A 57,671-nucleotide genomic window follows, 5' to 3' on the forward strand; every position below is an offset into this window, starting at 1 on the left:
TGCTGATCGCGCGCTCCCGGCCCCGCCCGCCGGCCACGACGACGCCGTGCTGAGGACGGACGGCCGCACGCCCGGCCGCGGGCGGCACAATCCGGTCAATCGCGCCGTGGGCCCGCTCAGGGGGCGGTCCGGGGGTAGAAGTGAGCCGGGTGGCCGGACGGCCCGGACCCCGTGGCACCCGCCGTGGAGGCGTCGATGCGGGAGGACTGCGCGCTCAGCGTCGAGGAAGTCCGTGCGCTGAACGGGATCGAGGGCCTGCTGCGGCGCGACCGCGAACTCGCCCGGTGCCTGCGGACGATGCGGCCGCACACCCGCCGGCGGGACGCGGCGGCGCGCGTCGCCCGCCGGCCGCGCGCGCTTCTGGTGACCTTCCTGGGCGGGGCGAGCCTCGCCCTGCTGCCGGCGGCCGCGACGACCAAGGACGGTCCCCTGCTGTGGGCGTTCGGGGCCGCGTGGGTGGCCACCCTGCTCGCGGCGACCTGGCCGGCCACCGCCTGGTGGCGCCGGCGGGCGCGCCGCACGCGGGTACCGCGTCCGCGGCGCGGCACGCGCGGCGCCTGACGGGCGCGGACCGGGGCCCTGCCCGGCGGGCCCCCGGCGACGTGGCCCGCACCGCGGGCCGGCGCCGAATTGCGGCGGGTTCGTGAACGGGGCGTGCGGGAAGTGTACGGATGGTCCGGAGGGAACGCGACGCCCCGCGTACCCCCGGCCCCGGTGAACCCGCAGGCGGGGGGCGGGGGTTAGGGTCCGTCCCCACGTGCGACCGGCGCTTTTCCGCGGATCGGGGCCCTGGCCCGCCCGGTGCCGCGGTGGGAGGGTGAGGGGACATCAGCCTGGTTTGGTACTCGTTCCGCGCCGTCCTCCCGGCCGCTTCACGGCCGGCGGAAAGGTACGGGCCACTTACTGGACTCCGCGTGCGCCGGTATGCACGCGGATGGCGGCAGTCGACCCCGACAGATGCCGCGATGGGCTCCGGCTCCCCGAAGGAGCAGGAACCATGACCACCGCCCTGACCGTGGAACCCGAGCGTCACGCCGATCGCCTCACCCTCAACCTGACCGGCGAGATGGACATCGACAGCTGCTCGCGTGTCAGCGACGCGCTCGATCTGGACGGCTGCACCTCCGTCGTCCTGGATCTGGCCGGACTGACCTTCATGGACTCGTCCGGGGTGAACCTCGTCCTCCGGCTGCGGCAGCGGCTCGCCCCCGAGGGCGTCCATCTCGCCCTCCACGGGGTGCAGGGCCAGCCCCGCCGCCTCGTGACGCTCGTCGGCCTGGAGACCGTCGTCGAGGTCGAGCCCGCGACCCGGACCGCACAGGCCTGGGCGCAGTAGCGGGCCCGGAGCCCGCGCCGCCGACGTTCACCCGATCGGCGTAGGCGAAGGTGCCTCCGGGCGGGCGGGACCGGATGGTGTTGAGAGGCTTCCGCCACGTGTGACCGGTATCCGCCCCGACGGGAGGAGATCGAATGGCACGCCCTTCCCCGTTCCCCGGAAACCACACTCCCGCCCCCGGCCGCACCCCTCGCCGTCCGCGAGCGGTCCGGCCGTGACCAGCCGCTTCGGCACCTGGAACACCCACGGCCCCCCGCTTCCCTCCCCCGGGCCGTGGCTGTTCCCGGGAGCCGTACCCGCGGAGCCCCCCATGGGGTTCCCGCAGGCGGTGCTCTTCGACCGCGACGGGACCCTCGTCGTGGACGTGCCCTACAACGGCGACCCGGCGCGCGTCGTCCCCATGCCGACCGCCCGCGAGGCCGTGGCGGCCGTACGGGCGCAGGGGATCCCGGTGGGTGTGGTGAGCGACCAGTCGGGGGTGGGACGCGGGGTGCTGACGTGGCGTCAGGTCGTCGCGGTGCAGCGGCGCGTGGAGGACCTGCTCGGGCCGTTCGCGCTGTGGGCGGTCTGCCCGCACTGGGACGAGGTCTGCGACTGCCGCAAACCCGCGCCCGGCCTGGTGCTCGCGGCCTGCGACTGGCTCGGCATACCCCCCGCGCAGGCCGCCGTCATCGGGGACATCGGCGCCGACACGGCCGCCGCCCGGGCCGCGGGCGCGCGCGGGGTGCTCGTCCCCACCCCGGTCACCCTGCCCGAGGAGGTCCGGGAGGCCGAGGTACTCGCCTCCGACCTGCTCCAGGCCGTACGGCTGGTGCTGCCGGAGCCCGCACGGTGAGCACGACGGGATGGGAGGTGCGCCCATGAACAGCCGCAGCACCGCCGACTCCATGGCGATCGCGCTCGTCTCCGAGCACGCGAGCCCCCTGGCCGCGCCGGGCGGACCGGACGGCGACGGGCCCCACGCCCATGTCGTGCGGCTGGCCGCCGCCCTCGCCGGGCGGGGCCACCGGGTGACCGTGCACGTCCGGCGTGACGCGCCGGGCCTGCCGGACGTGGTGCCGCTGTGCGAGGGCGTCGAGGTCCACCACGTCCCCGCCGGGCCGCCGCGGCCGCTGACCGAGCACGAACTGCTGCCCCACATGGCGGAGTTCGGGCGCGCCCTGACCCGGCTCTGGCGCCTGCGGCAACCGGACATCGTGCACACGCACTTCTGGATGTCGGGCCTGGCCTCGCTGCGGGCGGCCGGTCAGCTGGGCATTCCGCTGGTGCACACCTTCCACGCCCTCGGCACGGTCACGCGGCGGTACGAGGCGACGCCCGGCGGCGCCCACCGGGCCGACCTCGTCGTCCGCGAGACCGAACTCGGCCTGGCCTGCGACCGGGTGATCGCCGTCTGCCGTGAGGAGGTCGGGGAACTGGTGCAGATGGGCATTCCGGTGCACAGGATCAGCGTCGTCCCCCGGGGCGTCGACACCGACCGGTTCACCCCGATCGGCCTCGCCGCCCAGCGCGGCCCCGCACACCACCGGCTGCTCCAAGTGGGCCCGCTGGCCGCACGCCGGGGCATCGCGGTCTCCGTCGCCGCGCTGACCCGGCTGCCCGGGACCGAGCTCGTCGTCGTCGGCGGTCCGGCCGCGGACCGCCTCAGGGGCGACCCCGAGGTGCGCCGGCTGCTCGACCTGGCACGGGACATGGGGGTCGGCGACCGGGTCCGGTTCACCGGCGGCGTGCCCGGCACCGCGGTGGCCCCGCTGATCCGCAGCGCGGACGTCGTGGTCTGCCCCGCGGACTACGCGCCGTTCGGCAGCGTGCCGTTGGAGGCCATGGCCTGCGGCAGGCCCGTGGTGGCCAGCGCGGTGGGCGGCCACCTGGACACGGTGGCCGACCCGGGCACGGGGCGCCTGGTGTCGCCGCACTCCCATGCCGCCCTGGCACAGGCGGTCGGCGGGCTGCTCGCCTCCCCCGGCACCCGCAGGGTGTGCGGGGCGAACGGGCGCCGACGTGCCCTGACCCGGTTCGCCTGGCCCCGGGTGGCGGCGATGACCGAGCGGGTCTACCAGGGCGTCCTCGTCCCCGACGAGGTGGCCTGGGCCGTGACGCCCGCCTGACCGCCCCTGCGTACGCCCTCCCTTGACAGAGCCGTCACCGGGCGGTTTGGTGGGTTTTTACGTAATAAGCGGCTTACGTCCGTCCCGCGAGTGCGGCCTTCGGGCGGCGGGCACGCGACGAAAGGGGCAGCCGATGGGTGTCGGCGCGACGGCACACCCCGCGGCGACCGACGGGGCCTGCGCATGACCGCTCCCGACAGCGACCCGGCCGCGGTCCGCGTCACGCGCCCGCTGACCGGGGAGGAGTACGTGGAGAGTCTCCGCGACGGCCGGGAGATCTACCTGTACGGGGAGCGCGTCCGGGACGTGACCACGCACCCGGCGTTCCGCAACACCGTCCGCATGGCGGCCCGCCTCTACGACGCGCTGCACGACCCGGCCGCAGGGCCCGTGCTCACCTGCCCCACCGACACCGGCAGCGACGGGCGCACCATGCGTTACTTCCGCGCGGCCCGCAGCGCGGCGGACCTGGTCGGCGACCGGGACGCCATCGCCGCGTGGGCCCGGCTCACGTACGGCTGGATGGGCCGCAGCCCCGACTACAAGGCGGCGTTCCTCGGCACGCTCGGCGCGAACGCGGACTTCTACGCCCCCTACCAGGACAACGCCCACCGCTGGTACCGCGAGTCGCAGGAGAAGGTCCTGTACTGGAACCACGCGATCATCCATCCGCCCGTCGACCGCGACCGGCCTCCCGACGAGGTGGCCGACGTGTTCGTGCACGTCGAGAAGGAGACGGACAACGGACTGGTCGTCAGCGGCGCCAAGGTCGTGGCCACCGGATCGGCGACCACGCACATGAGCTTCGTCGCGCACTCCGGCCTGCCCCTCAAGAAGCGCGCGTACGCGCTGGTCTGCGCGATCCCGCTGAACGCACCGGGGACGAAGCTCATCTGCCGCCCCTCGTACGCGATGAACGCCGCGGTGACCGGCAGCCCCTTCGACCACCCGCTGTCCAGCCGCCTGGACGAGAACGACACCGTCCTGGTGCTCGACAAGGTCCTCGTGCCCTGGGAGAACGTGTTCGTCCACGGCGACCCGGAGAAGGCGGACGCCTTCCTGCCCGCGTCGGGCTTCCTGCCGCGCTTCGCCTTCCAGGGATGCGTCCGGCTGGCGGTCAAGATCGAGTTCCTGGCCGGGCTGCTCCTCAAGGCCCTGGACATCACCGGGACCTCGGACTTCCGCGGGGTGCGGACCCGGGTCGGCGAGGTGCTCGCCTGGCGGAACCTGATGTGGGCGCTCACCGACTCCATGGCGCACAACCCCGACCCGTGGGTGGGCGGCAGCGTGCTGCCCAACCTCGACGCGGGCCTGTCCTACCGCTGGTTCATGACCCAGGGGTACCCCCGGATCAGGGAGATCGTCGAACAGGACCTCGGCAGCGGGCTGATCTACCTCACCTCGCACGCCGCCGACTTCAAGAACCCTGACGTCCGCACCTACCTCGACCGCTACATGCGCGGCTCGAACGGCTACGACGCCGTGCACCGCGCCAAGGTCATGAAGCTCCTGTGGGACGCCGTCGGCACGGAGTTCGGCGGCCGGCACGAGTTGTACGAGCGCAGCTACAGCGGCAACCACGAGGCGGTCCGGCTGGACATCCTCACCGCGCAGGACGCGACGGGCCTCACCGAGGCCTACCGCGGCTTCGCCGACACCTGCCTCGCCGAGTACGACCTCGACGGCTGGCTCTCCCCCGACCTGATCGACCCCGACGACGTGAGCGTCATCGGCGGCTCCTGAACCCCGGGGATCAGGCGCCCTGCGCCGCGAAGCCGGTGCGCCAGGTCGGGTACCCGGGCCGCCACCCCCGCGAGCGGGCCAGCGCGTTGGAGGCGCCCCGCGCCCAGTCCTGCCGCCCCGATGTCGCGACCGGTGCGGGCACGCCGAGGGCGTCCGCCAGGACCGGCAGCCACGCGCGGGCCTGCGCAGGCTCGTCGTCCACGATGTTGACCGGCCCGGAAGGCCAGTCGAGGGCGGCGACGGCGGCCCGTGCGGCATCGGCGACATGCAGGAACGAACTCACGGACAGATCCGCCTCGATGCTCCCGAGGAACCGCGCGGACGGATCGCCGGCCAGGGCCGCGGCCACGGCGCCGCCCGGCGCGTACCAGGTGCCGGGGCCGTACAGGACGCCGTAGCGCAGCACCACCGCCGCCTCCATGACGGCCGCCGTGTCCTCCAGCGCCCGCAGGCCGTCGACCAGCGCTCCGCGGGGTTGCGGCGCGCCGATGTCCAGCGGCTCGGACTCGTCGGCCGGCCCCTCCCCCGCCGCGTACGCCCAGGAGATCGACTGGGCCACGATCCTGGTGACGCCGGCGGCCACGGCCGCGTCCACCAGGTGGCGCGTGCCCTCCCGGCGGAGCCGGTTGGTCGCCTCCCCGTCGGCGCCGGACAGGTCGGTGAGCTGGTGGACGACCGCGTCGGGCGCGGCCGCGGCCACGATCCGCCGCAGACCGTCCCGGTCGAACACATCGCCCTGCACGGCCGACGCGCCCTGGCCACGTACACTCTCGGCGCCCTTGGGCGTGCGGGAGATTCCCGTGACCTGGTGCCCGGACTCCAGGAGCAGCGGAACAAGCAGCCGCCCGACCGCTCCGGTGGCACCCGCGACCAGAACACGCATGAGGGATCACTCCTTTTCACGGTCGCGGCGGCGGCCCGCCGACGGACAGGGGCGAGGGTAACAGGGAGGGGGAGATATCCCCTGAAACAGGGCTGCGACGGTGCGGGACCCGCGGCCCGTGCCGGACAGCACGGGCACCGCCCCCGACCGCCTTCGCCCATACACGGCCTTCCTGGGCGGACACCGCGCCCGGCGCGGGGTCACTCCCGCGTTCCCGCGAGTGCCACCGCGGGACGCCGCAGCGCGAATCCGGCCCCCACGGTCGACGCGAGGACGGCGAGGACCGCGCACGCGCCCGCGGCCGCCCCGACAGCCGCCCAGGGCAGCTCGATGGGAGCGCTCACCGACAGCAGGGCGAGCGCCCACCGCATTCCCGAGAGGTTGAGTACGGCCACGGCCAGGCCCAGGAGTGACCCCACCGCGACCACCACGAGGGACTCGGCGCCGACCAGCCGCAGCACCTGCCGCTGCGTGGCCCCGGCCAGCCGCAGCACGGCCAGTTCGCGGACCCGGTCGGAGGTGGCCATCACCGTGGTGTTGACCAGGGAGACGGCGGTGTAGAGCAGGGCGATGCCGAGGACGAGTACAAAGCCGAGCCACGTCGTACGGTCGTTCTCCGGCCGCGCTGCCGCGAGCCACTCGTCCCGGGAGAGCACGCGACCGCCGGCAGGCTCGACCGCCTTGCGCAGCAAGGTACTCACCTCGCCGGAATCCGCGCCCTTCGCCAGGGCCACGTCCACCCGGTCGACGACGGCACCGGGGGCGTTGGCGGGAGTGACCCAGACACCGTTGCCGCCCGTGCCGACCGCCATCACCGCCGCAATGCGCAGCGTCCTCCTGGTGCCGTTCCCGAGCCAGACCTGGACGCGCCCGCCGACGGAGTGCCGTTCCCATTCCTCGTTCACGACGATCGACCCGTCGTCGAGATCGGCCGCGTTCCCCGCGACGAGTGGCAGCCGGGTGGTGGCGGCGAGGGCCCCGGGGTCGGCTGCCCTCGCCTCGGACCTGATCAATGCCGGGCCGTCCTCCAGGACGAACACCTCGCTCGCCGCCGACGGCCACACCTGCGCCCCGGGCACGCCGCGCAGCCGTCGCAGGGTCCGCGCGTCGAAGCCCGCACCGTCCGGGGCGGTGACCACGTAGGCGGCGGTGGTCCGTTGGCGTATCTCGACGGCCCTGGCCCCGTCGAGGGTGGCGGTGCTGCCGAGCAGTGACCCCGTGAGGGCGACCATCACCAGGACGGGCGCGGCGACCGCGGCGGTGCGGCGCACCCCGGCTGCGGCGCCCTCTCCCACCAGCATGCCGACGGCACCGGGCAGCCGGCCGGACACGCCGGCCAGGAGGCGGGCCGGTGGACGCACCACGACGGGCGCGAGCAGGGCGGCCGCCGTGATCAGCAGCAGCGGACGGCTCACGTACGTCTTGCGGTGCAGAAGGTCGCCGGGGTCGCCGGCCAGGCCGGCACCGAGGGTCACCACGGCGGTCAGCAGCAGCCCGGCGCCGAACACCCACCGGCCCCACGTCATCGCTTCGGGGTCGGCGGAGGCTTCGCGCAACGCCTGCACGGGGCCGGTCCGGCCGGCCCGCCAGGAGGCCGCGGCGGCACCGCCCAGGGCGACGAACAGGCCCGTCCAGAAGGCCGCCTGGTAGGGCCAGCTGTGGTCCTTGACGGTGAACCAGCCCGGTGCCAGTCCGTGCTCGACCACCGACGCGGCCAGCCGCGGCGCCGCGTACGCCCCGAGCAGGCAGCCCGTCGTCGAGGCGACCACGGCGACCAGCAGGGATTCGGTCAGCACCATCCGGCGGAGCAGGCCGGGAGCGGCGCCGGCGGTGCGGAGCAGCCCGAACTCACGGCGGCGCTGGGCGACCGAGAAGGCGAACGTGGAGGCCACGACGAACACCGACACGAAGGCGGTGACGCCGCCGGCTGTGCCGAACAGGGCGTTCATCGCGGTCACCGCCTCGCCGTCGCGGCCGGGATCGGCGTCGGCGTAGCGCCGGCCGTTCCCAGTGAGTACCCGGGCGCCGCTGCCGCGGACCGCCTCCCGTACCGCGGTGGCGTCCGCGTCGACCACCGCCTGCCGGCTGACGGGACACAGCCGGGCGGCACGTGCGTCGGTATAGAAGACGGCATGCTCGAAACCACGCTCCGACACGGCACCCACGACGCGGACGGTGCCCCGGTCGGTGCGCACACGCGTGCCCGGCACGGCCCAGCCACCGCTCACGACGACCTCGTCGTCCGCGCGGGGCGCGCGTCCCGCGGTGAGCACGTAGGGGGCGAACGCAGCGGTGGACCAAGGGTGTCCCACAAGGTCACCGGGTCCGCCCTCGGCCCGAACGGGGAACGACCGGTCCTCGACGACCGGACCGAGCCCCCGCAGCACGGCGAGCGTCGTGACGGGCACGCCACGCGGCTGTGCGAGCGCGTGCGTCCGCACACCCCTCGGCGTGCTCACGCGCAGGGTGTCCTGCCCCCGGACCACGACCGGAGCCGCGGCGAAACGCTCGGGCCGCCGTTCGGGCGCGTCCTGGGAGGAGGCGAGGACCAGTCCGGTCACGGCCAGCAGCGCGACCCCCAGCGACAGCGCGACGAAGCTGCCGGCGAAGGTGGCCCAGCGGGTGCGCAGGGTGCTCAGGGCGACGCTCAGCACGGCACGGCCTCCAGCCCGGTCATCCGCGTGGCGATGTCGTCCGCGCTCGCCGCGGCCAGTTCGCCGTGGACGCGGCCGTCGACGAGGAACACGACACGGTCCGCGCAGGCGGCGGCCACCGGGTCATGGGTGACCATCACGACGGTGCGGCCTTCGTGGTCGACCATGCCGCGCAGCAGGTTCAGCACCTCGCGGCCGGCCCGCGAGTCCAGGGCACCGGTCGGTTCGTCAGCGAACAGCACCTCGGGGCGGGTGATCAACGCGCGGGCCAGAGCCACCCGTTGCTGCTGCCCGCCGGACAACTCCGAGGGCCGGTGCCCGGCGCGGTCGCCCAGGCCGACCTGCCGCAGCGCTTCGCGCACCGTGGCACGGGAGGGCCGGCGGCCCGCGAGTCGCAGCGGGAGCGCGGCGTTCTGCTCGGCGGTCAGCGACGGCAGCAGGTTGAACGCCTGGAAGACGAAGCCGATCCGCTCGCGGCGCAGCCGGGTCAGCCGTGTCTCGCCGAGCGACGTCAGCTCGGTGTCGCCGAGCCGTACCGACCCCGAAGTGGGCCGGTCAAGGCCCGCGGCGCACTGGAGGAGAGTCGACTTGCCGGAGCCGGAGGGTCCCATGACGGCGGTGAAGGTGCCTCTGGCAAAAGCAAGCGAGACCTCGTCCAGGGCCGTCACGGCACTGTCCCCGGAGCCGTGGCGCTTGCTGACGGAGCGCATTCTGATGGCGTCGTCGTTCATGTGTCCCCCTTCGTTCGGGCCGCATCTCCCCCCGCGGGGTGTTCCGGGGCGCGGCGTCTCCCGGGTGACTCCACGAAATCCCGCCGGGCGGCCGTGGCGCATTGGGGCAGGGGGGAGAGTCGGGGTGGGGCCAGGCATACCCCCGTTCCTCGCGCTGGGCCGATGGTCCGGCCCGCACGGGGGGCCTACGGTGATCCGCATGCATCCCGGAAATGTGTGGCAGGCGATGTCCGGACGCGGCTTCCTGCTGTCCGCGTGGCCGTGGCGCTCAGTGGCCTACCTGCTGACCGGGGTGGTCGCGGGCGCCGTCACCCTTGTGGGGATCGTCACCGCGGCGGCCGCCGGGACGGTACTCGCCGTCGTCCTCGTGGGCCTGCCGCTGCTCGCGCTCACCGCGCTCGCGGGCCTTCCCGTCGCCGTGCTGGAGCGGGCGAGGCTGCGCCTGATCGACCGCGAACCCGCACCGGGGCCCCATGTGACGCCCGCGGAAGGTGGGTTGTGGGCCTGGCTGACGACGCGGCTGCGGGAGCGGGCGACCTGGCGGGAACTCGGCCACGCCGTCCTGTTCGCGGGGCTGCTGTGGCCGGTGGAGGCACTCGTCGTCACCGTCGCACTGGCCGTCCCGCTCTCGCTGGTCGCCGCCCCGGTGCTGATGGCGACCGTCGGTGAGGGGCACGAGGTGAAGGTGCTCAAGCAGTGGACCGTCACCACATGGCCCGCAGCATGCGGCGCGGCCGTGCTGGGGCTGGTGCTGCTCGCGCTCGGCGCGTACGTCATGGGCGTCGCCGCGGGCGCACGGGCCGGACTCACCCGCCTCCTCGTCGCTCCGGGCGACCGCGATCCGGGCGCCCGGATCGTCGAACTGACCCGGTCCCGCGTACGCCTGGTCGACGCATTCGAGGCGGAGCGGCGCAGGATCGAGCGCGACCTTCACGACGGGGCGCAACAGCGCCTCGTCGCCCTGACCATGGCCTTGGGCCTGGCGCGCCTCGACGCACCGCCCGGCCCCCTGGCCGAACAGCTCGCCAGGGCCCATGCGGAGGCGGGCAGGGTCCTGGAGGAACTGCGCGAACTCATCCACGGCGTCCACCCGCGGGTCCTGGCCGACTTCGGCCTGGAGGCGGCCGTGGCCGACGCCGCCGACCGCTCCGCCGTCCCCGTCGACGTGGACCTCGAACTGCCCGGACGGCTGCCCCGCGCGGTCGAGGCCGCCGCCTACTTCGTGGTGCGCGAGGCCCTGGTCAACGTCGCCCGGCACAGCGCCGCCGACCGGGCGGAGGTGAGCGGCGGCCACCGCGACGGGCACCTCGTCCTCCAGGTGCGGGACGCGGGCCGGGGCGGCGCCGAGCCCGGTGCGGGCAGCGGGCTGACCGGGCTCGCCGACCGGGTCTCCGTACTGGATGGGAGACTCTCACTGTCCAGCCCGCCCGGCGGACCGACCCTGCTGCGTGTGGAGATTCCTTGCGAGTGGACCGAGACCTCCGCGTAGTGCTGGCCGAGGACAGCGTGCTGCTGCGGGAGGGGCTGACGGGCCTGCTCGACCGCTTCGGGCACCGGGTCGTGGCCGCCGTCGGCGACGCCGACGCGCTGCTCGCGGCCGTGGACGAGCACTCCCCGGACATCGTGGTGACGGACGTCCGCATGCCGCCCGGCTTCCAGGACGAGGGCCTACGGGCCGCGGTGCGGCTGCGGCAGACGCGGCCCGCCCTCCCCGTCCTCGTCCTCAGCCAGTACGTGCAACGGGCCTACGCCGCGGAACTGCTGGACTCCGGCGACGGAACGGGCCTCGGGTATCTGCTCAAGGACCGGGTCGGCCGGGTCGGGGAGTTCGTCGAGGCGCTGTGCGAGGTCGCGGCCGGCGGCACGGTCGTGGATCCCGAGGTCGTACGGCAGTTGCTACGCCGCCGCCGCGGTCCGCTGGAGCGGCTCACCCCGCGCGAGCGGGAGGTCCTGGCGCTGGTCGCGGAGGGCAGGTCGAACGGGGCGATCGCCCGCGAACTGGTCGTCTCCGAGGCGGCCGTGGGCAAGCACATCGGCAGCATCCTCTCCAAGCTCGACCTCCCCCCGGCCGATGAGACCCACCGCCGGGTCCTGGCCGTCCTGACCTACCTGCGGGCCTGAGAACGTGCCCGGGCCCGACCCTGCGGATCCGCCTCGTGCGGACGGGGCACCCGGAGGGTCCGGGGGCCGAAGGGCCGAGGCGTGCGGCCGCGCCGCGCGAGCAGGCGATGGAGCCAGGCCCCGGCGACCGCGCCGAGGACCGGCGCGACCAGGTAGATCCACAGGTCGGTGGTCTGCCCGGAGAGCACGGCGGGGCCGAACTGCCGGGCGGGGTTGATCGATCCCCCGCTGCGGGGCCCGAGGAGGACGATCACCAGCCCGACGGACAGCCCGATGGCACAGGGCACCCGGTGGGCCCGCCCGGGACGGGCCATGACGAACCCGACGACAAGGATCAGGAGCATCATGCCTGCGGCCTCCGCGAGGAAGACGGACGCGGGGTGCCAGCCGGCCGCGGGCCTGATCGCCGCATGGGCGACCGCCGGGCGGGAGATCGCGGGACCCCAGACCAGACGTCCCAGGCCGTGCCCGCTGCGGAGCCGGCGAACTGGGCGAGCGCGTAGGGCAGGACGGCACGGCCCGGGAAGGCGCCCATGACCCACAGGGCGACCGTCACCGCCGGATTGGTCGCGGCGCTGGCGCGCAGGGCCCCCGCCGTCCGCATGACCGGCATGGCGGCGGGACTCCAGGGAGTCCTCGAACTGCCCCGCGGGACGGAGCGCCCGGTGGTCGAGGCGGCGGCACGGCGGGGCCTGGCGGTCAGCGGGCTGGCGGAGTTCCGGCACGACATCGCCGGTTCCGAGGCTCAAGTGCCGGAGCGGGACGGGCTGGTCGTCGACTACGCGGCACCCTCGGAGAGCGCGTGGGCGGGCGCGCTGGACGCGCTCTGCGCCGTGCTGCCGTGAACCCCGCGCACCTCTCCGGGTGGGCGAGCGCGCCGGCGGCGGGGCCGTCCAGGAACGCCGGACCGGCGGGGCAGCGGCAGGAACCCCTCCGTCCGCATCCTTCGCGGTTGACAAGCCGGTCCGTCGTGGACAGCCCATCCCGGTAAGCGCGGGGCTAGGAAACGCCCTTGCGCAACGACGCGATGAGGCGGTCGAGATCCCCGCGTGCCGTGTATCTACGGATCGGGTCGATGTAGTCGCGTGACTCGATGATCTGACCGTCCCGCACACGCATGACGAAGACGCAGGGAACCTTGGCCACGGAGTCGTCCGGCAACGTGAACTCGTAAGCGAACTCGGCGACGATCACTTCAGGATCGGCGGTCTCGTGGACGACGACATCGACGACACGCCTCTTCGGCAAGGACTCCCGGACTTCCGGCGGCACCGTGAAGTGCTCCCGGAGCGCACGCCGACTCGTCAACGGCTCGGACTCCGGCATCGCCATCGGATGCCGGACATCGGTGACCTCGCCGTACAGGTCGGGCAACTCGCTTGAGTTCCCGTCGGCGACCCCGTGGACAAGCCGGAGGAACACCTCGCGCGGACTCGGACTCACAAGACCCCCCACGTCATACGCACAGGCGGCCAACGATCATTGTCGCCGGATGCCGGCCCGTACTGCCGACTGTCTCGAGCAGCAGTACCCCACCCGTCCGCCCCCCACCCGTGGCGCTGGACGCCGACATGCGGTCTTCACCTGAGAAGTGCTCCTTCGACACCAACGGCCAGGACCCTCCGCAGGTCTCATCGTTGCCGGTCAGAAGCACTACCCGCGTCTCCGAGCAAGCGGTGGACGCCGCCGCTCGTGGCAGCATGACAGCCCGAAGTCAACGCAGGCATGCTCCCGCCCTGGTACGGCAGCGGCCCCTCGGACAGGTCGGGTGACCTGTCCGAGGGGCCCGGTACCGTGCGGGAACCGCGTCAGCGGCCCGCGGGCTTCACGACGTGCAGGGCGACCGGGACCGGCGGCACCCAGTACGGGGTGTCGGTCCGCAGCAGCAGCGACGCCGTCAGGTCGCCGGGACGCCGGATGTCGCGGGCGTCGAACGCGACCGTGAACGTCGCGCTCCCGCCCGGCCGCAGCGTCAGCCGGCCGGGGTGCTCCGACAGCCAGGCCACGTCCGTCTCCGTCCGGTCCCAGCCCGGCAGTTGCCGGGCGGTGGCCACGGGGACCGGGAAGCGGCTCTGGTTGCTGCCGCCGACCTGGTACATCCCCGGGGCGCCGCCGCCGCGGTAGACCGCGGTGGGGGCGTCCGGCAGCCGGGTCCAGCTGTCGGTGCCCGGGTCGTAGGCGTAGCCCTCGGGGGTGAGGACGCGGTTCACGCCGACCCGCTTGAAGCCGCCGGAGACCAGGAGCCGTCCGTCGGCCGCGGCGTACGAGGCGGTCGCCAGGCCCACGGGCATGGCGGCGACGGGCTGCCAGCTGTCGGAGGCCGGGTCGTAGGCGTAGGCCGCGCCCGTCTCGACGTAGTCGTGGTTGCCGCCGGCGCAGTAGAGCTTGCCGTTGACGGCGCCGCACGACTCCCAGCTGATCGTCTGCGGGTAGTCGGCCGCCCGGGACCATCTGCCGGTGGCCGGGTCCAGCACGAAGACGGTGCTGGAGCAGTCCGTGTTGGTGCATCCGCCGACAACGTAGAGGCGGCCGTCGAGCACGGCGCCCGCCGCGCCGTAGTGGCCCTCGGGGATGCTCGGGCCGGCCGCCCACGTGTCGCGCACCGCGTCGTAGACCTGGGTGGTCGAGCTGACCTGCTCGCCGGGTCCCCAGCCGCCCACGGTGTAGAGGCGGTCGCCGACGAAGCCGTGCGCGGTGGCCTGGCGCGGTTCCGGCGCACTCGCGCCGCGGTGCCAGGTGCCCGCCCCCGGGTCAAGGACGTACAGGTCGCCGGTCGGGGTGTCGCCGTCGCCCGTGCCGAGCGCGGAGTACAGCCGTCCCGCGTGGCTCTCCACCGCGTTGTCCATCACCGCGGCCGGCAGGTCGGGCAGGGAGCGCCAGGCGGTGCCGGGCGCGGCGGAGTCCGGGCCGGTGCCGGTGCGCTCACCGAGCCGGAGGGTGAGCGGAGCGGTCCCGGTGTTGCGCACGGTGACCTTCCGGGTGACCTTGCCGCCCGGCGTGGTGGTCGCGTCGATGTGCGTCACGCGGGTCGTCAGCCGCCCGGCCCTCAGCGCGAACGAGGCCTGCGACGTCCGGTCCGCGGGGACCGCGACGGTGCGGGAGGCCGTGCTGTACGAGGGCTTGCCCGCGGCCACCTGGTGGCTGCCGCTGCCGGGGACGAACAGCCGGTACAGGCCGTCGCCGACCCGCGGGTCGCCCGCGGTGGCCAGGGTGGGCGCGACGTTGCCGGAACCGGAGCGCACCTGGGCGCCGATCAGCCCGCGCCGGGTGTTGGCGTCGGTGACGAGGCCGGTGAGCAGCCCGCCCCGGACCGGGGTCAGGACGCGCTCGGCGACCGTCACGTCGTCCACCGCCCACAGCAGGCCGGGACCGGTGAAGTGGAAGCGCGCCTGCACCGCGCGCTCGCCCGCCCAGTCGCTGAGCGGGATCTCCACCCGCCCGCTGCCCCACCCCTGGTCCTGGTGCCACACCGTGGTCCAGGTCCTGCCGCCGTCGGCGGTGACCTCCACGTCGCCGCGCTGCTCCGCGGAGCCCTCGTAGTCGGTGCTGAACGCCAGCTCCGGGTCACCGGCGCGGCCGAAGTCCCAGACCGGGCCAGTCAGTACGGTGTCCATGGCCACGTCCCAGCCGGCGTGGTCGTTGTCGGCGACGGCGAACCCGCCGGAACCGCCGGTGTTGTTGCCCCGGCCGGCCGGGTCGTCGAACGACCAGCCGTGCCCGGTGCCCGCGAGGTCCGTCACGCTCCAGCCCTTCGGCGGGCCGGACGGCGAGTCGAAGGACTCGGTGCCCAGGGTGTCCACACGCAGCCAGTACGCCGGGTTGCCGGTGGCCCAGGTGTCGGCGGGCAGTCCCAGCCCCACCCTCAGGTCCGCGCCCCGCACGGCGACCTGCCGGGTCAGGGAGCGGTAGTCCGGGTCGTCGCCGACCACGTGCAGGGTGTAGGTGTGGTTCTCGGGCAGGTCGAGGCGGTAGGCGCCGGTGACGGCGTCGGACCACACCGGGGCGCCCGGGACGCCGTCCACGGTGATCTTCGCGTGCAGCGGCCAGCCGTGCCCGGAGGCGTCCGTCACGGTGCCCGACACGCGGTGGGTGGCGAGTTTGCGCAGCACGAGGTCCCGTGTCGCGGTGGCGCCGTCGGCGACGTCGACCTGCGTGGCCGCGCCCGGCGCGTAGCCGTAGGCGGTGATGGCGAGTTCGTGGCGGCCTGCGGGCAGCGGGAGGGTGTAATGGCCCGCGCTGTCGGTGGTCGTGGTGAACAGGCCCGCCGTCACCGTGGCGTCGGCGACGGGGGCGTGCGAGGCCCGGTCGGTGACGGTGCCGGAGAGGGTGCCGTGCGGCCCCATCCGGAAGGCGTTCAGGCCGTTGGGGGTGCCGAGGCCGGTGGGACCGTCGTAGCCGGGGCCCGCCGTGCACAGGTAGGCGGGGGCGCAGCGGCCGTTGCTGCCGTCGGTGACGTCGTTCAGGCCGCCGGCGGCGTACGGGTAGACGTTGGGGTGGGTGCCGGCGACCGGGGTGCCGGCGTTCGCGTACACACCGGCGATGATCGGCGCGGAGGCACTGGTGCCGCCGGCCACGCCCCAGCCGCCGGAGCCGTAGCTGTCGTAGACCGCGACACCGGTGGCCGGGTCGGCCACGGCCGCGACGTCGGCGACGGTGCGCCCGGCGCATCCGGTGTCGTGCTGGAAGGCGGGCTTGGGCTCGTAAAGGGAGCAGCCGGATCCGGTGCCGCCGCCGTCGTGGTCCCACACGGACTCGGTCCAGCCGCGGGAGGTCCCGGCGCTCCTGGTGAGCGAGGTGCCGCCGACCGCGGTGACGTACGGGGAGGCCGCCGGGTAGGCGACGCCGTAGCGGGAGTCGCCGGACGAGGCGATGATCGCGACGCCCGGGTGGTCGTAGTGGACGTCGAGGGCGGACTCGGCCGGGTCCTCCGGGAAGAAGGCGTAGTTGGAGCCGTAGGAATTGGAGACGTACTGCGCGCCGAGCGCGACGGCCTGGTCCACGGCGGCACCGAGGTCGTCACTGGTCGGGGTGTCGGCCTCGACCAGGACGATGCGGGCGTTGGGGGCCACCGCGGAGACCATGTCGAGGTCGAGGGAGATCTCGGTGGCCCAGCCGGGGTCGGGGTCCGGGTAGTCGGTGCCGCCGCGCTGGTCGGCCTTGGTGAAGCAGCCGTTGGCGGTGGTGCAGGCGGGCAGGCCGTACTGGGCGCGGTAGACGGCGAGGTCGGCCTCGGCATCGGGATTGTCGTAGGCGTCGACGATCGCGATGGTGCGTCCCTGGCCGCCGTTCGCGGGCAGGGCGTAGGCGCTGAGCAGATCGGCGGGCCCGAAGCCCTCGGGGGCGGCCTGTCCGGCGGTCCGCAGGCCCTTCCGGGCCGGGACGTCGGTGCGCCGGAGGCCGAAACAGCTGAACTCGTGCGGCTTCGCGGGCCCGCAGAGCGGTTCGACATGGCCCGGCTGGGTGCGGGCGGACGCCTTCGGCGAGGCGGGGGCGGTCTCGGCGGCGGTCGCCGGAGCCGGCCCCGTGGCACCGAGCGCGGCCACCGCCGCGAGCACCATGGCACTCGCCGTTCCCGCGCCGAGGGCCGACCGTCTCCCTCGACGCGGCACGATCCGGTTCAATATGGACAAAGCACAACTCCCGTGGACATCCTGCGGCGGCGGCAGACACCGCCCCTGGATCAGTGAGTTGCGCGCGGGACCGGAAAAGTTCACGGAACCATCGATGTTTCTTTGCGGATTGCCCTTCCGCCCGTTCCCGGAAGCCCTCAGCCGGGGTCGGCCAGCCAGTTCCGCACCTGCCGGCGTGCGTTGTGCAGGCGGGACTTGACCGTGCCCATGGGGATGCCGAGCTGTTCCTCGATCTCCCGGTACTCCATCTGGCAGATGTCGCGGTACACCAGGGGCGCGACGAGTTCCGGGCTGGCGCTCTCCAGGCGCTCCAGCGCCTCCAGCAGGTCGACGCGCGTGCCGGCGATCATGCTGGTTCGGCGCGGGTCGGGCGTGTCGGTGTCCGCCGCCGACAGCGGCTGCTCGCCCCGCCGCCGCTTGAGTTCCCGGTACTTCTGCCGGCAGCAGTTGGCGACCACGGTGTACAGCCAGGTGTGGAACTGGCTGCGGCCCTCGAACGTGCCGATCTTGCGGGCGACTTGGAACAGGACGTCCTGCGCCGCCTCCTCGGCGTCCTCTCGCTGCACCAGGAAGCGGCCGCACCGCCGCAGCACCTCCGGCCGGATTCCCACGAGCAGCAGGTCCAGGGCCGCCGAGTCGCCGGCCGCCGCACGTGCCGCGAGCTCCTCTGTCTCCTGGGCGGGCGTCACGGGGGTCCTCCTCGGACGGGTGGGTGGCCGGTGCATGATATGCCTATGCCCCCTCCTGAACAGATCGGCCGCTACCGGCTCGTGCGGCCGCTCGGAGCCGGGGCGTTCGCGATGGTGTGGCTCGCGCACGACGACTCGCTCGAAGCCCCTGTCGCGGTCAAGGTGATGGCCGAGAACTGGGCGTACCGCCTGGATCTGCGCGAGCGCTTCCTCACCGAGGCCCGGCTGCTGCGCAAGGCGGCGTCCAGCCGTCTGGTGCAGGTCTTCGACATGGGCGAACTACCGGACGACCGTCCCTATTTCGTCATGGAGTACGCGGACCGGGGCACTTTGGAGGATCTGCTCGCAGACGGCCCGCTGCCCCTGGGGGACGCGCTGCGGCTGACCGCGGAGGCCGCCCGCGGTGTCGCCGCCCTGCACGAGGCGGGCGTGGTGCACCGGGACATCAAGCCGTCGAACGTCCTGATCGGCACCTCGCGCGACGGGGCGGAGCGGGTCCTGGTGGCCGACCTGGGGCTGGCCAAGGCGCTCGCCCAGGCCTCGGGCCTGACGACGGTCGCCGGTTCGGCCGGCTACATGGCGCCCGAACAGGCCAGGCCGGACGGAGGCGTCGACGTGCGGGCCGACGTGTACGGGCTCGGGGCCGTCCTCTACCACCTGCTCACCGGTACGGTGCCCGGCCCCGCGGGGCGGATCACCCGGCCCGACCGGCTCCGCCCGGGGCTGCCGGCCGACGTACGGCGGGCGGTGCTGCGCGCGCTCCAGCCGGATCGCAGGAAGCGCTGGCCGGACGCCGGGCGCTTCGCCACCGAACTGGAGGCACTGGCCGCACGCCATGGCCGGCCCGCCGCGGGCGTTGCACCGCGCGGGCTGCGGGCGCACCGCCGCGCGCTGGTCCTCGCGCTGTGCGCCGTGCTGGTGGCGGCGGGGGCCGGCGGTGGGCTGCTCGCCGCCCGCAGGACCCCGCCGCGGGCCCCGGCGACGAACACGGTGAGCGACGCCACCGGGCGGATCACGGTGACCGTGCCCGCCGCGTGGAGCCGCGAACTGGTCGGCGGCGGGTGGAACCCCGCGGCGCTCGGCCTGCCGGACGCCCGGGAGCCCGGGCTCGTCGTGGCCGGGGACGCCTCCCGCTGGCCGGACCTGGACACCCGGGTCGACGGCGTCTTCGTGGGACTGAGCGAGCACGGAGACCTCGCCGCCCGCGTCGGGGCCGTCCGGCACGACGTCTGCCGCCGCCAGGAGTCCCGCGGCTACCGCGGTACGCGGTGGAGCGGCCGGATCCGCCACTGGACGGAATGCGGGGCGGCCGGCGGCTCGATCGACGAGATCAGTCTGGGGCGTGACGGCACCGCCCAGCCGCAGGTGTACGTCCAGGTCCGGCAGCGCGGCGGCGGCGATCTGACCGGCCGTATCCTCGGCGGTCTCGACATCACTTCTTGATCCGTACCGGGTTGATCCATACCGGGCAAGACCGTGAACTTCTGCCCCGGATGTGGCATCCCACTAAGAGGGGGATCGCCCTCCACCGTGACACCCGCCGACCGGACGGGACGTCACGGCCGCACCACAGGACGAAGAAAGGCACAGACGTGGTGAACCACCTCCACGACGGAGACCCGGCGCAGCGGCACGGCGCCCGCCGCACCAGGCGGGCCGGTATCCCCCTGCTGGTGGGCGCGGCGCTCGCCATGGCGGTCCTCACCGGCTGCGGGAAGAGCGGCACCGGCGCGGGCGCCCCGCAGAACCTGCCCGGCTCCGCGAGCCCGGCCGGCGGTGACACGGCCGCCTCCGCCCCGGCCTCGCAGTCCTCCGGCACCTCGTCGGACGACACCGCGACGACCCCGGCGACCCCGGCGGCTCCGTCGAGCCCCGCCACCGGCACCGGCACGACGGCGGCCGCGAGCACCCGCTGCCACACCGCGGACCTGCGTGCCTCCATCGGCGCGAACAACCCGGGCGCGGGCCAGGAGAACTTCCCGGTCGTGCTCACCAACCGGTCCTCCCGCACCTGCACCGTCTACGGCTTCCCCGGCCTGGCGTTCGTCGACAGCGCGGGCCGGCAGGTGACCGTGGACCCCGAGCGGCAGACCGGCATGGCCAAGCAGCGGATCACCCTGGCCCCGGGCGCGAGCGCCTGGGCGCCGATGACGTTCAGCAACCCGGACATCTCCGGTGCGACCACGGTGGTCCCGGCCGCCGTGCTCGTCACGCCGCCGGACGAGCGCACGTCCCTGCGCGTGCCGTGGAACGGCGGCAAGGTCTCCAACACCGGCAAGGCCTCGGTGCCGCGGATCGGCCCGTTCCAGGCGGGCACGGGCGCCTGATCCCGCCGGCCCGCGCGCGACGGCCCGGCGGCCCTCACTCGGGCCCGGCGCCCTCGACCAGCCGGGCCAGGTTCTCCAGGGCCATCCGCGTTCCCGTCTCGTTGTCCTCGCGGGGCACGGCGTCGGGAATGCCCTCGTGCACGATGACGACGTCGGTCCCGCCCTCCACCGCGGTGAGCGACGTCGTCATCGTCATGGCGCCGCGCAGTGCGGCGTCGTCCGTCTCGAACTTGAGGATCTCGACGACCAGTTCGTCCGGCACGAGGCGCGCGAAGTGCCCGTGGTAGGTGTCCGTGTGCGCGCCGGACTTCCCCTCGCCCCGGTGCCCGTCGTACGTCAAGGACACCCGGAAGCGGCCGCCCTCGCGGGCGTCGAAGGCGTGGACGTGCCCGCTCATGCCGGCCGGTACGCGCCAGCGCGCCACCGCCCGGGGGTCCAGGAGCGCCCGGTACACCGCGGCGGGCGCCGCGCGCACGTGCCACGAGACCTGTGTGGAGTACATGCGGGCCACCCTAGGCCGTCGTCCGGGGCGGGCGTCGTCCCGTGGCGGCGAGGGGCATACCGGGCAGCCGAACCGTGACGAGGAGACCGCCGCCGGGCCGGGCGACGAGGTCGAGGGTCCCATCGTGGGCGCGGACGATGCTGTGCACAATGGCCAGACCGAGGCCGACACCCGCGTGCTCGTCGGTGCGTACGCGTTCCGTTCCGCGCCGGAAGGGTTCGGTGAGCGTCGGCACCAGGTCCGGCGGGATCGGGCGGCCCGTGTTCCCGACCCGGAGCACGCTCGTGCCGCCGTGCGCCTCGGTGCGCACGGTCACGGTGCCGCCGGCCGGGAGGTTGTGCACGACGGCGTTCTGGACGAGGTTCGTCACCACCCGCAGCAGCAGTTCCGCGGAGCCGCTCGTACGGGCCGCCCCGCCCGTGACGGTGAGCGTGATCCCGCGCTGTTCGGCGAGGGGGAGCAGCGTTTCCGCGGCCTCCTCGGCGACGAGGGAGAGGTCGATGCCCTCGCGGGGGAAGGTGCCGCGGTCGCCGCGGCCGAGCAGGAGCAGGGCCTCGGTGAGGTCGATCGCCCGTGTGTTGACGGCGTGCAGGCGCTCGATGAGTTCGTCCCGGTCCCGCGTGGGGTCCTTGCGGGCGACGTCGAGGAGCGCCCGCGAGATCGCCAGCGGGGTGCGCAGTTCGTGGGAGGCGTTCGCGGCGAAACGCTGCTGCGCGGCGACGTGGGACTCGAGTTGTTCGAGCATGGTGTCGAACACGTCGGAGAGTTCGCGGAATTCGTCCTGGCGGCCCTTCATCCGGATCCGGTGCGACAGCGACCCGGCACCGGCCCTGCGCGCGGCGTCCCCGATCTGCGTCAGAGGTGCGAGCATCCGGCCCGCCAGGAGCCATCCGCCGAGGAGGCCGAACACGAGCAAAAAGGCCATCGCGACGGCCGCGGCCGGGACGAAGGTGTGCACCAGGAGGTAGCGGTTGGGCGAGATCCCGAGCAGGCCCCGGGGCGTGTCGGGGACGTAGCGCAGCAGGAAGGCCCACACCACGCCCATCAGCAGGGCGCCGGCGACCGCGAGGAACCCGGCGTAGCTGAGGGTGAGCCGCATCCGGACGCTGAGCCCCGGGGGTCTACGCATGCGTGCCGCCGGCGTCGATGCGGTAGCCGACGCCCGGCACCGTGGCGATGAGCCACGGCTCACCGAGCCGCTTGCGCAGCGCGGAGACGGTGATGCGCACGGCGTTGGTCAGGGGGTCCGCGTTCTCGTCCCAGGCCCGCTCCAGCAGTTCCTCGGCGCTGACGACGCCGCCCTCGGCGGCGACGAGGATCTCCAGCACGGCGAACTGCTTGCGGGTGAGCGCGACGTACCGGCCGTCGCGGAAGACCTCGCGGCGGAAGGGGTCGAGCCGCAGGCCGCCGATCTCGTGGACCGGGGGCCGGGCGTACGCACGTCTGCGGTGGAGCGCCCTCAGCCGAAGGACGAGCTCCCGCAGCTCGAACGGCTTGGTGAGGTAGTCGTCGGCACCGAGCTCGAACCCGGAGGCCTTGTCGTCGATCCGGTCGGCGGCGGTCAGCATCAGGATCGGGATGCCGCTGCCGGAGGCGACGATGCGCCGGGCCACCTCGTCCCCGGAGGGGCCGGGGATGTCCCGGTCGAGGACCGCCAGGTCGTAGGAGTTGACGCCGAGCAGTTCCAGGGCGGAGTCACCGTCGCCCGCGATGTCGGCGGCGATGGCCTCCAGCCGGAGACCGTCCCGGACGGCCTCCGCGAGGAAGGGCTCGTCCTCCACGATCAGTACACGCATGCCGGAAGCCTAAGCAGCCCGGCATATCGCCGGTGTATCGCGGGGACGCGCGCAGCCGGCGGACGGGTCAGCCGGCCGCCGACGGCACGGCGCGGGAATCCTGCGACGGCGCTTCCGCCCCGGAGCGCCACCGGCGCCGCGACGCGAGCGCGGCCAGCACGGCGCCCGCGGCGTTGACGAGTACGTCGTCCACGGACGACACGCGGTCCAGCCACAGCACGTACTGGGCCGTCTCGACCAGGACCGAGCACCCCACCCCGAGGGCCAGGACCCTCGGCACGGACGCCAGCACCGCGAACCGCATCGGGGCGAAGTACCCCAGCGCCGCGAAGACCAGCAGATTCCCGGCGATCCCGAGCGGGCCCATGGTGACCAGGTCCCGCAGCGGGACCAGGCTCACCCGGCGGGGGGCGACCCCGGGCCCGGCGCCCGGCATCATCGTCAGCCAGACGAGCGGCAGCGTCCCGTGGACCATGCCCACCTCGGCCAGCGACGCACGCCACGCCCAGGCCCGTCCGGCGCCCGCGGCACGCCGGACCCGCGCCAGGACCCACACCACCAGCACGGCCGGCGGCACCGCGACCAGGGTCATGAGCACCACGCCGTTGAACGTGTCGTAGCAGCCGTGCCACCGCCCGGCCACGCACATCGGGGCGGACATCATGAGCGGCCTTCGCACGGCGAACACGGCACCTGCCAGGGCGAGGACCGCGAGGCCGGGGAACACGATCCCGCGTGCGCGGCGCGGCGGCACCGGCAGGGCTGCGTTGTGGTTCATGCCCCCATGGGAAACGAACGGCTGTTGCGAGGGCGTATGCGGTTTTCGATACGCCCGCGATACCCGGGGCCACCCGTGTACGGCTCCGGGCCCGACTTCGACGGCGTGATGGTCCCGCCCGCTCGCCGGGGCGTTCCACTGCGACGACCGCACCTTCGGCCGCGCCGGGCGGAACGGCGACGGCCCGCTCGTCCGGCGGCCGGTGCCCAGCCCCCCAACCCGGCCCGGCTGTGGCACCCGCCGGTGAGACGCGCGTCAGCGGGATCCGGCGGGCGGCCGACGGGGGCGCGCTCCACGAGACGTCCTGACGGCAGCAGCGCCGCGTACTGGAAGTCCCGTGCCAGGCACATGAACTTCCGTGCCACACTCGTCAGGATTCCGGCGAATGCACGGAGGACCGCCGCGCGCATTCCCCACGTGCCGCATCCCGGTCTCCCGTTGACGGGAATCACTTTTCCGGAATACGTCACCCCCTGATCGCACAGGGAAATCGGCGCAATCCGGCGACAGGCTGGGCCGGAATTGCCGGCGGGGTCGGGGAGGCGCCAGGCGGAAACGGCGGACGTCGTGCGGAATTGCGTGCCGTTGACGCGGTTCCGCCGGGCCGTCTCCCGAGCCCGGCGCGGCACTCGCGATTCGCTTCCGTCACGGCTGGAAGCACCTGCGTGCGGCGGCACCGATTTCCCGGAACCAACGCAGGTCACAAGCCCCATGAGGCCGGCAGGACCCTGATCCGCAGGGCCTGTTCACAGAATTCCGATGTCCGCTGGGCGGATCATTCCACTGCCCGGTTCCGCGTTTCCCGTACGGGGAATGCCTGTTGGGCACCTGTTCGGGCGCTCCGCAACTCTCCCGGCGTTGGAGACGGGCTCGCGTTTCGCGCGCGCGATCAACTGCGGGGAACCATCCGGCCGATGAGGACGCATTCGCCGCGCGCCCGCAAAACGCCGTCGGCATTGTTCCGGAGAACAAGGCCGCGCCCGTCCCGGTTCCGCTCGCGCACAGCGCCGCGGACCGCCCTTTCAAGGCTCCGGCCGGACGGCAGAGGGTCCTTAAGCTCTCGATCGCAAGATCAGCAAGGATCGGGAGGTTCTTCTTCATGTCCATACCCCGCATGTCCGCCCGCGCAGGGCGAGGGCGGGTGCGTGCCCGTGTGGCAGGGCTGGTGATGGCCGGACTCACGCTGGCCCTGCCCTCCACCGCCGTCACGGCGACGGCCGCACCGTCCGCGACCGCCGCGGCCCCGGTCGCCCCGACGGCCGCCGCGTCCGACTGGCCGTACGCGGGCGGCGACCTCGCCGACACCCACAACTCGGCGTCCGAGCGCACCATCGGCACCGGCAACGTGGCCGGCCTGAAGACCAAGTGGACCTTCACCACGGGGGACAGCGTCTCGGCGACGCCGACCGTCGTGGGCGGCTACGTGTACGCGCCGGACTGGGCAGGCAACCTCTACAAGGTGCAGTCGACGACCGGTCAGAAGATCTGGAGCCACCGGATCAGCGACTACACCGGGATCGCGGGAGACATCTCGCGGCTCACCCCGGCGTACTGGAACGGCACGCTCGTCACGGGCTCGGGCGAGCAGCGCAGCAACAGCACCGCCGGCGCGTTCCTCTTCGGGATCGACGCCGTGAGCGGTGCCGGGCTCTGGAAGACCCGGATCGACGCGGACCCGGCCGCCATCGTGACGTCGTCGCCCGTCATCGCCGACGGGGTCGTCTATGTCGGCGTGTCGTCCAAGGCCGAGCGGTTCGCCCCGCCGTACACGTTCCGCGGCAGCGTCGTCGCCCTGGACGCAGTCACCGGCAAGCAGCTGTGGAAGACCTACGTGATCCCCGAGGGCTACACCGGCGGCGCCGTGTGGGGCAGCAACCCGGTGGTCGACGCGAAGACCGGCCTGGTGTACGTCGGAACGGGCAACAACTACACGGTGCCGCCGGGCGTGTGCACCTCCCCCGACGAGACCGACTGCGATCCCGGGGCGGCCGACAACTACCAGGACTCCATCGTCGCCTTCGACCTGCACACCGGCAAGATCGTCTGGGCCACCAAGACCCTGACCGCCGACACCTGGACCGTCGGCCAGCGCTTCGGTGACGACTTCGACTTCGGCTCCTCGCCCAACCTGTTCACCACCACGGTCAACGGCAAGGCCACCGACCTGCTCGGCATCGGCCAGAAGAGCGGCGTGTACTGGACGCTCGACCCGGCCACGGGGAAGATCGTCTGGGCCACGGCGGTCGGCCCGGGCGGCAACCTCGGCGGTCTCCAGTGGGGCTCGGCGGTGGACGGCAAGCGCATCTACGTCGCCAACACCAACACCAACCACCTCTCCGTCACGCTGACGTCCGCGACCGGGCAGAAGTCGACCACCACGGGCGGCTTCTGGGCGGCCCTCGACCCGGCCACCGGCACCGTCCTGTGGGAGACCGCGACGCCCGACGCGGCGGCCCCCATGTCCTTCGTGTCCAGCGCCAACGGCGTCGTCTACGGCGGCTCCACGAATCCGGCCGGCAACAACATGTACGCCATGGACGCCGCGACCGGCTCGATCAAGTGGGGCTTCCCCAGCGGGGGCGCCGTCCTCGGCGGCGCGTCGATCGTGGACGGCTCGGTGTACTGGGGCTCGGGCTACCACACCCAGAACATGGGCCCGTTCTTCCCCGCCAAGGGCGACAACAACAAGCTCTACGCCTTCTCCCTGCCGCAGACCCTCCCGCAGACGGTCTACGTCTCGCCGTCCGCCGTCGCCTCCGCGGCGAACACCAGCTGCAGCACTCCCGCCTTCACCTCGATCAACGCGGCCGTCAAGGCGGTCGCCGGCGGCGGCCGGGTCGTCGTGTGCAACGGCACGTTCCACGAGAACGTCGCGGTCACCAAGCCGCTGGCCCTCGAGGCCCGTTCGAACGTCACCATCGACGCGAGCAACCTGATCAACGGGATCGAGATCAGCGCACCCGACGTCACGGTCACCGGGTTCACGGTGAAGAACGCCGTCGGCGAGGGGATCCTCGTCAACAGCGTGAAGAACACGACCATCGCGAACGTCATCGTCTCGGGCAACAACACCGGCACGGGCCCGCACGTGGTCGCCAACGCCTACACCTCGTGCGGGACGCCCGCCGAGCCCGGCGACTGCGGCGGAGGCATCCACCTGCTCGGCAGCTCCAACGCCACCGTGCTGTCCAGCACCGTCAGCGGCAACGGCTCCGGGATCGTCATCAGCGACGAGACCGGTCCCGCGACGGGCAGCAGCTTCAGCGGCAACTCCGTGCACGGCAACGCCTCGGGGTCCGGCTTCACCCTGGTCTCCCGCAACGGCGCGGCGGCTCCGGGCGGCGTGCGCGCCCCCGGCGCCGGTGGCGTCATCGGCAACACCGTCTCCGGCAACAACATCTACGACAACGGACTCGAGGCGGGCGGAGGAGGTGTCACCCTCGCGTCGGCCGTGCCCGGCGGCGCGGTCTACGGCAACACCGTGCAGAGCAACGTCGTGACCGGCAACGGCTGGGCGGCCGTGGCCGTGCACGGCACCGCGTCCGGCGTGGACCTGGGCGGCAACGTCATCGCCACCAACCAGATCGGCACCAACAACACCGTCGGGGACACCGCCACCGGCGCCGGCGACGCTCTGCGGACCACGGGTGTGCTGGTGAGCACCGTGGACCCGCTGTCCCTCCAGATCACGGGAAACACCATCGCCGGCAACGTCTTCGGCATCTGGACGCACGGCCCGGTCTCGGCGGGCAACGCCGCGGGCGCCAACACCTTCAGCAATGTCACCACCCCGGTGTCGGCCCACTAGGACCCACCCGCGCGCGCCGCCGCGTCCCGCCGAACCCCGGTTCGGCGGGACGCGGCGGCCTTCCGCTGCCGGCCCACGGGCCTCGCTCAGCGGGCGAGCGAGCTCGGGTTCTCGCCGAACTGCCGCTTGAAGGCGCGGCTGAAGTGGCTCACATCGGCGAAGTGCCATCGAGCCGCGACGGAGGAGACGGTGTACCTCCCGTCCATGGCGACGAGTTCTTCGCGGGCCCGCTCCAGACGGCGCCGCCGCGCATAGGCCATCAGGGATTCGTCGACGTCGGCAAACGCCCGGTGCAATGTGCGAACGGAGACCGAAAGCGTCCTCGCTATCTCGGCGGGGGACAGCTGCGGGTCCAGGAGCCGGGCTTCGACGCAGTCACGGGCGGCGGTACGGAGCGAAGGCCGGAGAGCGGAATCAGCGGATATCCCACGCGCCATCAGTGCGCCCGCCAGCAATTGCAGCACGGACTGCTGGGCGGCCCGGACACCTGCCGGACTCAAATCCGCCCGCGTCTCACGGATCAGATGGAGCTGTCCCATCAACAGCCGCGCCTCGGGGGCCTTCTGCGAAATGAGCGTGAGCGACGGCAGCCGGTCGAGTCCCGTCGCGGTCAGGTGCTCGGACGGCAGCAGCAGGACCCGCGCCCGCGAACCGGGCCGGTACGCGAACTCCCGCGGGACCTGCGCGTCCCGTACGCACAGCGTCCCCGGTGGGACCTGAACGGTGCGGCCCGCGTCCGTGAGGCTCAGCCCGCCGCTCCGCATGATGTGGACCACCGTGCGCCGCTCCGCGGCCCGCTTCATACCGACGACGCCCTCCACCGCGTCGCCGTATTGTTCGCTCACCCCGATATCCCCGATCGTGGACGATTCCAGCCAGCACCGGTAATGGCCCGTCGTGTACTGCCGGGGAACCCGCAACGAATGCACCTGCCAAGGGCGGTTGTCGTTCAGGGTCCGCCAGCGCTGTCCCAGCAACTCGTCGCGCCGCTCATGTGCCAGAGGGACCTCGATGTGCATACGAGGTGAACCGGAATGAGACGGAGGGCCGACGCACGTGATGCCTGACATATTCACGTCGAAATTGTATCCGCCCGCGAGCCGGCACCACCGGCATGCGTATCAGGAACTCATTCAGGCCCAAGGAAGGCTGTTTTCGGTCAGTTTTCCATCGGGGTCGTCGATTGAATCCGGACGGCACCGACGGGTCACCCCGTCACGCGGGGATGAAACCCGGCCACCAGGGCGGGACGTTGCCCGGGCACACGGGATCGGGGTAGGAGTCCGGCATGCCGAGCCACGTCACGAGGAACCAGGTGAATCCCACGGTCAGCACGAGCCCCGCGGCCAGTACCGCCCCTTGATGACGTCGGCCCAGGGTGCCCTGCAACAGCACCCACGGAACCGCTGCGGCGACCCGGACGACGGGGGCGAGCAGCAGCAACACCGTGCTGCCGGACGCGGCGTTGACGCCGACGTCGCAAGCAGCCCACGCCCGCCCGATCACGGTCACGGACACCCCGGCGGCCAGCCCTCCGAAGAGGGCGCCGTACCGGATCCCCCTGGACCACGGCGCCTTCGTACGCGACACCCCGTCCCCCACGATCGCCCCGTCTCTCCTCGTCGCCGGCACGGAGCCTGACGCGTGTGCGAGGCTCCCGCGTGTGGCTGATGCGGACGACGGCAAGCGGTACATCTTCCTGGACCCCGACGGCTCCGGCTCGGGCCAGGGCTGGGTGCACGTCATCGTGGCGGCGCCGACCGGCGTGGTCTACCAGAACCAGGGCGGGGGATTCGGTTGCGTCCAGTACGAGCAGGAGGGCTACCTGATCCCCCTGCTCGGGCGGGACCTGGACGACGACCTGAAGGCGATCTTCGTCGGGGAGTTGAAGGGGCGGGGTTCCAGGCGGCTGGACTGGCCGGCGGACCTGCTCGGCCGGCTGAGGGCCGCGGTCGCCTTCTTCGTCCGCGGCTCCGCGAACCGCGACGACCTCTTCCCGACGCCGCTGGTGCTCGACGAGTCCCGTCTGTCCGAGGCCGACGAGGCCTGGGTCCCGGTGCTGACCCCTGACGGTCCCGGGGTTCTGGTCTGGGAGAACTCCGACTAGTGCCGCATCAGGCAACGTTCGCCCTCTTGTGAGGCGCCACCTGGGTCGTATTCAGGGTGACCAGCCGGCTGGGGCCTGCGCCTTCTCCCGGGTTCCCCGTTGTCGACACCCCCACACGCGGGGCCCGTCCAGGGCCCGCAACGCAGCGGTGAGCCCCCTGCTGCCCGGCAGGGCTAAATCTCTTGCCGATCTTCGAAGGGGTGTGGGAATGTACGGGCTGAGTCATCCGGCTCACCTGACTCACGGATTATTCAAGGACTGAGGCCATGATCACGGCGTCCCCCAGCGGCCGCCGTCAGCACTGACCCGCCTGCCTCTGTGGCAGCGCGGGCGGCCAGTGCGACTGACGTCTCCTCACGGCGGCCCCAAAATGCGGTGCCTGACGCACCGCCGTCAATGTCACGCCTTTTAACGTGAGGTCATCATCACCGTGGACATCGATGTCCAGAGCTTTGCCGTCGCCAACCTCCGCCGCCGCCCCGTGGTGCGCGAAGTCTGCGGATTCGTCGTGGGATTCGACCCCGGTACCACCAGCCCGTACATCAACTACGCAACCCCGCTGCCGGGCGCGAGCCCCACCGACCGGGACATCGTCGCGCTGATCGGGGCGTTCCACGAGCGCGGTCTCAAGCCCCGGCTGGAGTTCGCCCCGGACTCCGCACCCGCCGTGGAGGCCGCCCTCCAGCGGTCGGGCTTCACCACCGAGGCAGTGCACCAGTACCTGACCTGCACTCCCGCTACGCTGACTCGGCCGCCGGGCCTTCACAACGTCGAGACCCCGGCCACCGACCTGGAGTACACGGCGATCGACGGCGCCCTGGCCGAGGCGTTCTCCGGAGAATTTTCCGCTACCCCGGAGGGTGCGGCCCGGCTGCGCCGCACCCAGGAGAACGGCGGGGCGGTCCGGTTCGTCCGGGCACCCGATGGCGGCTGCGCCGGTGCGGCCACCTGTTCCGCACCCGCCGTAGGCACCTCCGAACTGGCCGGGGTGGGCACCCGTCCCGCCCACCGCGGCCGGGGCATCGCCGCCTCGGTCACCGCCGCGCTGGCCGAGGCCATGTTCGCCCGGGGAGCCCGCTCGGTCTGGCTGGAGTACTCGGGTGACGGATCGCGCGGCGTCTACGAGCGCGTCGGCTTCCGGCCCGCAGGCACCCGTCTGTACATGTCGCTGCAGCTCGAGGTCTGACGTCAGGGTTGGGGACGGCGCAGCGCCGTCCCCAACCCTGACGCGGGCGCGCCACCTGGGCACCCGACGGTTCGCCCGCCGGTTCGCGCTGGCGGTCCACTCCCCGGCTCCTGTGTCATTGACACCCAGCGACAAAACGGGCGTGCCGGTGCTTTGTGCAGCAAGCCCCTATCGGGACACGTCCAGCGGGCCGGCGGCAGCGAGCACCGCGGGAGGCCGGGGCCGACAGATCTACTCCGAGGCAGCTGAGGCCAGTTGGCGTACGGGGCAAGCTCCGGCCCCATGCGGCACACCACGATCCTCACAGTTGTCGCAGACGATCGCGATGCGCACGTCCATCGGGTGCAGTGAGCGTAGGTAGCGGCAGAACTCGAGGAACTTCGACCTGTTCCTGGTCTTCTTGATGTGCCCATAGAGCTGGTCTTTTGCCAGGTCATAGGCGGTGAACAGGTGCCTGACCCCGTGCGGTCGGGTGCAGGTCGCCCGCCGCACGGCCGCGGGCGGTGCGGGCCCCCGCCTGCGCGGGGCTCCCTTTCAGGATCACCCGGTACGGGTGTCCCGGCAAGCGCGGTGGCCCACCGCAGGTGCCCGCCCGGTCCGCCTGCGGGAGTGATGCGAACCCGTGGCATGGCGCGCAGTCTGGAGGTGGGGCGCGCGGTGCGGGCGAGCGGCACGGCCGGGCACCTGCCGCGTCACGGCCGAGGGCAGGCAGCATGGGAAGAGGCCCCATGGACGAGCATCCGCTGATCGGGGACCACGGGCTGATCGGTGACCTCCAGACCGCCGCGCTGGTCTCCACCGAGGGGACGATCGACTGGTTCTGCAGCCCGCGCTTCGACTCGCCGAGCATCTTCGGAGCCCTGCTCGACAGCGAGAACGGCGGCCACTGGACGATCACGCCCCAGGCCCCGACGTATGCGGCGAAGCAGCTCTACCACCCGGACACCTGTGTGCTGCTCACCCGGTTCATGACCGAGCAGGGCGTCGGTTCGGTCGTGGACTTCATGCCGCCCGCGTCGCCGAGCCGTCCGACGGACCGTCACCGGCTGGTCCGTATGATGCGCTGCACACGCGGCGAGATCACCTTCGACATCGACATCGCCCCCCGGTTCGACTACGGCCGGCAACCGCACGAGGTCACCACGTCCATGGGCGGCTGGCATTTCGCCGGCCGGGACCGGGAGATGACCGTTCATGTGGTGGACGCCCCCGGCGACGAGTGCGTGGGCGACCGGCGGATCCGCGCCGGCGACGTGTGCATGACGGTGGAGCTGCGCGCCGGTGCGACCCGCGGCCTGGTGCTGGAGGCCTTCGCCGACGGGCCGCCCCGCGTCGTCCCGCCCGAGGAGTGCGAGCGGCTTCTCCGCCCGCAGGCCCCCCGGTGGCTCTCGACCCTGGACGCGATCACCAAGGACCTCGTGTCCGACGGCCTCGTGTACCGCTACGACCCCTCCGCCTCCCCCGACGGCGTGCTCGGGTCCGAAGGCACCTTCTCGGCCTGCACGTTCTGGTGCGTCGAGGCCCTCGCCCGTTCCGGCCGCCTGCACGAGGCCCGGCTCGTCTTCGAGAAGATGCTCACCTATGCCAACCATCTCGGCCTGTACTCGGAGGAGATCGGGCTGACCGGTGAGCAACTGGGCAACTTCCCGCAGGCGCTGACGCATCTGGCGCTCATCAGTGGCGCACTGAGCCTGGATGCCCATCTCGACGCCGCCAGGCCGGGCTTCCCTCCCACCTCGATGGTCCCGGTCCCGTTTCTCCACGCCTGGCCGATGACGCCGGCTGCCGGCGGTCCGCCCGTCTCACCGACCACGCCCTGTCCCCCGGGCCATGTCACCCGCAGGTGACGGCGGACCGGTGCCGCAGGCACGCAACGGGAGCACCGCACACAGGAGGAATCACCCATGAAGATCGGCATCGGACTGCCCAACCAGGTACGCGACGTGCCGCCTGCCGTGGTGCCCGCCTGGGCCGCGCAGGCCGAGCGGGCGGGCTTCTCCTCGCTCGGATCGGTGGGCCGGCTCAGCTATCCCGGCGTGCTGGACACCGTCGCCCTTGCCGCGGCCGCGGGCGCGACCGGCTCGATCGGGCTGATCAGCTCCATCCTGATCGGCGCGGTCTGGCCCCCGGTCCTGCTCGCCAAGGAGGTCGCCGGCATCGACGGCGTCTCGGGCGGCCGCTTCACCCTGGGGCTCGGCCTCGGCGGCCGCACGGACGACTTCCTGAGCGAGGACGCGAACCCCCGCAGCCGGGCGGCGCGTATGGAGAGCGACATCGAGGAGTACCGGAGGATCTGGCGCGGCGAGGCGCCGCCGGGGGCCGAGAACCGCCTGGTGCCCGCCGGTACCCGCGCGGACATCCCGATCCTGCTCGGCGGCCTCAACCCCAAGGCGTACCGGCGCGCCGCGCGGATCGCCGACGGCTTCATCGGGGCCTCGACGGGACCTGCGGCGGTGGCAGAAGCGTTCGAGGCGGTCCGGGCGGCCTGGCGGGAGGCCGGACGCGCGGGCTCGCCCCGGCTCGTGGCGCTGGCGTACTACGCCATCGGCGACCCGGACACGGGCCACGCGAACGTCCACGACTACTACAGCACCGCGGGCGAGGAGATGGCATCGGCCGTCGCCGCCGGCGTCAGTTGCGGGGCGGACGCGATCGGGTCGACCGTACGGGCCTTCGCCGGCATCGGCACCGACGAGCTGCTCCTCGTCCCCACCCTCGCCGATCCGGGCGAGGTCACGCGCCTCGCGGACGCCGTGCTGTGAGCCGGGGCCGCGCCTGCGCGGCCCCGGCGGGCGGGCGGCCGTCAGCCGATCTGGTCGTTGTCCTTCTGGGTGCCCCAGCCGTGCCAGCGGTCGACCTCGATCAGCGCGCTGTACCGCACGCGGTCCCGGATCGGGTACGACTTGCCCAGGTAACGCTCCGCCAGCCGGTCGATGTCGGCGAGGTCCTTGTCCTCCCGCAGCTCCGCGACGTGGCCGATGATCGTGACGTGCGTGTACCAGTCGTCCTTGTCCAGCACGGTCAGCGTGACGCGGGGATCGTCGCGGATGTGCTCGAGCCGCTTGCGGCCCTCGTCCAGGTTGATCAGGACCCGGCCGTCCTCCCACAGGTACCAGGTCGCGGTGGACACCGGCTGGCCGTCGGCCCGCAGCGTCGCGAGGACCGCGTGGTTGGGCTTGCTCAGCATGGCGATCGCGGCTTCGGGAAGCGGTGGCTTGGACACGGGGGCTCCTCTTCGGTGATGTGCCGGTCTGCCCGCCCACCGTGCCACACGCGGCCCCGCCGCACCGCTCAGGAGCCGCTGTGTCGTGCCGGGGGACGCGGCCCGCGACCTGGCCGCCCTCCGGGCGTTCAGCCCGCCGTCCAGCCCGCGTCGAGGCAGGCCTTGGCGAAGGCGTCGGCGCCCATCTGCCACGTCCGCGCGTCGTTCGTGGCGCCCCGCACGAGTGCGCCGGCCATCTCGCGGACCGGGTCGACGGAGGACGTCTTCGCGGCCGCGCGTACCCGTGCGGCCAGCTTCGACCGGGCGTCGACGGTCCCGGTCTCCTTGTAGCCGTGCGCGAAGAGGTCGCAGGCGTGCTGCGCCGGGCCGTCCAGGCGGTGCGCGGGCTCGACGTCGCCGTCGCCGCCGCATGACGAAACGGTCAGGACTGCGGCGGCCAGCGCGGTGGCCGCGGGGCGGGTACGCATGGGGGCATGATGACGCGCGCGTCGCGCGTTCCGTCGGATGTACGGGGTCCGCGACGCGTCGGGGCACCGGACCGGGCGCCGCGCCGCCGGGGTGCCGTCCCACCGGGGCGGACATAGGGTCCGAATGTGAGTGACGGCCGGTGCGAGAGCCGCGGTGCGGCAGGACCGGACTCCGCTGCGCGGGGCCGCCGGTGCCGGCGCGCCGTGTGTCCGCGCGCGGTGCCCCGGGTACCGGCGAGAACCCCGCGGGCGCCGGTTCCCCCGCTCGGCACGGCCGGGAGCCGGTGACACCGTGGAGGGCGTGCGTGGCGGCGGCGAGGGCGCGGACCGCGGCCCGGACGCGGTCGTCCCCGCGCTGATCCAGGTCGTGCGGGAGACCCGGGCGTCCGTGGGGGCGGTGTACCTGCTGGAGCAGGGCGCGTGCGTGCTGGGCCTGGCGGCGCTCACCGGACTGTCCTGGCGGATCGCCGCACCGTGGGCGAGGGTCGCACTGACCGACCGCGCCCCGGTGGCCGACGCCGTGCGCGAACGGCGCGTGGTCTGGCTGGGCAGCCCGCAGGAACTGGCGCGCCACTACCCGCGGCTGGCGCTGGTGCTGCCGCACCGCTTCCTGCTCGCGGCGGCCCCGGTCACCTCGGGCGGCACCGCGTGGGGCGGGCTGGTGCTCCAGTGGCCCGGCTCCCGTCCGTCGCGGATGAGCGCGCACGAGGCCGAGGCGATCGACCGCACCTGCCGCCGGCTGGGCGAACTGCTGCGGCAGGCCGCGGCGGACGGCCGCCCGGTGCGGGCCGGGGCGCATCCGCGGGTGCTGCCGCCCCCGCGACCGCGGACCGTCTGGCCCGCGGAGGCGCAGGCCGCGGCGGACTTCGCGGAGCGGCTGCCCGGCGGCAGCTGCACGCTGGACATGGACGGCCGCATCGCGTTCGTCACCACCGGCGCCGCCGAACTCCTGGGCACCGGCGTCCCCGAGCTGCTGGGCGCGACCCTCTGGCAGGCGCTGCCGTGGCTCGACGGGCCGGCTGTCGAGGACCACTACCGCCGCGCGCTCGTCAGCCGCGAGCCCGTGTCGTTCACGGCGCTGCGGCCCCCGGACCGGCGGCTGGCCTTCCACCTCTACGCGGACGGCTGGGGCGTCAGCATCCGCCTCGTGCCCGCCGACGTCGCCTCGAACCCGTCGGGGGTGCTGCGGCCCGCGCCACCGGCCGAGCCCGGACGGGCCGACGGCCTCTACCCGTTGATGCACCTGGCCGCCACCCTGACCGAGGCCGTCGGGGTGCAGGACGTGGTGGAGCAGACCGCGGACCAGTTGCTGCCCGCCCTGGGGGCGCAGGCCCTCGCGCTGATGACCGCGGAGGGGGGCCGGCTGCGGGTCATGGGCCACCGCGGGTGTCCCGCCGCGTCGGTGGACCGCATCGACGGGGTGCCGCTGACCTCGCCGACGCCCTCCGCGCAGGTCCTGGCCACCGGCGTCTCCTGCTTCTACAGCGACCGGGCGGAGCTGGAACGGGCACATCCGCTGACGGATGTGCGGGACGGCATGAGCGCATGGGCGTTCCTGCCGCTCATCACCTCCGGCCGTCCGGTGGGGTCGCTGGTGCTCGGCTACGACCGGCCCCGCCCCTTCTCCGAGGAGGAGCGCACCCTGCTGACCTCCGTGGCGGGGCTCGTCGCCCAGGCGCTGGACCGTGCCCGGCTGTACGACGCCAAGGACCGCCTCGCCCACGCGCTGCAGGCCGGGCTGCTGCCGCAGGTGCTGCCCCGCGTCGCGGGCCTCGACGTCGCGGCGCGCTATCTGCCGGCCGGTCGCGGCATGGGGATCGGCGGCGACTTCTACGACGTCATCCGCCTGGACGCGCACTGCGCGGCGGCGGCGATCGGCGACGTCCAGGGCCACAATGTGAACGCCGCCGTGCTGATGGGGCAGGTCCGCACCGCCGTCCACGCGACCGCGGGCGCGCCGCCCGGCGAGGTCCTGGCCCGCACGAACCGGGTCCTCACCGATCTGGACTCCGGCCTGTTCACCAGTTGCCTGTACGTCCACCTGGACCTGACACGCCATCGGGCCCGGCTGGCGACGGCGGGCCACCCTCCCCCGCTGCTCCGCCACCCCTGCGGCCGGACCGAGGTGCTCGATCTGCCGCCGGGGCTGCTGCTGGGCATCGATCCGGCGGCCGACTACCCGTCCACCGAGATCGCGTTGCCGCCGGGGGCGGTGCTCGCCCTGTACACCGACGGCCTCGTGGAGTCGCCGGGGGTGGACCTCGGGGAGGCCGTCGCCGGGCTCGGGGACCGGCTGGCGGACGCGGGGGACGCCGCGGACGGTGGCCTCGAACTCCTCGCGGAGACGCTCGTCCGCCCGGCCGCGCGGTCCACCGCCCGCAGTGACGACATCGCCCTGCTGCTCCTCCACCCGCACGGGGACGGCTGACGGCCGCCCCCGCTGTCAGCCGGCGTGCGGTCCGGCCGGGACGGTCTGCCGGCGGCGGGCGACCAGCGAGTCCAGGATCTCCCCGGCCCGTACGGCCGTGGTGGACAGCAGGGTCGAGGCGAGCCCGTGGGTGTGCTCGGTGCCGCCCTGGAGGTAGATGCCCGCGGTCACCTCGGGCGCGACCTGGACACGGTGGTCGCGGCCGACCCGGACGGCGTCGCCGTCGTCGCGCAGGCAGATCTTCGCGGACTCCCCGAGGAGGGTGGAGATGTCCTTGGAGCGGTAGCCGGTGGCGTGGACGAGGAGGTCGGCCGGCAGCGTGCTGTGCTCCCCCGTCGGCAGGAACTCCACGCTGATGTCGAGGCGTTCGTCCAGGACGTCCACCGCCCGGATGCGCGAGACGTTCAGGAAGCGGAGCCGTTCGCGGCCCTGGACCTTCTCGCGGTAGGAGGTCGCGTAGAGGGCCTCGATGAGGTCCATGTCGACCACCGAGTAGTTGGTGCTGCGGTGGTAGTCGAAGAGCGACTGCTTCACCTCGGAGGGGGCGTCGTAGTAGACGTCGACCGCCTCGGGGTCGAAGATCCGGTTGGCGAAGGGGCTGTCGTCGGCCGGCGTGTAGCCGTACTTGGCGAAGACCGCGCACACCTCCGCGTCGGGGAAGGTGCGGTGCAGGTAGTCGACCGCCTCGGCGGCGCTCTGGCCGGCGCCCAGGACGACGGCCCGGCGCACCGGCTCGCCGCTCGCGGCGAGCTCGGCGACGCGCGGCAGCAACTGGCTGTTGTGCCAGACGCGCTCGGACAGCTCGGTGCCCGGCGGCAGGTGCGGTTCGAGGCCGACGGCCACACTGATGTTGCGGGCCCGGTGGGTGACGGTGCGGCCGGGGTCCCTGGGGTCCCGGCACACCACGTCGAGGTGGTCGATCTCGCCGCCGGCGCCCCGGACCGGTGTGATCGAGACCACCTCGGAGGAGTAGTCGACCAGGTGCGCGAGACGGGCGGCGGCCCACTCGAAGTACTCGTGGAACTCGACGCGGAGCGGGAAGAGCGTCTTCTGGTTCAGGAAGTCGACCAGCCGCCCCTTCTCGCGCAGGTGGCACAGGAAGCTGAAGTCACTGGTCGGGTTCCGCATGGTGACCAGGTCCTTGAGGAAGGACACCTGCATCGTCGCGTCGTCGATGAGCATGCCGCGGTGCCATCCGAAGCGGGGCTGCCGCTCCAGGAATCGGGCCTCGATCCGCCGGGACGCCGGATGTTGGGCGTTGTACTCCTCGATGGCTATGGCCAGAGCCAGATTTGACGGCCCGAAACCGATTCCCAGGACGTCGTGAATGATGTCCGGCTCACTGCGCGGTGCTGTCACCGTTGCATCGCCTCCCTCAGCGCGCCACATAATAGATAAGGTAAGGCTAACCTTGCAATATTGCTTCCGTCGGAGGAGAGACCATGCGGGTCGTCATGTTCGGCTATCAGACCTGGGGACACCGGACGCTGCAGGCCCTGCTGGAGTCGGACCACGAGGTCGCCCTCGTGGTGACCCACCCCAGGAGCGAGCACGCGTACGAGAAGATCTGGGACGACTCGGTGGCCGAACTGGCCGAGAAGCACGGCGTGCCCGTGCTGCTCCGCAACCGCCCGGACGATGCCGGACTGCTGGAGGCGATCAGGACCGCGGCACCCGACATCATCGTCGCCAACAACTGGCGCACCTGGCTCCCGCCGGAGATCTTCGACCTCCCGCCGCACGGCACGCTCAACGTGCACGACTCGCTGCTCCCCGCCTACGCGGGCTTCTCCCCGATCATCTGGGCGCTCATCAACGGCGAGGACCGCGTCGGTGTGACCGCGCACCGCATGGACGCCGAACTGGACGCCGGTGACATCCTGTTGCAGCGCTCGACACCGGTGGGCCCGCGGGACACCGCGACCGACCTCTTCCACCGCACGGTCGACATGATCGCGCCGCTCGTGCGCGAGTCGCTGGACCTCATAGCGTCCGGCCGCGCCCACTGGCAGCCGCAGGACCGCTCCCGCGCGAGCTTCTTCCACAAGCGGTCGGTCGAGGACGGCCGCATCGACTGGAACTGGCCCGCCGAGGACCTGGAACGCCTGGTGAGGGCCCAGTCGGACCCCTACCCGAACGCCTTCGCCTACCACCGCGGCGAGCGCGTCAGGATCGCGTCCGCCGCCGTCTCCAAGGCCCGCTACGGCGGCACGCCGGGCCGGATCTTCATCCGTGAGGGCGACGGGGTCGTGATCGTCGCCGGCGCGGACGCGCGCGGCGGGCACCGCCCGGGGCTGCTGATCCGCACGATCCGCACGGACGACGGGACCGAGCACGCGGCGACCGACTGGTTCCGCACCATGGGCGGCTACCTGACGTCCCGTCCGTGACCACGGCTCCGGCGGCCCCGGGGCCGCACCCGGGGCTCCGCGCGCTCCGGGGGCGCACCGTCGTGGTGAAGGTCGGCGGCAACGCCATGGGGGACGACTCCCCGCTGCGCTCCGTCGCGCGGGACGTCGTCCGGATGCGGTGTGCCGGGGTGCGCGTCGTGGTGGTGCACGGCGGAGGACCGCAGATCAGCGCGCAGTTGGACCTGGCGGGAATCGAGGCGCGCTTCGTGGGCGGACTGCGGGTGACCACGCCCGAGGTCCTCGACGTCGCGCGGATGGTGCTGGCCGGCAAGGTGCAGCGCGACCTCGTCGGGCTCCTCAACGAGCACGGCCCGTACGCGGTCGGGCTCACCGGCGAGGACGCGCACACGCTGACCGCGGTCCGCCGCTACGCCGAGGTCGGCGGCGAGATCGTCGACATCGGCCTCGTCGGGGAGGTGACGGAGGTCAACACGACGGCCGTGGACGTGCTCCTGGACCACGGCCACATCCCCGTGGTCTCCCCGCTCGGCCGGGGCACGGACGGCCAGGTCTACAACGTCAACGCGGACGCGGCGGCCGGGGCACTGGCGGCCGCGCTCGACGCGGAGTCGCTGGTCGTCCTCACCGACGTGCCGGGGCTGTACGCGGACTGGCCGCACCGGGAGCGGGTCCTGGAGCGGCTGACGGCCGCCGAGTTGGAGGCGATGCTGCCGTCGCTCGGCGGCGGCATGGTGCCGAAGATGGAGAGCTGCCTGCGCGCGGTCCGGGCGGGCGTCCGCTCGGCGCGGGTCCTGGACGGCCGGGCCCCGCACGCCCTGCTGCGCGCGCTGTCCGCGGGGCCGGGCGGCGCGGGCACGACCGTCCTGCCGGGCTAGCGGACGCCTGCGGCGGCGGTCGCCGTGTGTGCCGCCGCCGGGCAACTCGGCGGCGGTGCCGCACCCCTGGCGGGTGCGGCCCGCCGTCAGGACCCCGCGATCCACTCCCCCTTGTCCCCCGGCTCGGGCAGGATGCGGCCGCCCTCCGCGGCGAAGCGGGCGGGACTGTCCTTGCCGATCACGAGGACGTGCGACTCCGGGACACCGGTCAGCCCGCCCGTGTGGTCGCCTCGATCAGCAGGGGACGCGAGGGGGCCGCGTCCGTGAGGACGCTGCCCCCGGGCAGTTCGGCGAACGTCACGTGCACGAACGACGTGGGCGCCCCGGTGATCGAGGCGTGGAGGCGGGTGATCTCCGCCGTCAGAGCGGCCTTCTGCCCGGCCGGGACCGTGTTCTCCGTGGTGACCACGTGGTGGACGGGCATGGACCGCTCCGATCACGCGTGCGGGCCGACGTCACGGGTGCCGCAGGTCGACGGGGCACGGCCCGCCGCCGGGTCACTCGGCGGCGACGGGGACCGCTTCGTGGTGGCGGCCCATCGGGATCACCAGCGGGGTCCCGCTCACCGGGTCGGTCGTGATCCGGCAGCGCAGGTCGAAGACGTCCTCGACGGTCGCGGCCGTGACGACCTCGGCGGGCGGCCCCTCGGCGGCGATCCGGCCCGCCTTCATGGCGATGACGTGGTCGGCGTAGCGGCAGGCCTGGTTGAGGTCGTGCAGCACCATCACCACCGTGCGGCCCTCGCGGCGGTTGAGGTCGGTGATGAGGTCGAGGACGTCGATCTGGTGGGCCAGGTCGAGATAGGTGGTGGGCTCGTCCAGCAGGAGCACCGGGGTGCCCTGGGCGACCGCCATGGCGATCCAGGCGCGCTGGCGCTGGCCGCCGGACAACTCGTCGACGGCGCGGTCCGCGAGGTCGGTCATGTCCGTGGCGGCCAGCGCCTCGTGGACGGCCAGCTCGTCCGCCTCGGACCACTGCCGCCACCAGTTCTGGTGCGGTGAACGGCCCCTGCTGACCAGGTCGAAGACGGTCAGCCCCTCGGGCGCGACCGGGGTCTGCGGCAGGATGCCCAGGCGCTGCGCCAGTTCGCGGGTGGGCAGGGAGCGCAGGGCGCGGCCGTCGAGCTCGACGGTGCCCTGGCGGGGGGCGAGCAGCCGGGCCAGGGCGCGCAGCAGGGTGGACTTGCCGCAGGCGTTGGCACCGACGATCGCGGTGATGCGGCCGGAGGGTATGACGAGGTCGAGGTCCTCGACGACGAGCCGCTGGTCGTACGCCAGATGCAGTCCGCGGGCCCGCAGTTCGGGCTGGGCGGACGGGGCCGCCGGGACGGGGTCGGTGGTCGCCATGGGTTCAGCCTCCTGAGCCCGCGCGGTTGGCGCGGATGAGCAGCCAGAGCAGGACCGGCGCGCCGATGACGCCGGTGACGATCCCGACCGGGAGTTCCGTGCCGGGGATCGCTTCACGCGCGATGAGGTCGGAGCCCAGTACGACCAGGGCTCCGGTCAGTCCGGAGGCGACCAGGGGCGGCCACGCGGTGCCGGCCATCCGCTGGGCGATCTGCGGGGCGGCCAGCGCGACGAACGCGACGGGGCCGGCCGCGGCCGTGCCGAAGGCGATCAGCCCGACGCCGACGAGCAGCAGGGCGAGCCGCACCGGCTGCACGGGGGTGCCGAGTCCGGCGGCCACGTCGTCACCGAGCTGGAGGGTGCGCATCCAGCGGGCCATGCCGAGGGCGAGCGGCACGAGGACGGCCATCGCGAGGGCGAGCAAGTCGACCTGGTCCCAGGTGCGGCCGTTGAGGTTGCCCACCAGCCAGCCCAGGGCGGCCTGGGCCTCGAACCGCTCGCCGCGCGCGACGAGGTAGTCGGTGGCGCTGGTGCAGATCCAGGAGACGCCGATGCCGACGAGGATGATGCGGTACCCGGTGGCGCCGCCCTTCCAGGCGAGCGCGTACACGACGAGCGCGGTGACCAGCGCGCCGAGCAGGCCGAGGCCCTGGGTGCCGAGCCCGCCGTCCCAGCCGAGCACGATGCCGGCCACCACGGCGGTGCCGGCTCCCTCGGTGAGGCCGATCATGTCGGGGCTGGCCAGCGGGTTGCGGGTCATGGTCTGGTAGAGCGCGCCGGAGATGCCGAAGGCGATGCCGACGAGCAGTCCGGTCAGCGCGCGCGGCAGCCGCAACTCCCGTACGACCAGGACCGTTCCGGGGTCGCCGGAGCCGGTGAGGGCCTTGACGACGTCGGTGAGCCCGATCGGGTAGTCGCCGAGGGACACACCCCAGCAGAAGAGCAGGAACACCGCGACGGCCAGTGCGGCGCACAGGACGACCAGCCGGGGCCGCAGCACGCCGGAGACCGGCGGGGCCGTCAGGCGGTAGGGCCTGCGGCCGCGGAGGGGGGCGAGGGCGGTCATGCTCAGACCTCCGCGAGTCTGCGCCGGCGGACCAGGGCGATGAAGAACGGGCCGCCGATGAAGGCGACGAGCACCCCGGCCTGGATCTCGGTGGGCCGTGCGACGACCCGGCCGAGGATGTCGGCGGTGAGCAGCAGGCACGGTGCGAGCGCCGCCGACAGCGGCAGCAGCCACCGGTGGTCGGGGCCGATGCCCGCGTACTGGGCGAGCACCCGCGCGACGTGCGGCACCACGAGCCCGAGGAAGACCACGGGGCCGATGACGGCGACCGCCGCACCCGTCAGCAGCATGACGGCGGTGACGCCCTGGAGGCGTACCAGGCCGAGCCGGCGGCCGAGCGAGGCGGCCACGTCGTCGCCGAGGGCGAGGCTGTTGAGCGCCGGCGCGGCGGCGAGCGCGAGCACCGCCCCGATCGCGAGGAACGGGAGGATGGCGCGGATCACGGCCCCGTCCTGGTCGGCGAGGCTGCCGGCGGACCAGAAGCGGTAGCGGTCCAGGGCGTCGGGGTCGGTGAGCACGATCGCGTTGGTGAGCGAGAACAGCAGGAAGGTGACGGCCACTCCGGCCAGCGCCAGTTTCACCGGGGTCGCGCCGGAGCGTCCCGTCCTGCCCAGCAGGAAGACCAGGACGCTGGTGGCGAGGGCGCCGGCGAAGGCGAACCAGATGTAGCCGTACAGCGATCCGGCCCCGAAGAGGGCGACGGCGACGACGATCCCGAACGAGGCGCCGGCGCTGACGCCGAGGACGCCGGGGTCGGCGAGCGGATTGCGGGTGAGGGCCTGCATCAGCGCGCCGGACAACCCGAGCGCGGCGCCCGCGGTCAGTCCGAGGACGGTGCGCGGGACGCGGACGGTCCACACGATGTTGTCGACGAGCCGGCTCGGCGGGTGGCCGAACACCGACCGGACCACTTGGTCCGGCGGGATGTCCACGGCCCCGAGACCGATCGACAGCAGGCAGAGCCCGGTCAGTACGGCGACGAGCAGGACGACGAGCAGGGTGGGACGCAGTCCCCCGCGCGCGGTCACCGGCCAGGCTCCACAGCCACCATCCTTAGGTTAGGCAGGCCTTAACTGTACCCCTGTGAGCTGTGCGGTTCCGCCATCCCGGTGGGGCTATCAAGTTAGGTAATGCTTACCTTAATATGGCGACCGGTCACGACTCGGCCGAGTCGGTTCCGCATGTAAGGGGAGGCACGGGCACCTGTGTCGGGTATCGAAGAACTGACGGCGACGGCAAGGGAATTCTGGCGCGGACGGCTCGTTCCGCTCGCACAGGAGACCGTTCTCCCCGTCGATTTCCCGTATCCGCAGCGGCCCTGCGGCCCCGCCCTGGTCCGCTCCCGCGCGCTGCCCGGCGCCGTGCCGGGCGAGGCGGCCCGCCTCGCCGCGTTCGCCGCCCTCCTGCACCACTACGGGAGCGGCGCCGGCGACATCGTCCTCGCCCACGACGGACTGCCGCTGCGGATCACCGTCGCCGCGGACACCGCCTTCGCCGACCTCACCGCGCACGTCGCCGACGCCGCGGCGCAGGCCCGCGCCCACCGTGTGCCCGTCCGCGCGCTCGCCGGCGAGCTGGGTGCCGGGCCGACCCGCGGCGGCGGACTGCTCTGCACCACCGGTTTCGCCGCGGGCGACTGGGCCGGAGGCCCGCTCGACCTGGAACTGCGGGTGACCGCGGGCGAGGTCCACGCGGCGTACCGGCCCGACCTGTTCGAGGCGGCCACCGTCGACCGCGTGCTCGGCCACTACGCGACGCTGCTCGCGGACGCCGGCGTGCACCCGGACCGGGCCGTCGGCGAACTGCGGCTGCTGGACGAGGCGGAACGCCACCGCGTCCTCCACGCGTGGAACGACACCGACCACGAGGTGCCGCTCGCGACCTGGCCCGCGATGTTCGCCGAGCAGGTCCGCACCCGGCCCGGCGAGACCGCCCTGGTCTTCGAGGACGTCCGGCTCACCTACGCCGAACTCGACGCACGGGCCAACCGCCTGGCCCACGCCCTGATCGCGCGGGGCGCCGGGCCCGAGGCCGTGGTGGCGCTGGCCGTGCCGCGCTCGGCGGAGCTGATCGTCGCCGAGGTGGCGGTGCTCAAGTCGGGCGCCGCCTATCTGCCGGTCGACACCGACTACCCCGCCGACCGCGTCGCCTACATGCTGGCCGACGCCGCGCCGGTCTGCCTGGTCACCACCGCCGACGTGGCCCGGGAACTGCCGGGCGGGGTTCCCGCGCTGGTCCTCGACGCCCCGGGCACCGTCGCCGAACTCGCCGCGCTGCCCGCCCACGGCCCCGACCTCGGCGGGCGGCTGTCCGTCGCGAACGCCGCGTACGTCATCTACACCTCCGGCTCCACGGGCCGTCCCAAGGGCGTCGTGCTCTCCCACGCGGGCGTCGCCAAACTCGTCGCCACCCAGAGCGAGCGGTTCGGCATCGGACCGCACAGCCGGGTGCTCCAGTTCGCCTCCCCCAGCTTCGACGTCGCCTTCTGGGACCTGTGCCTCGGCCTGCTCTCCGGCGGACGGCTGGTCGTCGTGCCCTCCGAACGACGCGTCCCGGGGCCGCCGCTCGCCGACTACGCGAACGCCCACGGCATCACGTTCATGATCCTGCCGCCCGCACTGCTCGCCGCAATGCCCGAGGACGTGCACCTGCCCGCCGAGGCGACGCTGCTCGCCGGCACCGAGCGCGTCTCCCCCGAGCTCGTCGGCCGCTACGCGCGCGGCCGCATGATGTTCAACGCCTACGGACCGACCGAGGCGACCACCAACTCCACGCTCGGGCTGTGCGACTCCGACACCCCGGCCGGGACGATCGTGCCCATCGGCGTGCCCGACCCCGGTACCCGGGCGTACGTGCTGGACGCCCGGCTGCGGCCGGTCGCGGCGGGTGTCGCGGGAGAGCTCTACCTCGGCGGCGCCGGACTCGCCCGCGGCTACCTCGGGCGGCCCGGCCTGACGGCCGAGCGCTTCGTCGCCGACCCCTTCGGCGAACCGGGGGAACGGCTGTACCGCACCGGCGACCTGGTGCGCTGGAAGGCCGACGGGCGGCTGGAGTTCCTCGGCCGCGTCGACAGCCAGGTCAAGATCCGCGGCTTCCGCATCGAGCCGGGCGAGATCGAGTCCGTGCTGCGCTCCCACCCCGCCGTCGCGCAGGCCGCCGTCGTCGTGCGCGAGGACCGGCCCGGCGACCGGCGCCTGGCCGCCTACGTCGTGCCGTCGCTGGACGGCGACGCCGAGGTCGCCGAGTGGAAGGACCTGCACGAACTGCTCTACGCCGCGGCGGGCTCCGAGGGCTTCCAGGAGAACTTCGCGGGCTGGAACAGCATGTACGACGGGCTGCCCATCCCCCTCGCCGACATGCGCGAGTGGCGGGCGGCCACCGTCGAGCGCATCGCCGCGCTCGCACCGCGCCGCGTCCTGGAGATCGGTGTCGGCAGCGGCCTGCTGCTGTCCCGGCTGGCGCCGGGCTGCGAGACCTACTGGGGCACCGACGTCTCCGAGGAGGCGGTCGCCGCGCTGCGCGCGCAGATCCAGGGGGTGCCCGAACTCGCGGGCCGCGTCGAGCTGTCGGCCCGCCCCGCGCACGACACCGCCGGGCTGCCCGAGGGCTTCTTCGACACCGTCGTGATCAACTCCGTCGCCCAGTACTTCCCGGGCGCGGACTACCTGGAGGACGTGCTCCGCAAGGCGGCGGCGCTGCTCGCGCCCGGCGGGACGCTCTTCGTCGGCGACGTCCGCAACCTGCGGCTGCTGCGCACCCTGCGCGCGGCCGTGGAGAGCGACCGCGGCGCCGGCCCCGCCACCGACAAGGAGGCGCTGCGCGCCGCCGTGGACCGGTCGGTGGCGTGGGAGGGCGAACTCCTCGTCGACCCGGACTGGTTCGCGGGCCTGAGCGGCTTCACCGCCGATGTGCGGATCAAGCGGGGCACGCACCACAACGAGCTGACCCGCTACCGCTACGACGTCGTGCTGCGCACTGCGGCGGCCGCCGTTCCCGGCACGGGTGACGAGATCGCGTGGTCCGCCCTGGGCGGCCTCGACGCGCTGGACGCGCAGCTCGCCGCGCGCCCGGAGCGGCTGCGCGTGACCGCCGTGCCCAACGCCCGCCTCGCCGAGGACCTCGACGCCCTCGCCCTGCTCGACGACAGCAGCCGCCGCGGCGCCGAGGGTGTCGATCCGGAGGCACTGCACGAACTCGCCGCACGGCACGGCCTGTCCGCCGCCCTCACCTGGACCGGCGACGCGGACGACGGCAGCGTCGACGCCGTCTTCACCTCCGGCGACGGGTGCGCGGAGCCGCTGTACCGGCCCGGTGGCGGCCGTCCGCCCGCCAACCGCCCGGCCCCGTTCCGCGACGTCTCCGCGCTGATGCGGGCGCTGCGCGCGCACGCCGCCGAGTTCCTGCCCGAGTACATGGTCCCCGCGGCCCTCGTTCCGCTGGACCGGCTGCCGGTGACGCCCAGCGGCAAGCTGGACGGCGCCGCCCTGCCCGTCCCCGACTACGCCGCGCTCAGCTCCGGCCGCGCCCCGCGCGACGCCCGCGAGGAGCTGCTGTGCGGGCTGTACGCACGCGCCCTCGGGGTGCGCTCGGTCACCGTCGACGACGACTTCTTCGCCCTGGGCGGCGACAGCATCGTGGCCATCCAGCTGCTCGTGCTGGCCCGCAAGGCGGGCCTGCGGCTGACCCCGCGCGACGTCTTCCGGCACCGCACGGTCGCGGAGCTCGCGCTCGTCGCCCGGAACGCGGTGGAGGACGCAGGGGACAGCGCCGAGCAGGACACCCCGCTGGTGGAACCGACGGACGCCGAACTCACCGCCCTGCGGGGCGGCCTGCCGGCCGCCGTCGAGGAGGTGCTGCCGCTCGGCCCGCTCCAGGAAGGCTTCTTCTTCCACGCGCTCGTCGACGGCGCCGACCACGACGCCTACGTCGTCCAGCAGGCCGTCGAGCTGTCCGGCCCCGTCGACGGCGCCGCCCTGCGCCGCGCCATGGAACGGCTCCTTCAGCGGCACGCCCCGCTGCGCGCCTGCTTCCGCCAGCTCTCCGACGGGCGGCCGGTCCAGGTCGTCGTCCGGGACCCCGGACTGCCGTGGCGCGAGGTGGACCTGTCCGCGCAGGAGGACGGTGTCCGCCGGGGTCTCGCGGACGCCGTCGCCGCCGACGAGCGCGGCCGCCCCTTCGACCTCGCCCGCCCGCCGCTGCTGCGCTGCGCGCTGGTCCGGCTCGGGGAGGGCCGCAGCCGACTGCTGCTGACGTTCCATCACATCGTCGCGGACGGCTGGTCGCTGCCGGTGCTGCACCGCGAGCTGATGGCCCTGTACGCGGCCGACCCGGAGCCGCTGCCCGAGGTCCCCGCCTACCGGGGCTACCTGCGCCGCATCGCCGGCACCGACCGGGACGCCGCCCGCGCCGCGTGGCGGTCCGCCCTGGCGGGGCTCGACGGCCCGACGCGCCTGGTGGACGTCCCCGCGGACGGCGGGCCCGTCGAGCCCGCGCAGATCCGCGCGGAGCTGTCCGAGCGGGTCACGGCCCGGCTCGCCGCACGGGCGCGGGAACTCGGGGTGACCCTGGGCACGGTCGTACAGGGCGCCTGGGGTCTGCTGCTGGGCCGGCTCACCGGGCAGCAGGACGTCGTCTTCGGCACCACCGTCTCCGGGCGCGACGTCGCCGTCGACGGCATCGCCTCCATGGTCGGCCTGTTCATCAACACCCTGCCGACCCGGCTGACCTGGGACCCGTCCACCGGCCTGGGGGCACTGCTGCGCCGTCTCCAGGACGAGCAGAGCGCGCTGCTGGACCACCAGCACCTGGGGCTCGCCGAGATCCAGCGGGCCGCGGGGCACGCGGGCGGCGGCGAACTCTTCGACACGCTCGTCGTCTTCGAGAACTACCCGGCCGGGACCGGCCTCGCCGACCCCTCGGGCACGGTGCGCGTGACCGGACACGCCTTCCACGACACCGTCCACTATCCGCTCGCGCTCATCGTGAAGCCCGGCCGCCGGATGGACCTGCGCCTCAAGCACCACGCGCGGCGCATCGACGCGGACGCCGTCCGCGCGCTCGCCGCCCGGCTCGTCCTGCTGCTGGAGGCCGTCGCCGACGACCCCGGACAGCTCGTGGGCTCCGTCGAACTGCTCACCCCGCACGAGCGGGACGCGGCCCGGCTCGACGGCGCCGCCCACAAGGTGCCCGCCACCACGCTGCCCGCCGCGATCGCGGCGCGGACCGCCCGCACCCCCGGCGCCACCGCCGTCGTGCACGGCGGCACCACCTTGACATACGCCGAACTCGACGCGCGTGCCGAGGCGCTGGCCGTACGGCTGCGCGCCCGCGGCGCCGGGCCGGAGCGCTTCGTCGCCGTCGCCGTGCCGCGCTCCGCGGAGCTGATGGTCGCGCTGCTCGGCGTCCTGAAGTCCGGCGCGGCCTATCTGCCCGTCGACCTGGACTACCCGGCGGAGCGCGTCGCCTACATGCTCGCCGACTCCGGCGCCGCCACCGTCGTCACCACGGCGGCCGACGCCGCGCGGCTGCCCGAGGTGGCGGGCCTGACACGGCTCCTCGTCGACGCCGTCGACGCCGTCGAGGAGGACACGGAGACCGTCGCGGTCCGGAAGGAGGCCGGGCCGGACGACCCGGCGTACCTGATCTACACCTCCGGCTCCACCGGCCGTCCCAAGGGCGTCGTGGTCACCCACCGCGCCATCGTCAACCGCCTCGCGTGGATGCAGGGCGCGTACGCCCTGACGGCCGACGACCGCGTCCTGCAGAAGACCCCCTCCAGCTTCGACGTCAGTGTGTGGGAGTTCTTCTGGCCGCTGTGCGAGGGCGCCGCCGTCGTCCTCGCCCGGCCGGACGGGCACCGCGATCCCGTGTACCTCGCCGGGCTCGTCCGCGAACAGCGGATCACCACCCTGCACTTCGTGCCCTCCATGCTGGAGGCGTTCCTCAGCACGCCGGAGGTGACCGCCGACGCCTCGTGGGCGGCGGGCCTGCGCCGCGTCCTCAGCAGCGGAGAGGCCCTGCCGGGCGTTGCCGCCGCACGCTGGCTGGCCCTGACCGGAGTGCCGCTGCACAACCTCTACGGGCCCACCGAGGCCGCCGTCGACGTCACCCACCACCCCTTCGACGGCGCCCCGGACACCACCGTGCCCATCGGACGGCCCGTGTGGAACACGGGACTTCGCGTGCTGGACGCCGGCCTGCGCCCCGTGCCGCACGGCGTGCCCGGCGAGCTCTACCTGACCGGTGTGCAGCTCGCCCGCGGCTACCACGGCCGCGCCGCGCTCACCGCGGAGCGGTTCGTCGCCGACCCGTTCGGCGCGCCCGGCGAGCGGATGTACCGCACCGGCGACCTCGTGCGCCGCCGTCCGGACGGGACGGTCGAGTACCTGGGCCGCACCGACCGGCAGGTCAAGCTGCGCGGCAACCGCATCGAGCCCGGCGAGACCGAGGCCGCCCTCGTACGTCTCCCGGAGGTCGCCCAAGCCGCGGTGACGGTGCGCGAGCAGCGCCTCGTCGCGTACGTCGTGCCGCCGCGCGGAACCCGCCCGGACACCGCCGCCCTGCGCGCCGCCGTGGCGGACGTGCTGCCCGCGCCGCTCGTCCCGGACGCCTTCGTCGTGCTCGACGAGCTGCCGCTGACCCCCAGCGGCAAGCTGGACCGAACCGCGCTGCCCGCACCGGAGGCGGAGCGTGCCGCGGCACGCGCGCCGCGCACCGACCGCGAACGGACGCTGACGGAGGTCTTCGCGGCCGTCCTTGGCCTGCCCGACGCCGGCCCCGACGACGACTTCTTCCTCCTCGGCGGCGACAGCATCAGCTCCATCGGCGTGGCCAGCCGCGCCCGCGCCGCCGGCCTCGAACTGACCCCGCGCGACGTCTTCGAGCACCGCACCCCCGCCGCCCTCGCCCTGGCCGCCCGTACCGGCGCCGCGGCCGCGGAGCGCACCGGGCCCCCGCGCCCCGGGCTGACCCCCGAGGAGACCGCGCGCCTGCACGGGCTCGCCGGCGGGGAACCGGCCGGGATCTGGCCGCTCGCCCCCTTGCAGGAGGGCCTGTTCTTCCACTCCGCGTACGACGACAACGCGCTGGACGTCTACACCGTCCACGAGTCCTTCGACTTCGCCGAGCGCCTGGACGAGGACCGGCTGCGCGCCGCCGCCCGCACCCTGCTCGCGCGCAACCCCGGGCTGCGCGCCGGGTTCACCAGTGACGGGCTGCGCCAGCCCGTGCAGTTCATCGTCGACGAGCCCGAGGTACCGCTGGAGACGGTGGACCTGTCGGCGCTGCCCGCCGCCGAGCAGGACGCGCGGCTGAGCGCCTTGATGGACGACGAGCGCACCCGCCGCTTCGACCTGTCGGCGCCGCCCCTGTTCCGCATGCTGCTCGTGCGGCGCGGAGCGGAGCGCGGCGACCGCCTCGTCATCGGCCGCCACCTGATCCTGTGGGACGGCTGGTCCGCCTGGCTCTTCCTCGACCAGCTCTTCGCCCTGTACGCGACGGCCGGCGACGACACCGGGCTGCCGCACCCCGGCTCCTACGGGGACTACCTGGCCTGGCTGGACACCCAGGACGACGCCGCCGCGACGGCCGCCTGGCGCACCGCGCTGGCGGGCCTGGAGGAACCGACCCTGCTCGTCCCGGCCGTGGCCGACGCGGGCCTGGAGCCCGTCGTCCCCGAGCAGCTGGACGCGCCGCTCCCCGCGGAGCTCGGCGACGCGCTGCGCGAGCGGGCCCGGGCCCACGGTCTCACTCTCAACACGGTGCTCAACGCGGCCTGGGGCCTGACCCTGGCCTCCGCAACGGGCCGCACGGACGTCGTCTTCGGCACCACCGTGGCCGGACGCCCGACCGAGGTACCGGACGTGGAGAACGTCATCGGCATGTTCCTCAACACCGTGCCCGCCCGCGTCGCCCTCGACCCGGCGGAGACCGTCCTCGGCCTGCTGCGGCGCATCCAGGGCGAACGCCTGGAACTGATGCCGTACGAGTACCTGGGCCTCGGTGTGCTCCAGGCCGAGACGGGCCACCGGCGGCTGTTCGACACCCTCTTCGTGCTGCGCAACAACGACACCGAGGAGCGGCTGGAACGGCTGCGCACCGAGCACGGCGCCACCGCCGTCGCCAACGTCGACGCCACGCACTACCCGGTCAACCTGATCGTGACGCCGGGCCGGCGCGTCCTCGTCACCCTCGCGCACCGCCCCGACGTCGTCCCGCACGACGCCGCACGCGCGCTGCTGGACCGCTTCGCGCTGCTGCTGGAGCGCATGGCCGAGGACCTGACGGCGCCCGTCGGCCGCCTCGACCCGCTGCTGCCCGCCGAACACGCCGCGCTGGAGCGGGAGTGGGCCCGGAGCCGGGTGCCGGAGCCCACCGAGACGATCGCCGACCTGCTCGCCGCGCAGGCGGCCCGCACCCCGGACGCCACCGCGCTGGTCTTCGGCGACCGCACCCTGGACTACGCGGAGCTGGACGCCGCCGTGAACCGCACGGCCCGGCTGCTGCTCGCCCGCGGCGCGGGACCGGAGAAGGTCGTCGCGCTGGGACTGCCGCGTTCCGCGGAGATGGTCGTGGCCCTGTTCGCGGTGCTGCGCACCGGCGCCGCCTACCTGCCGCTGGAGCTGGACCACCCGGCCGACCGGCTCTCCTTGATGCTGGAGGACGCCCGGCCGCTGCTGCTCCTGACGAACGCCGCCGTCTCCGCGACCCTCGACGCGGGCACCCCGCGCGTGCTCCTCGACGACCCCGCCGTGGCCGCCGAGCTCGCCGCGCGGTCCGACGCCCCGGTCGTCGCGGACTTCAGCCTGGAGCACCCCGCGTACGTCATCTACACCTCCGGCTCCACCGGCCGCCCCAAGGGCGTCGTCACTCCCTACCGGGGTCTGACGAACATGCGGCTCAACCACCAGAAGCAGATCTTCGCCCCGGCGATCGCGGCGGCGGGCGGACGGCGGCTGCGCGTCGCGCACACCGTCTCCTTCGCCTTCGACATGTCGTGGGAGGAGCTGCTGTGGCTGGTCGAGGGCCACGAAGTGCACATTTGCGACGAGGAGTTGCGCCGTGACGCAACGGCGCTGACCGCCTACTGCGAGCGGCACCGCATCGACGTCGTCAACGTCACCCCCACCTACGCGCGCCTGCTCATCGAGGAGGGGCTGCTGGAGGGCCACGTCCCGCCGCTCGTGCTGCTCGGCGGCGAGGCCGTCCCCGAGACGGTCTGGACGCGGCTGCGCGACACCGAGGGCACCTACGGCTACAACCTGTACGGCCCGACCGAGTACACCATCAACACCCTCGGCGGCGGCACCCAGGACAGCGCCACGCCGACCGTGGGCCGCCCCATCCGCGGCACCCGCGCGCACATCCTCGACGCGTGGCTGCGGCCGGTGCCGGACGGCGTCCCCGGCGAGCTGTACATCGCGGGCGTCGGCCTGGCCCGCGGCTACCTGGACCGGCCCGGCCTGACCGCCGAGCGGTTCGTGGCCGATCCCTTCGGGGAGCCGGGCGAGCGCATGTACCGCACCGGCGACCTCGTGCGGCGCAATGCCGATGGCAACCTGGACTTCCTCGGGCGCACCGACGACCAGGTCAAGATCCGCGGCTACCGCGTCGAGCCGGGCGAGATCGAGACCGCCCTCAGCCGGCATCCCCGCGTCTCGCAGGCCGCCGTCGTCGTCCGCGACGACCGGCTGGTCGGCTATGTCGTCCCCGCCGCCGCCGAACCCGCCGAGCGGGAGTCCGCCGAGCGCGCCCAGGTCGGCGAGTGGCAGGAGATCTACTCCGACGAGTACGAGGAGATCTCCACCGCGGTCTTCACCGAGGAGTACGCGGGCTGGGACAGCTCGTACGACGGACTGCCCATCCCCTTCGAGGACATGCACGAGTGGCGCGAGGCCACCCTGGCCCGCATCCGCGAACTGCGGCCCCGCCGCGTCCTGGAGATCGGGGTCGGCTCCGGCCTGCTGCTGTCCCGGCTGGCGCCGGAGGCGGAGGCATACTGGGCCACCGACTTCGCCGCCCCCGTCATCCGCAAGATCGGCGAGGAGCTGAAGCGGGACCCGGAGCTGGCCGCCAAGGTGGAGCTGCGCTGCCGGCCCGCCGACGACCTGGAGGGGCTGCCCTCCGGGTACTTCGACACGATCGTGATCAACTCGGTGGTGCAGTACTTCCCGAGCGCGGCCTACCTGGAGTCGGTCGTCCGCGGCGCCGTGGAACTGCTCGCCCCCGGCGGCGCGCTCTTCGTCGGCGACGTCCGCAACCTGCGGCTCGCCCGCACTTTCCACGCCGAGATCCAGCGGGCCCGCGGCACGGCGGAGGCCGAGTTCGAGCGGGCCGTGGACCGCGCGCTGCGGCTGGAGAAGGAACTCCTGGTCGACCCCGACTTCTTCGCGGGCCTCGGCTACGGCCTCGACCTGCGCACCAAGCGCGGCGTGCACCACAACGAGCTGTCCCGGCACCGCTACGACGCCGTCCTGTACCGGGGCGAGCCCGCGGTGCGGCTGGGCGGCGAACCCGCCACCGCGTGGTCGCCGGACCTCGCCGCGCGGCTGCGCGAGCGGCGTCCCGAGCGGCTGCGCGTCACCGCGGTCCCGGACGGGCGCATCGCACCGGACGGCGTCGATCCCGAGACGCTGCACGACCTGGGCACCGGGCTCGGCTACCGCGTGCTCACCACCTGGGCTGCCGAAGCGGGCTGCTACGAGGCGGTGTTCGTGCCCGCGGACACCGCCGGGACGACCGCCGGGCTGTACCGGCCCGGCGGCGGCAGCGCCCCGTACGCCAACGACCCGGCGGCGGGCCGCGACGCGAGCGCCCTGGTGCGGGTGCTGCGCGAGGACCTGAAGCGGGAACTGCCCGAGTACATGGTCCCGGCGGCCTTCGTGACCCTCGACCGGCTGCCGATGAACGCCAACGGCAAGCTCGACGTGCGGGCGCTGCCGGACGCCGAGCCGGCCGTGGCGCTCGGCGGCGGGCGCGGGCCGCGCACCCCGCAGGAGGAGGTGCTGTGCCGGCTGTTCGCCGAGGTGCTGGGCCTGCCGGCGGTGGGCGCGGAGGACGGCTTCTTCGACCTGGGCGGGCACTCCCTGCTGGCCACCCGCCTGGTGAGCCGGGCCCGCACCGAACTCGGCGCGGAACTGGCCATCCGCGACCTGTTCGAGGCCCCGACACCCGCGCAGCTCGCGCTGCGCGCGGACGCCGGGCGGCCGGCCCGCCCCGCGCTCGCCGCGGCGGCCGGACGGCCGGAACGGGTTCCGCTGTCCGCCGCGCAGCGCCGGCTGTGGCTGGTGGAACGCCTCACCGGGGGCGGCGCGGCGTACAACTTCCCGCTGGTCTTCCGGCTGCGCGGCGCCCTCGACCGTGAGGCGCTGCGGCACGCCCTGCACGACGTGGCGGCGCGGCACGAGGCGCTGCGCACGCTCGTCGGCGAGCACGACGGCGAGCCGTACCAGCGGATCGTGCCCGCGGACGACGCACTGCCCGGGTTCGCCGTGACCGGCGCCGCCGAGGCCGAGCTGCCCGGGCTGATCGAGGCGGCCCAGCGCCGCCCCTTCGACCTGGCCGGACAACTGCCGTTGCGCTGCGAGGTGTTCGCGGTCGCGCCGGACGACCACGTGGTGGCCGTCGTCCTGCACCACATCACCACGGACGAGTGGTCCGACCGCCCGTTCATGGCCGATCTCACGGCCGCCTACACCGCCCGCGCGGCGGGCTCGGCTCCGTCCTGGCAACCGCTGCCCGTGCAGTACGCGGACTACACGCTGTGGCAGGAAGAGCTGCTCGCCGCCGTCGGCGGTCCGCAGCTCGGCTACTGGAGCGAGCGGCTGCGCGACCTGCCCGAGGAGCTGGCACTGCCCCTGGACCGACCGCGCCCGGCCGACCCCGGCGGCGCCGGTGCGATCGTGCGCGGCGAGCTCCCCGCGGATCTCGCCCGGGAGTTGCGGGAGCTGTCCGCCGCGACCGGGACCAGCATGTTCATGCTGTTCCAGGCCGCCACCGCCGCGCTGCTGCACCGGCTCGGCGCGGGCGACGACATCCCGCTCGGCGCGCCCATCGCGGGACGCACCGACAGCGGCCTGGACGACCTCGTCGGCTTCTTCGTCAACACCCTGGTGCTGCGCACCGACCTCTCGGGCGCCGATTTGACGTTCCGTCAGCTGCTCGGCCGGGTACGGGAGTCCGCGCTGGAGGCCTTCGAGCACCAGGACGTGCCCTTCGACCGGGTCGTGGAGGCGGTGAACCCGCCGCGCGCGGCGGGCCGCAACCCGCTGTTCCAGGTGATGCTCGGCTACCACCACCGCCCGGACGGCGACCCCGACGTGTTCGGCCTGCCGACCGAGTGGTTCGACATGGACACCGGCACCGCCAAGTTCGACCTCGACTTCACCTTCGTCGACCACGGCGAAGCCCGCCCGCTCGCCCTGCTGCTGGAGTACGCGACCGACCTCGCCGACGAGGCGACCGCCGCACTGCTCGTCGCACGCCTGGTGCTGCTGCTGCGGCAGGCCGCGGAGCGGCCCGACCGGCCGCTGGCCGAGTTCGACCTGCTGACCGCCGCCGAGCACGAGGCCGCCGCGGGCGCCTGGAACGACACGGCGCGGCACCCGGCCGAGAACCGCGCGGTCCCCGAGATCCTCGCCGGCACCGTCCGGGCGCACCCCGGCCGCACCGCGCTGGTGACCTCCGAGGGCGCGCTGACCTTCCGCGAACTGGGCGACCGCGTCGACGCCCTCGCCGCCCTCCTGCGCCGCCACGGCGCGACGGAGGGAGCCGTGGTGGGCCTGGCCCTCCCGCGGCACGCCATGGTCCCGGCGATCCTCGGCGTGCTCGCCTCCGGCGCCGCCTACCTGCCGCTCGACCCGGCACTCCCGGCCGAGCGTCTGGCGTTCATGCTCCGCGACGCGGCACCGGTGTGCCTGCTGACCACCGCCGGCCTCGCCGAACGCCTCCCGGCCGCGCCGGGCGTCGCACGGCTGCTCCTCGACGGCCCGCTGCCCGAGGGCGAGTCCGCACGACCCGCCGGGTACCCGCCGCTCAGTGCCGCGTACACGATCTACACCTCCGGATCCACCGGCACCCCCAAGGGCGTCGTCGGCACCCACCAGGGCCTGTCCAACCTCTTCGGCGCGCACCTGCGCGACATGATCGAGCCGGCGGTCCTGGCCACCGGCCGGGAGGTCCTGAAGGCCGCGCACACCGCCTCGTTCAGCTTCGACGCCTCCTGGGACCCGCTGCTGTGGCTGCTGGCGGGCCACGAGCTGCACGTCGTGGACGAGACGACGATGACCGACCCGGCCGCGCTGGTCGCCCAACTGGACACACAAGGCGCCGACTACGTGGACCTCACGCCGACCTACCTGGCCGAGCTGATGCACCACGGCTTCCTCGCCCCCGGCGGCCGTGCGCCCGCCGTCCTCACCGTCGGCGGCGAGGCCACCCCGCCCGCCCTCTGGCAGCGGCTGGCGGCCCTCCCCGGCACTGAGGTGCACGACCTCTACGGGCCCACCGAGTGCTCCGTCGACGCCTACGGACGCCACAGCGGTCCCCCGGAGCGGTCCGCGCCACTGGACAACCTGCGCGCATACGTGCTCGACGCGCGCTTGCGCCCGGCACCGCTCGGTGTGCCCGGAGAGCTCTGCCTCGCCGGCGCCGGACTCGCCCGCGGCTACCTCGGCCGCCCTGACCTGACAGCAGAGCGCTTCGTCGCCGACCCCTTCGGGGAGCCCGGCGAGCGCATGTACCGCACCGGCGACCTGGCACGACGCAGGGCCGACGGCTCTGTGGAATACCTCGGCCGCACCGACGACCAGGTCAAGATCCGCGGTTTCCGCGTGGAACCCGGCGAGATCGAGTCCGTACTCGTCGCGGACCCGGGCGTGTCGGCGGCGGCCGTCGTCGTCCGCGAGGACACCCCCGGCGTGCCGCGCCTCGTCGCGTACACCGTTCCCGCCCCCGGCCACGAACCCGATCCGGCCGCGCTGCGCGCCCGTGTCGCCGCCGCGCTGCCCGAGCACATGGTGCCCGCGGCCTTCGTCGGGCTCGCGGCCCTGCCGCGCACCGTCAACGGCAAGCTGGACCGGTCCGCGCTGCCCGCGCCCGACCTGTCGGCGGCCGTCGGCGGCCGGCTGCCCCGCACACCGCGCGAGGAGCTGCTGTGCGAGCAGTTCGCCGCCGTGCTCGGCCTCGAACGGGTGGGCATCGACGACGACTTCTTCGTCCTCGGCGGCCACTCGCTGCTCGCGATGCGTCTGATCAGCCGCATCCGTGCCGTGTTCGGCGCCGAGCTGCCGCTGCGCGCCGTCTTCGACGCGCCGACCGCCGCCGGGCTCGCCGCCCTGCTGGACGGCGGGAGCGCCGTGCAGGGTCCGCCGCTGGTCGCCGCCCGCGCTCTGCCCGAACGGCTGCCGCTCTCCTCGGCCCAGCACCGCCTGTGGCTGCTGCACCAGGTCGACGCCGCCGACCCCTCCTACAACCTCCCGGCCGCCTGGCGGCTGACCG

Annotated in this window: 39 protein-coding genes and 4 pseudogenes (2 of these 43 only partly in view); 21 read left to right on the forward strand and 22 right to left on the reverse strand. The window is 73.9% G+C overall.

Annotated features, from left to right (window positions below; translation table 11 throughout):
• The 6 genes from ACIP9H_RS07505 to ACIP9H_RS07530 form a co-directional block, all read left to right on the forward strand.
• Positions 1 to 53, forward strand: the 3' end of a protein-coding gene (locus ACIP9H_RS07505; protein WP_401582219.1) for a SpoIIE family protein phosphatase. The gene continues 2,053 nt to the left of window position 1, outside the view; only the last 53 of its 2,106 coding nucleotides appear in the window; its start codon lies off the left edge, out of view; the stop codon is at positions 51 to 53.
• 142 nt (positions 54 to 195) lie between these two features.
• A complete protein-coding gene (locus ACIP9H_RS07510; RefSeq protein WP_401582221.1) occupies positions 196 to 561 on the forward strand; it encodes a hypothetical protein in 366 nt (121 codons plus the stop codon).
• Positions 562 to 997: 436 nt separating this feature from the next.
• Complete coding sequence (locus tag ACIP9H_RS07515; protein WP_401582223.1) at positions 998 to 1,336, forward strand: STAS domain-containing protein; 339 nt, start codon at positions 998 to 1,000, stop codon at positions 1,334 to 1,336.
• A gap of 310 nt (positions 1,337 to 1,646) precedes the next feature.
• Complete coding sequence (locus ACIP9H_RS07520) at positions 1,647 to 2,171, forward strand: HAD-IIIA family hydrolase (RefSeq protein ID WP_401582225.1); 525 nt, start codon at positions 1,647 to 1,649, stop codon at positions 2,169 to 2,171.
• 25 nt (positions 2,172 to 2,196) lie between these two features.
• The gene (locus ACIP9H_RS07525) at positions 2,197 to 3,444 is read left to right on the forward strand and encodes a glycosyltransferase (protein WP_401958056.1); all 1,248 of its coding nucleotides are present in this window, start codon (positions 2,197 to 2,199) and stop codon (positions 3,442 to 3,444) included.
• A gap of 183 nt (positions 3,445 to 3,627) precedes the next feature.
• Positions 3,628 to 5,187 (forward strand): 4-hydroxyphenylacetate 3-hydroxylase family protein, encoded by a 1,560-nt coding sequence (locus tag ACIP9H_RS07530; protein ID WP_401958059.1) that lies wholly within the window; start codon positions 3,628 to 3,630, stop codon positions 5,185 to 5,187.
• Between the two features lie 10 nt (positions 5,188 to 5,197).
• Here ACIP9H_RS07530 and ACIP9H_RS07535 read toward each other — a convergent pair whose 3' ends face one another.
• From ACIP9H_RS07535 to ACIP9H_RS07545, 3 genes are all read right to left on the reverse strand, one after another.
• Positions 5,198 to 6,070: an NAD-dependent epimerase/dehydratase family protein gene (locus ACIP9H_RS07535; RefSeq protein ID WP_401958061.1), complete on the reverse strand. Its 873-nt coding sequence runs from the start codon at positions 6,068 to 6,070 to the stop codon at positions 5,198 to 5,200.
• 200 nt (positions 6,071 to 6,270) lie between these two features.
• The gene (locus ACIP9H_RS07540; RefSeq protein WP_401958064.1) at positions 6,271 to 8,724 is read right to left on the reverse strand and encodes an FtsX-like permease family protein; all 2,454 of its coding nucleotides are present in this window, start codon (positions 8,722 to 8,724) and stop codon (positions 6,271 to 6,273) included.
• Positions 8,718 to 9,455, reverse strand: a complete 738-nt coding sequence (locus ACIP9H_RS07545; protein WP_401958066.1) for an ABC transporter ATP-binding protein — start codon at positions 9,453 to 9,455, stop codon at positions 8,718 to 8,720. Before ACIP9H_RS07545 ends, ACIP9H_RS07540 begins: the two co-directional genes overlap by 7 nt.
• 226 nt (positions 9,456 to 9,681) lie before the next feature.
• On the opposite strand from ACIP9H_RS07545, the gene ACIP9H_RS07550 reads away from it, so the two are divergent.
• Together ACIP9H_RS07550 and ACIP9H_RS07555 are read left to right on the forward strand one after the other, a co-directional pair.
• Complete coding sequence (locus tag ACIP9H_RS07550) at positions 9,682 to 10,944, forward strand: sensor histidine kinase (protein ID WP_401958171.1); 1,263 nt, start codon at positions 9,682 to 9,684, stop codon at positions 10,942 to 10,944.
• Positions 10,944 to 11,576 carry a response regulator gene (locus tag ACIP9H_RS07555; protein ID WP_401582402.1) on the forward strand — a complete coding sequence of 211 codons (633 nt, stop codon included), beginning with the start codon at positions 10,944 to 10,946 and terminating at the stop codon, positions 11,574 to 11,576. The genes ACIP9H_RS07550 and ACIP9H_RS07555 overlap by 1 nt, the downstream gene beginning before the upstream one ends.
• Here ACIP9H_RS07555 and ACIP9H_RS07560 read toward each other — a convergent pair.
• Both ACIP9H_RS07560 and ACIP9H_RS07565 read right to left on the reverse strand, forming a co-directional pair.
• Complete coding sequence (locus ACIP9H_RS07560; protein WP_401958173.1) at positions 11,561 to 12,037, reverse strand: aquaporin; 477 nt, start codon at positions 12,035 to 12,037, stop codon at positions 11,561 to 11,563. The genes ACIP9H_RS07555 and ACIP9H_RS07560 overlap by 16 nt on opposite strands.
• Positions 11,920 to 12,189, reverse strand: a complete 270-nt coding sequence (locus tag ACIP9H_RS07565; protein ID WP_401958069.1) for an aquaporin — start codon at positions 12,187 to 12,189, stop codon at positions 11,920 to 11,922. The genes ACIP9H_RS07560 and ACIP9H_RS07565 overlap by 118 nt, the downstream gene beginning before the upstream one ends.
• Between ACIP9H_RS07565 and ACIP9H_RS07570 the strand changes: the two are divergent.
• Positions 12,140 to 12,421 (forward strand): annotated as a pseudogene (locus ACIP9H_RS07570) (PLP-dependent aminotransferase family protein); the annotation flags it as partial. The gene ACIP9H_RS07565 and the pseudogene ACIP9H_RS07570 overlap by 50 nt on opposite strands.
• 154 nt (positions 12,422 to 12,575) lie before the next feature.
• Here the strand turns inward: ACIP9H_RS07570 and ACIP9H_RS07575 are convergent.
• The 3 genes from ACIP9H_RS07575 to ACIP9H_RS07585 all read right to left on the reverse strand — a co-directional run bounded on the left by ACIP9H_RS07575 (position 12,576) and on the right by ACIP9H_RS07585 (position 17,931).
• Entirely contained in the window at positions 12,576 to 13,019 is a 444-nt protein-coding gene (locus ACIP9H_RS07575; protein ID WP_401958072.1) for a nuclear transport factor 2 family protein, read from the reverse strand.
• 365 nt (positions 13,020 to 13,384) lie between these two features.
• Positions 13,385 to 17,134, reverse strand: a complete 3,750-nt coding sequence (locus ACIP9H_RS07580) for a carboxypeptidase regulatory-like domain-containing protein (RefSeq protein WP_401958074.1) — start codon at positions 17,132 to 17,134, stop codon at positions 13,385 to 13,387.
• Positions 17,135 to 17,343: 209 nt separating this feature from the next.
• Positions 17,344 to 17,931, reverse strand: coding sequence for an RNA polymerase sigma factor (locus ACIP9H_RS07585; protein WP_401582247.1), 588 nt, complete (start codon positions 17,929 to 17,931; stop codon positions 17,344 to 17,346).
• A 9-nt stretch (positions 17,932 to 17,940) separates the two neighbouring features.
• Between ACIP9H_RS07585 and ACIP9H_RS07590 the strand changes: the two genes are divergently transcribed.
• Both ACIP9H_RS07590 and ACIP9H_RS07595 read left to right on the forward strand, forming a co-directional pair.
• Positions 17,941 to 19,338: a serine/threonine-protein kinase gene (locus ACIP9H_RS07590; RefSeq protein ID WP_401958077.1), complete on the forward strand. Its 1,398-nt coding sequence runs from the start codon at positions 17,941 to 17,943 to the stop codon at positions 19,336 to 19,338.
• Positions 19,339 to 19,487: 149 nt separating this feature from the next.
• Positions 19,488 to 20,222: a DUF4232 domain-containing protein gene (locus ACIP9H_RS07595; RefSeq protein ID WP_401958079.1), complete on the forward strand. Its 735-nt coding sequence runs from the start codon at positions 19,488 to 19,490 to the stop codon at positions 20,220 to 20,222.
• A gap of 34 nt (positions 20,223 to 20,256) precedes the next feature.
• On the opposite strand, the gene ACIP9H_RS07600 is transcribed toward ACIP9H_RS07595, so the two are convergent.
• From ACIP9H_RS07600 to ACIP9H_RS07615, 4 genes are all read right to left on the reverse strand, one after another.
• A complete protein-coding gene (locus ACIP9H_RS07600) occupies positions 20,257 to 20,724 on the reverse strand; it encodes an SRPBCC family protein (protein ID WP_401958081.1) in 468 nt (155 codons plus the stop codon).
• A gap of 10 nt (positions 20,725 to 20,734) precedes the next feature.
• Positions 20,735 to 21,853, reverse strand: a complete 1,119-nt coding sequence (locus ACIP9H_RS07605) for a sensor histidine kinase (RefSeq protein ID WP_401958083.1) — start codon at positions 21,851 to 21,853, stop codon at positions 20,735 to 20,737.
• Entirely contained in the window at positions 21,846 to 22,520 is a 675-nt protein-coding gene (locus tag ACIP9H_RS07610; protein ID WP_401582257.1) for a response regulator transcription factor, read from the reverse strand. Before ACIP9H_RS07610 ends, ACIP9H_RS07605 begins: the two co-directional genes overlap by 8 nt.
• 67 nt (positions 22,521 to 22,587) lie before the next feature.
• The gene (locus ACIP9H_RS07615) at positions 22,588 to 23,298 is read right to left on the reverse strand and encodes a VanZ family protein (RefSeq protein WP_401958086.1); all 711 of its coding nucleotides are present in this window, start codon (positions 23,296 to 23,298) and stop codon (positions 22,588 to 22,590) included.
• 1,099 nt (positions 23,299 to 24,397) lie between these two features.
• Here ACIP9H_RS07615 and ACIP9H_RS07620 point away from each other — a divergent pair.
• Positions 24,398 to 27,106 (forward strand): PQQ-binding-like beta-propeller repeat protein, encoded by a 2,709-nt coding sequence (locus ACIP9H_RS07620; RefSeq protein ID WP_401958088.1) that lies wholly within the window; start codon positions 24,398 to 24,400, stop codon positions 27,104 to 27,106.
• 86 nt (positions 27,107 to 27,192) lie between these two features.
• Here the strand turns inward: ACIP9H_RS07620 and ACIP9H_RS07625 are convergent, their stop codons facing one another.
• The gene (locus ACIP9H_RS07625) at positions 27,193 to 28,125 is read right to left on the reverse strand and encodes a helix-turn-helix domain-containing protein (protein WP_401958091.1); all 933 of its coding nucleotides are present in this window, start codon (positions 28,123 to 28,125) and stop codon (positions 27,193 to 27,195) included.
• A gap of 196 nt (positions 28,126 to 28,321) precedes the next feature.
• Positions 28,322 to 28,696 (reverse strand): hypothetical protein, encoded by a 375-nt coding sequence (locus ACIP9H_RS07630; RefSeq protein WP_401582264.1) that lies wholly within the window; start codon positions 28,694 to 28,696, stop codon positions 28,322 to 28,324.
• A 73-nt stretch (positions 28,697 to 28,769) separates the two neighbouring features.
• Between ACIP9H_RS07630 and ACIP9H_RS07635 the strand changes: the two genes are divergently transcribed.
• Both ACIP9H_RS07635 and ACIP9H_RS07640 read left to right on the forward strand, forming a co-directional pair.
• On the forward strand, positions 28,770 to 29,213 hold the full coding sequence (locus tag ACIP9H_RS07635; protein ID WP_401958094.1) for a DUF6210 family protein: 444 nt from the start codon (positions 28,770 to 28,772) through the stop codon (positions 29,211 to 29,213).
• A gap of 430 nt (positions 29,214 to 29,643) precedes the next feature.
• Entirely contained in the window at positions 29,644 to 30,399 is a 756-nt protein-coding gene (locus ACIP9H_RS07640) for a GNAT family N-acetyltransferase (RefSeq protein ID WP_401958097.1), read from the forward strand.
• 306 nt (positions 30,400 to 30,705) lie between these two features.
• Here ACIP9H_RS07640 and ACIP9H_RS07645 read toward each other — a convergent pair.
• A pseudogene (locus ACIP9H_RS07645) lies at positions 30,706 to 30,900 on the reverse strand (transposase); the annotation flags it as partial.
• 227 nt (positions 30,901 to 31,127) lie between these two features.
• Here ACIP9H_RS07645 and ACIP9H_RS07650 point away from each other — a divergent pair.
• From ACIP9H_RS07650 to ACIP9H_RS07660, 3 genes and pseudogenes are all read left to right on the forward strand, one after another.
• Positions 31,128 to 31,580 (forward strand): annotated as a pseudogene (locus ACIP9H_RS07650) (trehalase-like domain-containing protein); the annotation flags it as partial.
• A gap of 78 nt (positions 31,581 to 31,658) precedes the next feature.
• Positions 31,659 to 32,105, forward strand: a pseudogene (locus tag ACIP9H_RS07655) (glycoside hydrolase family 15 protein); the annotation flags it as partial.
• Positions 32,106 to 32,303: 198 nt separating this feature from the next.
• On the forward strand, positions 32,304 to 33,161 hold the full coding sequence (locus tag ACIP9H_RS07660) for an LLM class flavin-dependent oxidoreductase (RefSeq protein WP_401582269.1): 858 nt from the start codon (positions 32,304 to 32,306) through the stop codon (positions 33,159 to 33,161).
• A gap of 41 nt (positions 33,162 to 33,202) precedes the next feature.
• On the opposite strand, the gene ACIP9H_RS07665 is transcribed toward ACIP9H_RS07660, so the two are convergent.
• Positions 33,203 to 33,622 (reverse strand): PPOX class F420-dependent oxidoreductase, encoded by a 420-nt coding sequence (locus ACIP9H_RS07665; RefSeq protein ID WP_401582272.1) that lies wholly within the window; start codon positions 33,620 to 33,622, stop codon positions 33,203 to 33,205.
• A 128-nt stretch (positions 33,623 to 33,750) separates the two neighbouring features.
• Positions 33,751 to 34,089, reverse strand: coding sequence for a hypothetical protein (locus ACIP9H_RS07670; RefSeq protein WP_401582275.1), 339 nt, complete (start codon positions 34,087 to 34,089; stop codon positions 33,751 to 33,753).
• Between the two features lie 292 nt (positions 34,090 to 34,381).
• Here ACIP9H_RS07670 and ACIP9H_RS07675 point away from each other — a divergent pair, with 292 nt between their 5' ends.
• Positions 34,382 to 36,517 carry a SpoIIE family protein phosphatase gene (locus tag ACIP9H_RS07675; protein ID WP_401582277.1) on the forward strand — a complete coding sequence of 712 codons (2,136 nt, stop codon included), beginning with the start codon at positions 34,382 to 34,384 and terminating at the stop codon, positions 36,515 to 36,517.
• 15 nt (positions 36,518 to 36,532) lie between these two features.
• Here ACIP9H_RS07675 and ACIP9H_RS07680 read toward each other — a convergent pair whose 3' ends face one another.
• A complete protein-coding gene (locus tag ACIP9H_RS07680; RefSeq protein ID WP_401582279.1) occupies positions 36,533 to 37,876 on the reverse strand; it encodes a lysine N(6)-hydroxylase/L-ornithine N(5)-oxygenase family protein in 1,344 nt (447 codons plus the stop codon).
• Between the two features lie 83 nt (positions 37,877 to 37,959).
• On the opposite strand from ACIP9H_RS07680, the gene ACIP9H_RS07685 reads away from it, so the two are divergent.
• Positions 37,960 to 38,907: a methionyl-tRNA formyltransferase gene (locus ACIP9H_RS07685; protein ID WP_401582282.1), complete on the forward strand. Its 948-nt coding sequence runs from the start codon at positions 37,960 to 37,962 to the stop codon at positions 38,905 to 38,907.
• Positions 38,904 to 39,764 carry an acetylglutamate kinase gene (gene argB, locus ACIP9H_RS07690; protein WP_401582284.1) on the forward strand — a complete coding sequence of 287 codons (861 nt, stop codon included), beginning with the start codon at positions 38,904 to 38,906 and terminating at the stop codon, positions 39,762 to 39,764. Before ACIP9H_RS07685 ends, argB begins: the two co-directional genes overlap by 4 nt.
• Positions 39,765 to 39,972: 208 nt before the next feature.
• Here argB and ACIP9H_RS07695 read toward each other — a convergent pair whose 3' ends face one another.
• The 4 genes from ACIP9H_RS07695 to ACIP9H_RS07710 form a co-directional block, all read right to left on the reverse strand.
• Positions 39,973 to 40,188: a 4-oxalocrotonate tautomerase family protein gene (locus ACIP9H_RS07695; RefSeq protein WP_401582285.1), complete on the reverse strand. Its 216-nt coding sequence runs from the start codon at positions 40,186 to 40,188 to the stop codon at positions 39,973 to 39,975.
• Positions 40,189 to 40,261: 73 nt separating this feature from the next.
• Entirely contained in the window at positions 40,262 to 41,110 is an 849-nt protein-coding gene (locus ACIP9H_RS07700) for an ABC transporter ATP-binding protein (RefSeq protein ID WP_401582287.1), read from the reverse strand.
• A 4-nt stretch (positions 41,111 to 41,114) separates the two neighbouring features.
• Entirely contained in the window at positions 41,115 to 42,176 is a 1,062-nt protein-coding gene (locus ACIP9H_RS07705) for an iron chelate uptake ABC transporter family permease subunit (protein WP_360903742.1), read from the reverse strand.
• Positions 42,177 to 42,178: 2 nt separating this feature from the next.
• A complete protein-coding gene (locus tag ACIP9H_RS07710; protein WP_401582292.1) occupies positions 42,179 to 43,204 on the reverse strand; it encodes a FecCD family ABC transporter permease in 1,026 nt (341 codons plus the stop codon).
• Between the two features lie 177 nt (positions 43,205 to 43,381).
• Between ACIP9H_RS07710 and ACIP9H_RS07715 the strand changes: the two genes are divergently transcribed.
• A protein-coding gene (locus tag ACIP9H_RS07715) for a non-ribosomal peptide synthase/polyketide synthase (protein WP_401958106.1) crosses the window boundary here: on the forward strand, positions 43,382 to 57,671 show its 5' portion. It continues 7,553 nt past the right edge of the window; 14,290 of the gene's 21,843 nt are visible here — the first part of the coding sequence; it begins with the start codon at positions 43,382 to 43,384; its stop codon lies off the right edge, out of view.

Origin of the sequence: Streptomyces sp. NPDC088732, from assembly GCF_044751205.1 — a bacterium.
Lineage (GTDB): Bacteria > Actinomycetota > Actinomycetes > Streptomycetales > Streptomycetaceae > Actinacidiphila.

Excerpts from the sequence above, each read along its gene's own strand:
- ACIP9H_RS07510 (WP_401582221.1), top strand. The coding sequence starts at position 196 with ATGCGGGAGGACTGCGCGCTCAGCGTCGAGGAAGTCCGTGCGCTGAAC.
- ACIP9H_RS07515 (WP_401582223.1), top strand. The coding sequence starts at position 998 with ATGACCACCGCCCTGACCGTGGAACCCGAGCGTCACGCCGATCGCCTC.
- ACIP9H_RS07520 (WP_401582225.1), top strand. The coding sequence starts at position 1,647 with ATGGGGTTCCCGCAGGCGGTGCTCTTCGACCGCGACGGGACCCTCGTC.
- ACIP9H_RS07525 (WP_401958056.1), top strand. The coding sequence starts at position 2,197 with ATGAACAGCCGCAGCACCGCCGACTCCATGGCGATCGCGCTCGTCTCC.
- ACIP9H_RS07530 (WP_401958059.1), top strand. The coding sequence starts at position 3,628 with ATGACCGCTCCCGACAGCGACCCGGCCGCGGTCCGCGTCACGCGCCCG.
- ACIP9H_RS07535 (WP_401958061.1), bottom strand. The coding sequence starts at position 6,070 with ATGCGTGTTCTGGTCGCGGGTGCCACCGGAGCGGTCGGGCGGCTGCTT.
- ACIP9H_RS07545 (WP_401958066.1), bottom strand. The coding sequence starts at position 9,455 with ATGAACGACGACGCCATCAGAATGCGCTCCGTCAGCAAGCGCCACGGC.
- ACIP9H_RS07550 (WP_401958171.1), top strand. The coding sequence starts at position 9,682 with ATGTCCGGACGCGGCTTCCTGCTGTCCGCGTGGCCGTGGCGCTCAGTG.
- ACIP9H_RS07565 (WP_401958069.1), bottom strand. The coding sequence starts at position 12,189 with ATGCCGGTCATGCGGACGGCGGGGGCCCTGCGCGCCAGCGCCGCGACC.
- ACIP9H_RS07580 (WP_401958074.1), bottom strand. The coding sequence starts at position 17,134 with ATGGTGCTCGCGGCGGTGGCCGCGCTCGGTGCCACGGGGCCGGCTCCG.
- ACIP9H_RS07585 (WP_401582247.1), bottom strand. The coding sequence starts at position 17,931 with ATGCACCGGCCACCCACCCGTCCGAGGAGGACCCCCGTGACGCCCGCC.
- ACIP9H_RS07590 (WP_401958077.1), top strand. The coding sequence starts at position 17,941 with ATGCCCCCTCCTGAACAGATCGGCCGCTACCGGCTCGTGCGGCCGCTC.
- ACIP9H_RS07600 (WP_401958081.1), bottom strand. The coding sequence starts at position 20,724 with ATGTACTCCACACAGGTCTCGTGGCACGTGCGCGCGGCGCCCGCCGCG.
- ACIP9H_RS07605 (WP_401958083.1), bottom strand. The coding sequence starts at position 21,853 with ATGCGTAGACCCCCGGGGCTCAGCGTCCGGATGCGGCTCACCCTCAGC.
- ACIP9H_RS07610 (WP_401582257.1), bottom strand. The coding sequence starts at position 22,520 with ATGCGTGTACTGATCGTGGAGGACGAGCCCTTCCTCGCGGAGGCCGTC.
- ACIP9H_RS07615 (WP_401958086.1), bottom strand. The coding sequence starts at position 23,298 with ATGAACCACAACGCAGCCCTGCCGGTGCCGCCGCGCCGCGCACGCGGG.
- ACIP9H_RS07620 (WP_401958088.1), top strand. The coding sequence starts at position 24,398 with ATGTCCATACCCCGCATGTCCGCCCGCGCAGGGCGAGGGCGGGTGCGT.
- ACIP9H_RS07625 (WP_401958091.1), bottom strand. The coding sequence starts at position 28,125 with ATGCACATCGAGGTCCCTCTGGCACATGAGCGGCGCGACGAGTTGCTG.
- ACIP9H_RS07660 (WP_401582269.1), top strand. The coding sequence starts at position 32,304 with ATGAAGATCGGCATCGGACTGCCCAACCAGGTACGCGACGTGCCGCCT.
- ACIP9H_RS07670 (WP_401582275.1), bottom strand. The coding sequence starts at position 34,089 with ATGCGTACCCGCCCCGCGGCCACCGCGCTGGCCGCCGCAGTCCTGACC.
- ACIP9H_RS07685 (WP_401582282.1), top strand. The coding sequence starts at position 37,960 with ATGCGGGTCGTCATGTTCGGCTATCAGACCTGGGGACACCGGACGCTG.
- ACIP9H_RS07695 (WP_401582285.1), bottom strand. The coding sequence starts at position 40,188 with ATGCCCGTCCACCACGTGGTCACCACGGAGAACACGGTCCCGGCCGGG.
- ACIP9H_RS07700 (WP_401582287.1), bottom strand. The coding sequence starts at position 41,110 with ATGGCGACCACCGACCCCGTCCCGGCGGCCCCGTCCGCCCAGCCCGAA.
- ACIP9H_RS07705 (WP_360903742.1), bottom strand. The coding sequence starts at position 42,176 with ATGACCGCCCTCGCCCCCCTCCGCGGCCGCAGGCCCTACCGCCTGACG.